51 protein-coding genes (1 of these 51 running past the window's edge) are annotated in these 56,438 nt (G+C 66.7%); 32 read left to right on the top strand and 19 right to left on the bottom strand.

What is annotated here, in order from left to right; genetic code table 11:
- The 4 genes from U858_RS0124450 to U858_RS0124435 form a co-directional block, all read left to right on the top strand.
- Positions 1-592, top strand: the 3' portion of a protein-coding gene (locus U858_RS0124450) for a CbbQ/NirQ/NorQ/GpvN family protein (protein WP_025139760.1). Its footprint begins 215 nt before the window's first position; 592 of the gene's 807 nt are visible here — the last part of the coding sequence; the start codon falls outside the window, past its left edge; its stop codon occupies positions 590-592.
- A gap of 2 nt (positions 593-594) precedes the next feature.
- Entirely contained in the window at positions 595-2,292 is a 1,698-nt protein-coding gene (locus U858_RS0124445; RefSeq protein ID WP_025139759.1) for a nitric oxide reductase activation protein NorD, read from the top strand.
- Between the two features lie 93 nt (positions 2,293-2,385).
- Positions 2,386-3,540: a transporter substrate-binding domain-containing protein gene (locus U858_RS0124440; protein WP_025139758.1), complete on the top strand. Its 1,155-nt coding sequence runs from the start codon at positions 2,386-2,388 to the stop codon at positions 3,538-3,540.
- Positions 3,541-3,569: 29 nt separating this feature from the next.
- Positions 3,570-4,169, top strand: a complete 600-nt coding sequence (locus tag U858_RS0124435; RefSeq protein WP_051593685.1) for an ANTAR domain-containing protein — start codon at positions 3,570-3,572, stop codon at positions 4,167-4,169.
- Positions 4,170-4,172: 3 nt separating this feature from the next.
- Here the strand turns inward: U858_RS0124435 and U858_RS0124430 are convergent, their stop codons facing one another.
- A complete protein-coding gene (locus tag U858_RS0124430) occupies positions 4,173-4,934 on the bottom strand; it encodes an aspartate/glutamate racemase family protein (protein WP_025139756.1) in 762 nt (253 codons plus the stop codon).
- Positions 4,935-5,056: 122 nt separating this feature from the next.
- Between U858_RS0124430 and U858_RS0124425 the strand changes: the two genes are divergently transcribed.
- From U858_RS0124425 to U858_RS0124405, 5 genes are all read left to right on the top strand, one after another.
- Positions 5,057-5,947: a LysR substrate-binding domain-containing protein gene (locus U858_RS0124425; protein ID WP_025139755.1), complete on the top strand. Its 891-nt coding sequence runs from the start codon at positions 5,057-5,059 to the stop codon at positions 5,945-5,947.
- A gap of 214 nt (positions 5,948-6,161) precedes the next feature.
- Entirely contained in the window at positions 6,162-7,130 is a 969-nt protein-coding gene (locus U858_RS0124420; RefSeq protein ID WP_025139754.1) for a tripartite tricarboxylate transporter substrate binding protein, read from the top strand.
- Positions 7,131-7,796 carry a 3-oxoacid CoA-transferase subunit A gene (locus U858_RS0124415; RefSeq protein WP_025139753.1) on the top strand — a complete coding sequence of 222 codons (666 nt, stop codon included), beginning with the start codon at positions 7,131-7,133 and terminating at the stop codon, positions 7,794-7,796. It abuts the gene before it with no gap.
- A gap of 1 nt (position 7,797) precedes the next feature.
- Positions 7,798-8,490, top strand: coding sequence for a 3-oxoacid CoA-transferase subunit B (locus tag U858_RS0124410; RefSeq protein ID WP_025139752.1), 693 nt, complete (start codon positions 7,798-7,800; stop codon positions 8,488-8,490).
- 96 nt (positions 8,491-8,586) lie between these two features.
- On the top strand, positions 8,587-9,558 hold the full coding sequence (locus U858_RS0124405) for a tripartite tricarboxylate transporter substrate binding protein (protein WP_025139751.1): 972 nt from the start codon (positions 8,587-8,589) through the stop codon (positions 9,556-9,558).
- Positions 9,559-9,830: 272 nt separating this feature from the next.
- On the opposite strand, the gene U858_RS0124400 is transcribed toward U858_RS0124405, so the two are convergent.
- Entirely contained in the window at positions 9,831-11,612 is a 1,782-nt protein-coding gene (locus U858_RS0124400) for a M61 family metallopeptidase (RefSeq protein ID WP_025139750.1), read from the bottom strand.
- A gap of 32 nt (positions 11,613-11,644) precedes the next feature.
- On the opposite strand from U858_RS0124400, the gene U858_RS0124395 reads away from it, so the two are divergent.
- The 16 genes from U858_RS0124395 (at position 11,645) to U858_RS0124315 (ending at position 29,874) form a co-directional block, all read left to right on the top strand.
- On the top strand, positions 11,645-12,421 hold the full coding sequence (locus U858_RS0124395; protein ID WP_025139749.1) for an enoyl-CoA hydratase: 777 nt from the start codon (positions 11,645-11,647) through the stop codon (positions 12,419-12,421).
- A 257-nt stretch (positions 12,422-12,678) separates the two neighbouring features.
- Complete coding sequence (locus U858_RS0124385) at positions 12,679-14,229, top strand: DUF1254 domain-containing protein (RefSeq protein WP_025139748.1); 1,551 nt, start codon at positions 12,679-12,681, stop codon at positions 14,227-14,229.
- A 648-nt stretch (positions 14,230-14,877) separates the two neighbouring features.
- Entirely contained in the window at positions 14,878-15,291 is a 414-nt protein-coding gene (locus U858_RS0124380) for an ATP synthase subunit I (RefSeq protein ID WP_029954271.1), read from the top strand.
- A gap of 85 nt (positions 15,292-15,376) precedes the next feature.
- On the top strand, positions 15,377-16,258 hold the full coding sequence (gene atpB, locus U858_RS0124375) for a F0F1 ATP synthase subunit A (RefSeq protein ID WP_025139746.1): 882 nt from the start codon (positions 15,377-15,379) through the stop codon (positions 16,256-16,258).
- Between the two features lie 117 nt (positions 16,259-16,375).
- The gene (gene atpE, locus U858_RS0124370) at positions 16,376-16,618 is read left to right on the top strand and encodes a F0F1 ATP synthase subunit C (RefSeq protein WP_003815363.1); all 243 of its coding nucleotides are present in this window, start codon (positions 16,376-16,378) and stop codon (positions 16,616-16,618) included.
- Between the two features lie 142 nt (positions 16,619-16,760).
- Positions 16,761-17,231: a F0F1 ATP synthase subunit B gene (locus tag U858_RS0124365; protein ID WP_006227275.1), complete on the top strand. Its 471-nt coding sequence runs from the start codon at positions 16,761-16,763 to the stop codon at positions 17,229-17,231.
- A gap of 12 nt (positions 17,232-17,243) precedes the next feature.
- A complete protein-coding gene (locus U858_RS0124360; RefSeq protein ID WP_025139745.1) occupies positions 17,244-17,783 on the top strand; it encodes a F0F1 ATP synthase subunit delta in 540 nt (179 codons plus the stop codon).
- A gap of 28 nt (positions 17,784-17,811) precedes the next feature.
- Positions 17,812-19,353 (top strand): F0F1 ATP synthase subunit alpha, encoded by a 1,542-nt coding sequence (gene atpA / locus U858_RS0124355; protein ID WP_025139744.1) that lies wholly within the window; start codon positions 17,812-17,814, stop codon positions 19,351-19,353.
- Between the two features lie 98 nt (positions 19,354-19,451).
- Positions 19,452-20,357, top strand: a complete 906-nt coding sequence (gene atpG / locus U858_RS0124350) for a F0F1 ATP synthase subunit gamma (protein WP_025139743.1) — start codon at positions 19,452-19,454, stop codon at positions 20,355-20,357.
- 42 nt (positions 20,358-20,399) lie between these two features.
- On the top strand, positions 20,400-21,803 hold the full coding sequence (gene atpD, locus U858_RS0124345; RefSeq protein ID WP_025139742.1) for a F0F1 ATP synthase subunit beta: 1,404 nt from the start codon (positions 20,400-20,402) through the stop codon (positions 21,801-21,803).
- Between the two features lie 9 nt (positions 21,804-21,812).
- Positions 21,813-22,238, top strand: a complete 426-nt coding sequence (locus U858_RS0124340) for a F0F1 ATP synthase subunit epsilon (RefSeq protein WP_006392535.1) — start codon at positions 21,813-21,815, stop codon at positions 22,236-22,238.
- A 186-nt stretch (positions 22,239-22,424) separates the two neighbouring features.
- Positions 22,425-23,255, top strand: a complete 831-nt coding sequence (locus U858_RS0124335; protein WP_025139741.1) for a hypothetical protein — start codon at positions 22,425-22,427, stop codon at positions 23,253-23,255.
- A gap of 120 nt (positions 23,256-23,375) precedes the next feature.
- Positions 23,376-24,449: a uroporphyrinogen decarboxylase gene (hemE, locus tag U858_RS0124330; protein ID WP_025139740.1), complete on the top strand. Its 1,074-nt coding sequence runs from the start codon at positions 23,376-23,378 to the stop codon at positions 24,447-24,449.
- Positions 24,450-24,743: 294 nt separating this feature from the next.
- The gene (locus tag U858_RS0124325) at positions 24,744-26,846 is read left to right on the top strand and encodes a primosomal protein N' (RefSeq protein ID WP_025139739.1); all 2,103 of its coding nucleotides are present in this window, start codon (positions 24,744-24,746) and stop codon (positions 26,844-26,846) included.
- A 64-nt stretch (positions 26,847-26,910) separates the two neighbouring features.
- A complete protein-coding gene (locus tag U858_RS0124320) occupies positions 26,911-28,974 on the top strand; it encodes a UvrD-helicase domain-containing protein (RefSeq protein WP_025139738.1) in 2,064 nt (687 codons plus the stop codon).
- A 72-nt stretch (positions 28,975-29,046) separates the two neighbouring features.
- Complete coding sequence (locus tag U858_RS0124315) at positions 29,047-29,874, top strand: AraC family transcriptional regulator (RefSeq protein WP_025139737.1); 828 nt, start codon at positions 29,047-29,049, stop codon at positions 29,872-29,874.
- Positions 29,875-29,889: 15 nt separating this feature from the next.
- On the opposite strand, the gene U858_RS0124310 is transcribed toward U858_RS0124315, so the two are convergent.
- Positions 29,890-30,948 carry a low specificity L-threonine aldolase gene (locus U858_RS0124310; RefSeq protein WP_025139736.1) on the bottom strand — a complete coding sequence of 353 codons (1,059 nt, stop codon included), beginning with the start codon at positions 30,946-30,948 and terminating at the stop codon, positions 29,890-29,892.
- Positions 30,949-31,086: 138 nt separating this feature from the next.
- Between U858_RS0124310 and U858_RS0124305 the strand changes: the two genes are divergently transcribed.
- Entirely contained in the window at positions 31,087-31,986 is a 900-nt protein-coding gene (locus U858_RS0124305; RefSeq protein WP_025139735.1) for a class II glutamine amidotransferase, read from the top strand.
- Here U858_RS0124305 and U858_RS0124300 read toward each other — a convergent pair.
- Complete coding sequence (locus U858_RS0124300) at positions 31,953-32,789, bottom strand: SDR family oxidoreductase (RefSeq protein WP_025139734.1); 837 nt, start codon at positions 32,787-32,789, stop codon at positions 31,953-31,955. The two genes, U858_RS0124305 and U858_RS0124300, sit on opposite strands and share 34 nt — an antisense overlap.
- Positions 32,790-32,951: 162 nt before the next feature.
- Between U858_RS0124300 and U858_RS0124295 the strand changes: the two genes are divergently transcribed.
- A complete protein-coding gene (locus U858_RS0124295) occupies positions 32,952-33,884 on the top strand; it encodes a GlxA family transcriptional regulator (protein ID WP_025139733.1) in 933 nt (310 codons plus the stop codon).
- 135 nt (positions 33,885-34,019) lie between these two features.
- Complete coding sequence (locus U858_RS0124290; RefSeq protein ID WP_025139732.1) at positions 34,020-34,646, top strand: hypothetical protein; 627 nt, start codon at positions 34,020-34,022, stop codon at positions 34,644-34,646.
- Positions 34,647-34,757: 111 nt separating this feature from the next.
- Here the strand turns inward: U858_RS0124290 and dapD are convergent, their stop codons facing one another.
- The 10 genes from dapD to U858_RS0124240 all read right to left on the bottom strand — a co-directional run bounded on the left by dapD (position 34,758) and on the right by U858_RS0124240 (position 46,919).
- Complete coding sequence (gene dapD, locus U858_RS0124285) at positions 34,758-35,738, bottom strand: 2,3,4,5-tetrahydropyridine-2,6-dicarboxylate N-succinyltransferase (RefSeq protein WP_025139731.1); 981 nt, start codon at positions 35,736-35,738, stop codon at positions 34,758-34,760.
- A gap of 984 nt (positions 35,739-36,722) precedes the next feature.
- Positions 36,723-37,850, bottom strand: a complete 1,128-nt coding sequence (locus tag U858_RS0124280; RefSeq protein WP_025139730.1) for a M20 family metallopeptidase — start codon at positions 37,848-37,850, stop codon at positions 36,723-36,725.
- Positions 37,851-37,892: 42 nt separating this feature from the next.
- Positions 37,893-38,798 carry a hydrolase gene (locus U858_RS0124275; RefSeq protein ID WP_025139729.1) on the bottom strand — a complete coding sequence of 302 codons (906 nt, stop codon included), beginning with the start codon at positions 38,796-38,798 and terminating at the stop codon, positions 37,893-37,895.
- 5 nt (positions 38,799-38,803) lie between these two features.
- Positions 38,804-39,814 carry an ABC transporter ATP-binding protein gene (locus U858_RS0124270; protein ID WP_025139728.1) on the bottom strand — a complete coding sequence of 337 codons (1,011 nt, stop codon included), beginning with the start codon at positions 39,812-39,814 and terminating at the stop codon, positions 38,804-38,806.
- The gene (locus tag U858_RS0124265) at positions 39,811-40,794 is read right to left on the bottom strand and encodes an ABC transporter ATP-binding protein (RefSeq protein ID WP_025139727.1); all 984 of its coding nucleotides are present in this window, start codon (positions 40,792-40,794) and stop codon (positions 39,811-39,813) included. Before U858_RS0124265 ends, U858_RS0124270 begins: the two co-directional genes overlap by 4 nt.
- Positions 40,791-41,708 (bottom strand): ABC transporter permease, encoded by a 918-nt coding sequence (locus U858_RS0124260; protein WP_025139726.1) that lies wholly within the window; start codon positions 41,706-41,708, stop codon positions 40,791-40,793. The genes U858_RS0124265 and U858_RS0124260 overlap by 4 nt, the downstream gene beginning before the upstream one ends.
- 5 nt (positions 41,709-41,713) lie before the next feature.
- Entirely contained in the window at positions 41,714-42,691 is a 978-nt protein-coding gene (locus U858_RS0124255; protein WP_025139725.1) for an ABC transporter permease, read from the bottom strand.
- Positions 42,692-42,739: 48 nt separating this feature from the next.
- The gene (locus tag U858_RS0124250) at positions 42,740-44,383 is read right to left on the bottom strand and encodes an ABC transporter substrate-binding protein (RefSeq protein WP_025139724.1); all 1,644 of its coding nucleotides are present in this window, start codon (positions 44,381-44,383) and stop codon (positions 42,740-42,742) included.
- A 63-nt stretch (positions 44,384-44,446) separates the two neighbouring features.
- Positions 44,447-45,418, bottom strand: coding sequence for a succinylglutamate desuccinylase/aspartoacylase family protein (locus tag U858_RS0124245; RefSeq protein ID WP_025139723.1), 972 nt, complete (start codon positions 45,416-45,418; stop codon positions 44,447-44,449).
- 64 nt (positions 45,419-45,482) lie between these two features.
- Entirely contained in the window at positions 45,483-46,919 is a 1,437-nt protein-coding gene (locus U858_RS0124240) for a M20 family metallopeptidase (RefSeq protein ID WP_025139722.1), read from the bottom strand.
- A gap of 162 nt (positions 46,920-47,081) precedes the next feature.
- Here U858_RS0124240 and U858_RS0124235 point away from each other — a divergent pair, with 162 nt between their 5' ends.
- Complete coding sequence (locus tag U858_RS0124235) at positions 47,082-47,996, top strand: LysR family transcriptional regulator (RefSeq protein ID WP_025139721.1); 915 nt, start codon at positions 47,082-47,084, stop codon at positions 47,994-47,996.
- Between the two features lie 66 nt (positions 47,997-48,062).
- Here the strand turns inward: U858_RS0124235 and U858_RS0124230 are convergent, their stop codons facing one another.
- The 3 genes from U858_RS0124230 to U858_RS0124220 form a co-directional block, all read right to left on the bottom strand.
- Complete coding sequence (locus U858_RS0124230; RefSeq protein ID WP_025139720.1) at positions 48,063-49,676, bottom strand: ABC transporter substrate-binding protein; 1,614 nt, start codon at positions 49,674-49,676, stop codon at positions 48,063-48,065.
- A 531-nt stretch (positions 49,677-50,207) separates the two neighbouring features.
- Complete coding sequence (locus tag U858_RS0124225) at positions 50,208-50,441, bottom strand: hypothetical protein (protein ID WP_006392557.1); 234 nt, start codon at positions 50,439-50,441, stop codon at positions 50,208-50,210.
- 142 nt (positions 50,442-50,583) lie between these two features.
- Positions 50,584-51,444 carry an NAD(P)H-hydrate dehydratase gene (locus U858_RS0124220; RefSeq protein WP_025139719.1) on the bottom strand — a complete coding sequence of 287 codons (861 nt, stop codon included), beginning with the start codon at positions 51,442-51,444 and terminating at the stop codon, positions 50,584-50,586.
- Positions 51,445-51,544: 100 nt separating this feature from the next.
- Here U858_RS0124220 and U858_RS0124215 point away from each other — a divergent pair, with 100 nt between their 5' ends.
- Positions 51,545-52,378 carry an enoyl-CoA hydratase/isomerase family protein gene (locus tag U858_RS0124215; protein WP_025139718.1) on the top strand — a complete coding sequence of 278 codons (834 nt, stop codon included), beginning with the start codon at positions 51,545-51,547 and terminating at the stop codon, positions 52,376-52,378.
- 3 nt (positions 52,379-52,381) lie between these two features.
- On the opposite strand, the gene U858_RS0124210 is transcribed toward U858_RS0124215, so the two are convergent.
- Complete coding sequence (locus U858_RS0124210) at positions 52,382-53,122, bottom strand: enoyl-CoA hydratase-related protein (protein WP_025139717.1); 741 nt, start codon at positions 53,120-53,122, stop codon at positions 52,382-52,384.
- Positions 53,119-54,090 carry a nitronate monooxygenase family protein gene (locus tag U858_RS0124205; protein WP_025139716.1) on the bottom strand — a complete coding sequence of 324 codons (972 nt, stop codon included), beginning with the start codon at positions 54,088-54,090 and terminating at the stop codon, positions 53,119-53,121. Before U858_RS0124205 ends, U858_RS0124210 begins: the two co-directional genes overlap by 4 nt.
- Positions 54,091-54,289: 199 nt before the next feature.
- On the opposite strand from U858_RS0124205, the gene U858_RS0124200 reads away from it, so the two are divergent.
- Together U858_RS0124200 and U858_RS0124195 are read left to right on the top strand one after the other, a co-directional pair.
- Positions 54,290-54,913 (top strand): TetR/AcrR family transcriptional regulator, encoded by a 624-nt coding sequence (locus tag U858_RS0124200; protein WP_025139715.1) that lies wholly within the window; start codon positions 54,290-54,292, stop codon positions 54,911-54,913.
- 34 nt (positions 54,914-54,947) lie between these two features.
- Entirely contained in the window at positions 54,948-56,096 is a 1,149-nt protein-coding gene (locus U858_RS0124195) for an acyl-CoA dehydrogenase family protein (protein ID WP_025139714.1), read from the top strand.
- Positions 56,097-56,438: the final 342 nt, after the last annotated feature.

Raw genomic sequence — 56,438 nt, 5'->3', positions numbered from 1 at the left:
GTCCGACCTGGTCGGCCGCTATTTGCTGGACGCCGACGGGACGGCCTGGCACGACGGTCCGCTGACGCTGGCGGTGCGCCATGGCGGCATCTGCTACCTGGACGAGGTGGTCGAGGCGCGCCAGGACACCACCGTGGTGATCCACCCGTTGACCGACGCACGCCGCATCCTGCCGCTGGACAAGAAGGGCGAGGTGGTCCACGCGCATCCAGACTTTCAGCTGGTGGTGTCGTACAACCCCGGCTACCAGAGCAGCGCCAAGGATCTCAAGCCATCGACGCGCCAGCGTTTCGTGGCGCTGGACTTCGACTATCCCGACGCCGATCATGAAGCGGCGATCGTTGCGCACGAGGCCGGCATCGACGCCAGCCTGGCGCGCCGGCTGGTGCGCATCGCGCAGGGTTCGCGCGAGCTCAAGCACCATGGCCTGGACGAAGGCGTGTCGACGCGCATGCTGATCTATGCCGGCGTGCTGATCCGCGACGGCGTCAGCCCGGCCGAGAGCTGCGACATGACCATGACGCGCGCCCTGACCGACGATCCCGACATGGCGGCGGCGTTACGGGCGCTGATCGACGCCAACCTGGAATGACGATGCGCGCGCTTGCGACGTTCGGAACCGGGGAGGGCGCCGCCGCGCGCGTGCGCACGGCGACGCCGGACAAGGTCCGGCCGGGCCTCTCGTGGTTGTTGTGCGGCCTGTCCGAGCGTGCCATGACGGTGGAGCCGACGGACCCCGAGGCGGCCGACGGCCCGACGCGGCCGGTGCTGACGTCGACGCATCTGCTGGTGCCGGACAACGCCGCGCCGGTGGGCGCCGCGTCCAGCGTCGCCGCAAGGGATCACGCCGCCGTCGCCCACGCCGCGGCCCACCTGCTGTATTCGCCCGCCGCCCAGCCGGTCGCCAGTCTCAAGCCGATGGGCCTGGCGGTGGTGTCCGCCATCGAGGACGCGCGGGTGGAACGGGTGCTGGCGGCCAGTTACCCCGGCGTGCGCCGCTGGTTTCGTCCATTCGTGCCGTCACTGCCCGATCCGGCCGACCTCAGTTTTTCCGCGCTGATGCAACGCCTGTGCCGCCTGTTGATGGATGTCACGCTGCGCGATGACAACCACTGGGTCAACAAGGGGCGCGATCTATTCGAAGCGCAGGCCGCCATCGACCTGGCCGATATTGCCGCGTTCCGCCGGCTGGGTTCGTTGCTGGCCAATGACCTGGGCCAGATGCGGGTGCGCTTCAATCCGCTGCAATACGTGGTGCCGGTGGCCTATCGCGACGACAACAGCTATCTGTGGGATTACGGCGATGCCGCCGAGCCGCCGCCCGCGCTGGCCCTGGGAAGCCAGGGCGCGGCGCCGCAGCCGCGCGAGACCACGCCGGGCGATGCCCAGGCGGCGTCGGACGAAGACACCGAACTGGGGCGTTACCTCTATCCCGAATGGGACTACCGGCTGGCGCGCAGCCGGCCGGATTGGTGCACCGTGATCGAGCGTCTGCCGGGCTGGCGTGCCGAGGCACCGCTGTTGGCGGGGCTGCGCCAGCCCCGGCTGGCACTGCCGCGTTCGCGTCGCCTGGACCGGGCGCGACGGCTGCGGCGCCAATGGGAGGGGGATGACATCGACCTGAATGCCGCCATCGAAGTCATGATCGACCGCCGTCTGGACCTGGCGCCGGACGCGCGTTTTTTCCAGCGGCCGGGCAGCCAGCCCGGCGTTTGCAGCACGCTGGTGCTGCTGGACCTGTCCGCCTCGGCCAATGACCCCGCGCAGGACGGCGCCACCGTGCTTGACCTGGAAAAGCGCGCGGCGGCGCTGCTCGTGGGCGCGGTGGCAGGAAGCGGCGACCGCATCGCGGTGCACGGCTTTTGTTCCGACACGCGTGCCGCGGTGCACTATTACCGCCTGTTGGACGCGGGCGCGGCGCCTGTGGACGCGGCGCTGGGCCGCATCGCGGCGGCGCGCGCCCGCTATTCGACGCGCCTGGGCGCGGCGCTGCGCCATGCCGGCGAGCTGGCGCTGCGGATGCCCGGCGAGCGGCGTGCCCTCATCGTCGTCACCGATGGGGCGCCGTCAGACATCGACGTGCACGATCCGCGCTACCTGGTGGACGATGCGCGCGAAGCGGTTCTGGCACTGCGCCGCGGCGGCCTGCGGGTGCAATGCGTGGCGCTGGATGGCCGCGCGGAACCCCAGCTGCGGGCGATGTTCGGATACCGCGGGTACCGGATCGTGCTGAACGCGGCGGCGTTGCCCGCCGCGCTGGCCCATGGTTACGGCCGCGCCACGCTCGGCTGAGACCCCCAGGAATCCACGTGTTGACGCGGCCCGTGCCTATGTTGAAACTGATCACCTGGACCGATTGACCTCTGTGCTTCGACTCCTCAGACCATGGCAAACAAAGATCCTATCCGTGTGGGCGTGTTGTTCTCTGAAACGGGGGCCACATCTACGATCGGCCGCTCGCAGCTGCAAGGCACGCTGCTGGCCATCGATGAGATCAACGAGGCCGGCGGCGTCGATGGACGCGAGGTCGTGCCGGTGCGCTACGACCCGCGCTCGGATCCCGCCATCTACAGCGTGTTGGCTGAAAAGCTGATCACCGAAGACCGCGTCAACGTCATCTTCGGCTGCTATATGTCCAGCAGCCGCAAGGCCGTGCTGCCGGTGGTCGAGAAATGGAACCGGCTGCTGTTCTACCCGACGCTGTACGAAGGCTTCGAGTTCTCCAACAACATCATCTACACGGGGGCCGCGCCCAACCAGAACAGCGTGCAACTGGCCGAATTCATGACCGCCAACTTCGGCGCCCGCGTCTACCTGATCGGTTCGGACTACATCTATCCGTACGAGTCCAATCGCATCATGCGCGAGCTGGTGCTGCAACGCCAGGACAGCGCCAAGCTGGGAGAGCGCTACGTGCCGCTGACGGCGACCGAACGCGACTACCGCGAAATTCTCGACGACATCCGCAACAAGCGCCCGGACTTCATCTTCTCGACGGTGGTGGGAAATTCCACGGCCTGCCTTTACCGCGCCTATGCCGACGCCGGTTTCGATCCCAAGACCATGCCGATCGCCAGCCTGACCACGTCAGAGGCCGAGATCTCGCAGATGGAACCCGAGGTGGCCGCGGGGCATTTCACCTCGGCGCCCTATTTCCAGTCGATCGATTCCGAGGTCAATCATCGCTGCCTGGAGCGGTTGCGGCGGCGTTTCGGCGCGGACTGCGTGCCCAATCTGTGCTGGGAAGCGGCCTACTTCCAGATGCACATCTTTGCCAATGCCTACCGCGACACCGGCACCGACGAGATCGCGCAGATCCTGCCGCGGGTGCTGCAAAGCGAATTCGATGCGCCGCAGGGCCGCGTGCGCATCGACCCCGCCAACCACCACACCTGCCTGTATCCGCGGGTGGGGCGGGTCAACGGCAAGGGGCAGTTCACCATCGTGCGCGAGGCCACCCGGCCGGTGCATCCCGATCCGTACCTCGTCACCCACTCGCTGGGCGACTGGACGGCGACCTTGAGTTCGCTGGAGATCTGACGGTGGAGCCGGCAAGCCGCCTGCGCGTGATGCGCGCGACGCCATCGCTGCTGAAAGACCTGCGCACCCTGCGCGTTGTCGTCTACCATCCGGACGACGCCGACGGCAGGCAGCTGACGCAACAGCTGCAACGCATCGGCTGTCAGGTACAGACCTTCTGGCCGCCGGCGCCGACCTTGCCGGAGGGGCTGGATGTGGTGTTTCTGGCTGTGCGACCGGACGTCATCGACCTGGGGTTCGAGTGGGCCAAGAGCGACGAGGCGCCGATGGTCATCGCCATCGTCACCTACGAGAATCCCACCATTGTCGAAGCGGTGCTGCGCATCGGGGCCAAGGCTGTGCTGCCGTCGCCGGTGCGTTCGTTCGGCCTGCTGTCGACGCTGGTGGTGGCGCGGCAGGTCTGCGACGACATCAAGTCGCACGCGCGCCGGCTGCGCAAGCTCGAAGGCAAGCTGCTGGGCGCGCGCCGCATCTCGGAAGCCAAGAGCATCCTGATGCGTACCCGCAACGTGACGGAAGGGCAGGCCTACGACCTGATTCGCGAACAGGCCATGAACAAGCGCGTCACGACCGAGGACATCGCTGCCGCTATCGTCAACGCCAACGAGGTCCTGTCGTTCGGCAAATAGCGTTCAATACTTGCCGGTCAGCAGCGCGCCGGCATCGGGCACGCGGGTTTCCAGGCCCAGCACCTTGAGCATGCGATACACGGTGGCCGCGGCCGCCGTCACCACCGGCAGGCCCAGGCGGTCCTGCACCGGCTGGATCGAGGCCAGCGACGGCATCTGCACGCAGGCCGACAGCACCACGGCATCCACGCCGCGCGTGTCCAGGCGGTTGACATGGCTGGCCGGCGCCAGCGGGTCTTGCGCGCCCACCTTCAGGTTGTCGGCGATCTCCAGCGACAGGCTGTCGTGCACTTCGATGCCTTCGTTTTCGATGTAGTCCACCACCATCTTGGTCAGCGGCTTCATGTAGGGCGTCAGGATGGCGACCTTGCGCGCGCCGATGGCGTGCAGGCCTTCCACCAGCGCACCCGCGCTGGAAATGACGGGTGCCGGCGCGCCGTTGTCGACGGTCGCCTGGTGCAGCCGCTCCTGCGATACGCGGTGGTAGCCCAGGCCTTGCGCCATGATGGCCACCAGGCAGGCATAGCCCAGCACGTCCACGCGGGCGTCGGACAGCTCTTGCGCGCAGCGGTCGGACTCGCGGTCCATCGAGGCCAGCTCGGCCGCCGTCACCTGCTTCATGCGCATGCGGCTGGAATGGAAGGTGAAGCGCTCGGGCGCGATGGTCTCGCGCAGCCGCAGCATGGCCGGGATCTCCGTTTCCATGGTGGTGTTGGAACTGGGAACGATCTGGCCGATGCGCAGGGCGCGGGGCGGCGTGGTCATGGCGGGGCCTCCGGAAGAAATGGCTGCGCCCGATCGGCGCCAAACAATTCTGCTCGCGGCGAACGATAGTTTCCAATATAGTTTTTGTCTGGTTTCATATATTTCGCAAATCATTGGCCACCATGGAACTCCGCCAACTTCGCTATTTCGCCGTGCTGGCCGAAGAACTGAACTTCACCCGCGCGGCAGCCCGGCTGCATATTTCGCAGCCGCCGCTCAGCCTGCAGATCGCGCAGCTTGAACGCGAGCTCGACGTCAAGCTGTTCGACCGCAACAACCGCCGGGTGGCGCTGACCGAGGCCGGCGCGGCCTTCCTGAACGACGTGCGCGCCACGCTGGCCGGCTTGAAGGACGCCACCGTGCGAGCCCGCGAAGTCGACCAGGGCAGGGCGGGGCGCATCGAGATCGGCCTGTCCGGATCGCACTTCCTGGGCCCGGTGCCGGCGCTGATCGCGCGCCATGCCGCCACCCATCCCCAGGTGTCCGTGCTGCTCAACGAAATGAACCCGGCCGCGCAGCTGGACGCGCTGCGCGGGCAACGCATCGACGTCAGCATCTCGCGCACCGCGGTGGACGACGACGAGCTGCAATCGTTGGCGCTATGGCCCGACTCCGTCGTGGCGGCCTTGCCCGCCGGCCACCGGCTGGCCGCCAGGAAACGCCTGGCGCTGGCCGACCTGGCGCAGGATGCCTTCGTGATGCTGCGCCCGGACACCTCGGGCTTTGCCCGCGGCCTGGCCGACGCCTGCGCCCGCGCCGGCATCGCGCACACCGTGGCCCAGCGCGTGGCCGAAGTGCCCGCCCAATTGGCGTTGGTGGCGGCCGGGCTGGGCGTGGCGCTGGTGCCCCAATCCGCCTGCGGCCATTTCGCCGACCGCATCGCGGTCTGCGCGTTGCCCACCGAACTGTCGCGCGGCACCGTCTACGCCGTCACCCGGCGCCTGGGCCGCAACCGCGCCCTGCAGGCCTTTCTGCAGACGGCCGTCAAGATGGCGGCGCGGCCGGGGCGCTGACCGGGCGCCGAGCGAGCGTTATGCGGCGGCGCGGTTTCGACGCCGTCTTGAATCCGCGGATCTCCGCGCCGATGCCTTCGCTACGCGCTGCAACGGCGGCTCTTCGGCACAGGCGAAGCCGCTCCTCCACATTCCGGAATAGGCATTTCCGCCTGCCGCGCACACACTCTCCCGCACAAGTTGATCCGTTCGATGATCACGTAGGGAGACAAGCATGTTGCACCCGCAACGCTGGCTGGCCGCCAGCGCGCTGGCGATCACCCTGGCAGGCCCCGCGCAGGCGGCCTGGCCCGAGCGACCCATCACCCTCATCATCCCGGCCTCGCCCGGCGGCACCACCGACATCGCCGCACGCCTCATCGCGGACAAACTGGCCGCCAGGCTGGGCCAGCAGGTCATCGTGGAAAATCGCGCCGGCGCAGCCGGCATCATCGGCGCCCAGGCCCTGGCGCGCGCCAAGCCCGACGGCTACACGCTGCTGATGGGCAACATCGGCCCCAACGCCATCAACTACGCGCTCTACAGGACGCTGCCCTACCAGGCCGCCGACTTCGCACCCGTCACCCGCGTCATCTCGGTGCCCAACGTGCTGGTCGTCAACGCCGCGTCGCCCGTGCGCAACGTCGCTGACCTGCTGGCCGACGCGCGGCGCGAGCCGGGCAGGATCTCGTTCGGCAGTTCCGGGTCCGGCCAGTCGCCGCACCTGTCCGCAGAACTCTTCAAGCAGCGCGCCGGCATCCAGGGCACCCACGTGCCCTACAAGGGCGCCGGTCCCGCCGTGGCCGCGTTGCTGGGCCAGCAGTTCACCTTCATGATCGACAACCTGCCCAGCTCCATGCCGTACATCCAGTCCGGCAAGCTGCGCGCGCTGGCCGTCACCAGCGACCAGCGCCTGGCCGAACTGCCCGACGTGCCCACCATGGCCGAGGCCGGCGTCAAGGACATGGTCGTCACGGCCTGGTTCGGCCTGGTCGCTCCCGCCGGCACCCCGCGCCCGATCATCGACACCCTCTATGCCGCCACCCGCGACGTGGTCCGCAGCCCGGACATCAGCGCGCGGTTCCGCGCCATGGGCGGGCAGGCCGGCGGCGACACGCCGGCCGAGTTCGCCGCTTTCATCGACCAGGAACGCGCGCGCTGGCAACAGATCGTGGCCGCCGCGGGCATCGCGCAGGAGCAATAAGTGATCGACAAGATTCAGGCGTCCATGGCCGAGGCCGTGGCCATCATTCCCGACGGCGCCTCCGTGCTGGTCGGCGGCTTCGGCGAAGCCGGCGTGCCCTTCGAACTGCTGCACTGCCTGGCCGAACTGGGTCGCCGCGACCTCACCGTGATCGCCAACAACGCCGGCACCTGGGACCGCGGCATTGCCGCGCTGCTCAACCGCAAGCAGGTCAGGAAAATCATCTGCTCGCACCCGCGGCCCCCCAACTCCGAAGCCTTCGCGCGCGCCTTCCGAGCCGGCGAAGTCGAACTGGAATGCGTGCCCCAAGGCACCCTGGCCGAACGCCTGCGTGCGGCCGGCGCCGGCCTGGGGCCGTTCTACACCCCCACCGGCTATGGCACCGAACTGGCGCAGGGCCGCCACCAGGAAGTCATCGACGGCGTCGGCTACGTGCTCGAACAGCCGCTGCGCGGCGACTATGCTCTGATCCGCGCCCACCAGGGCGATCGCTGGGGCAACCTCATGTACCGCCACGCCGCCCGCAACTTCAACCCCGTCATGTGCATGGCCGCCGGCCACGCCATCGCCCAGGTCGACGACGTCGTGCCGCTGGGCACCTTCGTGCCGGAGCAGATCATGACCCAAGGCCTTTTCGTCAAAGCCGTCGTCCGGGTGGAGACCTGACATGCAGACCCCCCTGACCCGCCAACAAGTCGCCCAACTGCTCGCCAACGATATCCCCGACGGCGCCATCGTCAACCTCGGCATCGGCATGCCCACCCTGGTCGGCGACTACCTGCCGCCCGATAAGGACATCCTGCTGCAAAGCGAAAACGGCATCCTCGGCATGGGCCCCGCCGCCGTGGGCGACGCCATCGACCCCGACCTCATCAACGCCAGCCGCCTGCCCATCACGCTCTTGCCCGGCGCGTCCGTCACCGAGCACACCATCTCGTTCGCCATGATGCGCGGCGGCCACCTCGACTACGCCGTGCTCGGCGCCTTCCAGGTCTCAGAAAGCGGCGACCTCGCCAACTGGAAAACCGACGCCGCCGACGCCATCCCCGCGGTCGGCGGCGCCATGGATCTGGCCGTCGGCGCCAAGCAGGTCCTGGCCATCATGGAACATCGCGACCGCGACGGCGCACCCAAGATCCTGCGCCGATGCAGCTATCCGCTCACCGGCGCCGGCGTCGTCACCCGTATCTACACCGACCTGGCTGTCATCGACGTCACCCCCGACGGCCTGCGCGTCCACGCCGTGCTGCAAGGCATCAGCCCCGACTTCCTGCAGTCCGTCACCGAAGCCCCGTTGCAGTTCCCCGACCCGCAGCGCACCATCCAGCTCGACCCCGCCGGCACCCCGCGCTACGTGTGATCTGGCGCGCTGGCTGGCGCACCAGCAGGGCGCAAAAGCAGGACACGCCAGCCGCATCTGCGCAGACCTCTCGTCCGAAAACCCAGGAGCCCCGCCATGCCTCGTTCCTTCCTCGCTGCTCTGGCCGCCGCCACGGTGACTCTGCTTGCGGCGTCCCCCGCACAAGCCGCCGGCCCTTACCCCGACAAGCCCATCACCCTGCTGATCCCCTACCCGCCGGGCGGCAGCGCCGACATCCTCGCCCGCCCGCTGGGCGCCGCCCTGCAAAAGAAGTGGGGCCAGCCCGTCGTCCTGGAATACAAACCCGGCGCAGGCGGCGCCATCGCGTCCTCGCAACTGGCCCGCGCCAAACCCGACGGCTACACCCTGCTCATGGTCCTGGCCGCCCACGCCATCAACCCCAGCCTCTACCCCTCGCTACCGTACGACACCCGCCGCGACTTCGCCCCGGTCTCCCTCGTCGCCACCTTGCCCATGCTCGTCTCGGCCCCGCTCGCCACCCCCGCCGACAACATCCCCGACCTCATCGCCTACGCCAGGTCCCACCCCGGCAAACTCAGCTTCGCCTCCGCCGGCAACGGCAACACCAGCCACCTGGCCGCCGAAATGTTCAAGGCCCGCACCGGCACCGACATGATGCACGTCCCCTACAAAGGCAGCGGCCCCGCCGTCGTCGCCCTGCTGGGCGGCGAAGTCTCCCTGATGTTCGACAGCATCTCCACCTCGCTCCCCCAAGTGCAATCCGGCAAACTCAAAGCCCTGGCCGTCACTGGCGACCACCGCTCCCCCTTGCTCCCCAACGTCCCCACCGTCGCCGAATCCGTCCCAGGCTTCGTCGTCAACGGCTGGTACGGCATCCTGGCCCCCGCCAACACCCCACCCCCCATCCTGGACACCCTGAGCACCGCCATCGCCACCGCCATCCAGACCCCCGACCTGAAGGCCCAACTGAACAGCTACGGCTACGAAACCGTAGGCTCTACCCCCCAAGTCTTCGCCGACCACATAGAAAAAGAACTCGCCACCTGGAAAAACGCGGTAGAAGTCTCAGGCGCAAAACTGAACTGAGCAACGCAACGACAAGTCGCCAACACCCCGCCCGAAATCACAGCGACCCCGCCGCCAGCGCGCAGCGTCATCACGCGACGCAAGACACCGCGTAAGCCTCGTAAGGCCGCCCGCGCGGCCGGCACGAGGCGGGCCCCGCAAACCGCGCCAACCTCAAACTGACGGCGATCACCCGCCTGCCCCGTCACGCGCGGCTAAAGAACTCAAACCGACGCAAAAAAACAAAGGGCCCTTCCAAAGAAGAGCCCTTAACCAAAACCATAAAAAAAACTTTACCCAACAGTCAACACACAATCCAACGCCTCAGGCCCACTCAACCGAACCGTAAACACCCTCAACTCATCCCGCCGAAACACATGCACATCCACCCGATCCCCCACCCGATACTGCCCGAGCAACACCTCCACCCCCGCAGCCCCCTCAACCTTCAACCCATCAATAGCCACCAACAGATCCCCCGCCGACAACCCCCCCTTATGCCCAGCCCCGCCTTCCAACACGGTAGCCAGCACCAGTGAGTCCCCCTGCTTGCGCGTACGCACATCCAGCGAAGGAATATTCGCCGACACCTTCCACTGCACCTTGATTCCATGCGGCGCCAGCAGTTCGGCCAGCGGCACATCCGCCACGCCATAGGCATAGCGGGCGATGAAGCGCCGCGCATCCACCCCGGTCGCTTCCTGGATCAACCCAGGCAGCCCATCTTCCGGCAACCCTTGCGGCTTGCCCTGATAGAAATCCCGCCCATAGCGCTGCCACAGCAGCCGCATCACATCATCCAGCGAATACGACCCGGCGGATTCCTGGCGGATCAACAGATCCAGCCCCAACGCCACCAGCGCACCCTTCGTGTAATAGCTCACCAGCGCATTCGGTGAGTTTTCATCCTGCTTGTAATAGCGCGTCCAGGCATCGAACGAGCTTTCCGCCACCGACTGCTTGTGCCGCCCCGGCGTGCGCGCCACGCTCGTGATCGTCTTGGCCAGCAGCCGCAGATAATCGCTCTGCGTGATCGCAGTCGAACGCAACAGCAGCAGATCGTCGTAGTAAGACGTGAACCCCTCGAACACCCACAGCAGCCGCGACAGATCCGGCTGCGACAGGTCGTACGGCACGAACGCCTGCGGCTTGATCCGCTTCACGTTCCAGGTGTGAAAGTACTCGTGGCTGACCAGCCCCAGAAAGCCGCGGTAGCCGTCGCCCTGGCCTTGCTGGCCCAGCACCGGCAGATCCTTGCGCGCCGTCATCAGCGCCGTGCTCGCGCGATGCTCCAGGCCGCCGTAGCCGTCGCCCGTCACCATCGTCATGAACACATAGCGATCGGCGCTGTCCAGGAACGGCGCGCGCTTCGTGCGCGGCTCGAAAAATGCGATCTGGGTTTCGCAGATCTTGCGAACGTCGTCCGTGATGCGGGCCAGGTCCAGGTTGGGCGCCACGCCCGTGAACACCAGTTCGTGCTCGGCGCCATGCGCCGTGAAGCTCGCCACCTGCGGCGTGCCCATTTCCACCGGATGGTCGATCAGCGCGTCGTAGTCCGGCGCCAGATAACGCCCGAACCCATGCCGGCGCGCCGCGCCCTGGTGGCCGCGGGCTTCCGGCAGGCTGGTGTAGACCTTCCAGCCGTCGATGCCGCGCGGCGGCGCCAGGTCCACCAGGCAGGGCAGGTGGTCTTGTCCGTGCACCCGCAGGAACACGCTGGTGCCGTTGAAAAAGCCGTGCGTTTCGTCCAGATGGGCGCCGCGCACCGACAGGTCCCAGGCGTACACCGCATATTCCACCCGCAGCGGTCCGTCGCAAGGCGCGGCCTGCCAGGTGTGATTGTCTATTTTGTCGACAACCACGCGCCGATTGCCCGAATAGGCCGTCAGCGACTCGATCTGGCGCGAGAAATCACGGATCAGGTAGCTGCCCGGAATCCAGGCCGGCAACGACAGCCGCTGGCCGTCCGGCGAGGGGGCCTGGACGGTTAGGGTTATCCGGTAGCGGTGTCCGGCGGGGTCATGGGGCGCGAGGCGGTAAAGTACGGGGAAAGCATCGGTTTTATCCATGCGCATATCTTATTTCATCCTTCCCCTGGAGACATTCAATGAGCGAGTCGTTTGTGCTGGTCGAAACCCGCGGCCGCGTCGGTCTGCTGACGCTGAACCGCCCCAAGGCGCTCAACGCGCTCAACGATCAACTGATGGACGAGCTCGGGGCGGCGCTGCTGGCCTTTGAAGCCGACGCCGGCATCGGCGCCGTGGTCATCACCGGCAGCGAAAAAGCCTTCGCCGCCGGGGCCGACATCGGCGCCATGAAAGACTGGTCGTACATGGATGTCTACGGCAGCGAATACATCACGCGCAACTGGGAAACCCTCAAGCGCATCAAGAAGCCCGTGATCGCGGCGGTGGCCGGCTACGCGCTGGGCGGCGGCTGCGAACTGGCCATGATGTGCGACATCATCATCGCTGCCGACAGCGCCAAGTTCGGCCAGCCCGAAATCAAGCTGGGCGTCATCCCCGGCGCCGGCGGCACCCAGCGCCTGCCGCGCGCGGTGGGCAAGGCCAAGGCCATGGACATGGCACTGACCGCCCGCATGATGGGCGCCGAAGAAGCCGAGCGCGCCGGCCTGGTGTCGCGTGTCGTGCCGGCCGACAAGCTCATGGAAGAAGCCATGGACGCCGCTACCGTCATCGCCTCGATGTCGCTGCCGTCGGTCATGATGGCCAAGGAATGCGTCAACCGCGCCTTCGAGGGGTCGCTCAACGAAGGCCTGCTGTTCGAACGCCGCGTGTTCCATTCGCTGTTCGCCACCGAAGACCAGAAGGAAGGCATGGCCGCCTTCACCGAAAAGCGCAAACCGGACTTTAAACACCGTTAAACCTTGTTACGTCCGTGCCGACAGGCCGGATGCGCCAGGCAAGACCCACGCGCCCCGCAAGGGCGCGTTTTCATGTGCGGCGTCGGCATCCCGGGAACGTTGCGCCTTGAAACCTTTGGGCAGCACCTTGTTGCAGTGATCGGTCATATCCTGAACGGGCGTCATCACTAAGAGGTGCCGCGCCAGAGAGGCTTGCCCGAACTGGTAAGCCTACGCGCGGCGGCTCGCCTGCAAACAATAGCAACAAGGAGCCTTGCATGCGTACTTCCCCTTTTAATCGCCGGTGGTCCGCCGCCGTGCTCGCGGGCGCCCTGGGCGTCTGCTTCGTGACCGCTACGCAAGCCCAATCGCCGCGGCCGTCGATGCGGCTGGTGTCCGAGACGCCATACCCCGCCGCTGCCGCGCCCGCGCCGCAGATGAGCGCGCAGGAGCTGCGCGAGACCGCCATCGACGCCTATGTCTACGCGTACCCGATGGTGCTGATGGAATTGGCGCGCCGCAAGGCCACCGCCGTGCAGTCGCCGCTGGACGGCAAGGCGCCGGTGAACCAGTTCGGCCACAAGGCCGCGTTCCCCGACCCGCGCGCGGCCGATACGCCGTGGCCCAGCGCCGACGCGCTGTATTCCAGCCTGTGGTTCGATGTGTCGCGCGCGCCCTTGATCGTGCGCCTGCCCGATACCGGCAACCGCTATAACGTGCTGTCCGCGCTGGACATGTGGAGCGACGTGTTCGCCTCGCGCGGCACGCGCACCAACGGCCCTGGCGCGCAGTCCTTCGCCATCGTCGGCCCCAATTGGCAAGGCACGCTGCCGCCTGGCGTGGATGTGATCCACAGCCCCACGTCCACTGGCTGGCTGATCGGCTGGACCCAGACCGGCGGTCCGCAGGACTACGCCAACGTGAATCAGATCCAGGCCAACATGTCGGCCAGCCCGTTGATCGCACCGGCCGTGCCGGTACCGGGCCGGGCCCGCGGCGCGGCATCGCCGTATCCGCAGACCGGTCCTGGCGTCGGCACCGCGCCGATCGGCAGCGACGTACCCATGCCGATGCCCGTCACCGTGGTCGAAGGCACGCCGGCCGAACAGGCGGCCGCGATGGACGCCGCTTCGTTCTTCACGCTGTTCTTCGACGTGCTGCGCAACAACCCGCCGCACGCCAACGACACGCCCATCCTGGACCGCATGCGCCGCATCGGGCTCGATGCCCGCCAGCCGTTCTCGTATGGCCGCTTGAGCCCCACCGTGCAGCAGGCCCTGGCTGACGCACAGCCGCTGGCCGGCCGCCGCATCGCGGATGGCGTCTCGCGCCTGGCCACGCCGATCAACGGCTGGAACACCGTGCTGACCGGCATCGGCACGTATGGCACCGACTACACGCGCCGCGCCGCCATCGCCTATGCGGGCCTGGGCGCGCCCACGCCGGAAGACGTGCTGTATCCGGTCACGGTGTCCGACTCCAAGGGCCGCATGCTGTCGTCGAACGAAGACTACGTGCTGCACTTCGACAAGGGCCAGTTGCCGCCGGCCAACGCGTTCTGGTCGCTGCATGTCTATAACGACAAGCACGGCTTTGCCGACAACCCGGCCAACCGTTATGCCCTGCGCAGTACCGACGGCCTGAAGTACAACGCCGACGGTTCGCTGGACATCTACATCCAGCGCCGCGACCCGGGCGAACGCAAGCGCTCGAACTGGCTGGCCACGCCGGCCAACGAAGGCCAGTTCCTGCTGAGCATGCGTCTGTATTGGCCGCAGGATACGGCGCTGGACGGCCTGTGGGCGCCGCCGCCGGTCAAGCGCGACTGACCGGGCGCGGAAAGCGGCGCCGCCATGGTGGCGCCGCCCTCCAACGACAAAGCGGCCCCGGTGGGGCCGCTTTCTTTTTGCGCAATCGTGTTGTGTCGACCGGATGGATACCGCCCGGCGGCGAGGGGCATTCGCGTCCCCAATTTCTCTCGGAAGCCGCGGGGCTTCAGGCCCTTGTTGTCACCTTACAAACCCCCGAAAGTTCATTTGCTCGGGTAAAAAGAATCACGCTATACTCTGCGGGTTTGACGCTTGCGGGATAAGGACAAAGGTGCCGACAGCACTGGTCTTCGTAGCGAAACAAGAGAGAGCAGTACCGGATAGGGCAGTACCGGATAGGGCAGTACCGGATAGGGCAGTACCGGGAGCAGTACCGAGGGGCAGGGCTATGCGGCCAGGCTGAAAAGCCGGGCCGGAAGGCTGAGCCAAGCAATCTTGGCTTAGCAAGGTCAGGAACTACGTGGGGCTACTTGAGCAGATTTCAAGAGCGCTTTCGGGGTTCCAGCCAGGCAGGTAGCCAGGCCGGAATTTACGCGGGGAAGTTTGATGCAGCAGAACACAGTGCGGCACGAACCTGCGCGGCAGATGCAACCACAGCAACTGTCGCAACAGGGCGAAGTGCGCCAGGTTCTGGCGAATCAGGACTCGGTGGACCGGGTGCTGGTGCTTAGCGACGCGGACCGCGCGGCGCTGAATGCTCAAGCGGGCCGCGGACTCTTGTTGGCGCTGGTGGCGCAAGGCGCCATGGGGCTCGCAGCAGCAGTAATAGCGGGGGTTGTAGGAGGGGCGGCGGCAGGTTGGTCGGCGCTGGCGGGGGCAGGAGCGTATTTCATACCCAATGCGTTGTTCGCATTGCGCCTGGCTGTCAGTGTTCGGGCCGGTAAAGCCAATCCCTTTACCTTTCTCTCTGGTGAGTTGATCAAGTTGTTCGCAACGGCATTGCTGTTGTGGCTGCTTTCGCATGTGGCGCAGGACACGCTGGTCTGGCCTGCCGCACTGCTCGGTCTGATTCTCACCTTGAAGGGATATCTCCTGCTTTTGATGTTCCGCAAGTTGTCATAGCGCGCCGGGAAATTTACGGCAAACCGAATCGTGGAATCGTCCAGCTCGCAAGGGCTGGGCATACAGCAAATAGGGTAGGATTCAAATGGCTGCTGCCAGCGACGTGTCGCCTCAGTCCGCGTATATTCAGCATCACCTGGTGCATCTGAACAATACGGGCGAGAAACAGAGCGCAATTGCTCAGTTCGACATCATCAATTACGACTCGTTGTTCTGGTCCGGCCTGACGGGTCTGATCGTCATCTTCTTCCTGTGGCGCGCCGCCAGCCGCGCGACCGCCGGCGTTCCGGGCCGCTTCCAGGCCTTCGTGGAAATGATCGTCGACATGGTCGACGACCAGGCCAAGGGCATCGTCCACAACGCCAAGAGCCGTCTCTTCATCGCTCCGCTCGCGCTCACCGTGTTCCTCTGGATCATCCTGATGAACGCGCTGGACTTGCTGCCCGTCGACCTGCTGCCTTCGATCTGGCGCTGGACCGGCCTGGGCGCGCACCACGGCGACCCCCTCTACTACCACCGCGTGCTGCCCACCGCTGACCTGAACGTGCCCATGGGCATGTCGCTAGGTGTGCTGCTGCTGATGTTCTATTACGGCATCAAGATCAAGCACCCGGGCGGCTTCATCAAAGAACTCTTCACCGCGCCGTTCCACGCGCACGGCATCGGCGCCGTCGTGCTGGCACCGTTCAACCTGCTGCTGAACCTGATCGAATACGCCGCCAAGTCCGTATCGCTGGGCATGCGGTTGTTCGGCAACATGTTTGCCGGCGAACTGATTTTCATGCTGATCGCCCTCCTGGGCGGCGCCTGGACCGGCTTCAACGGTTCGAGCATCGGCTTGGGAATCGGCCACGTGCTGGCCGGCTCGATCTGGGCAATCTTCCACATCCTGATCGTGCTGCTCCAGGCCTTCATCTTCATGATGCTGACCCTGGTGTATCTCGGCCAGGCCCACGAAGGCCACTGATCCCCCGAATTTCCGGCGTCGGCCACCCGGCCGGCGCTGGATAGCAAGATCCTCTTGCATTGAGCAGTACCCTCATTTTTTTATTTTTGACTTCAGATTTCTAACCAAGGAGTTGTCATGACCAACGTCGCTTTCGTTGCTCTCGCTTGCGGTCTTATCATCGGTCTGGGCGCTATCGGCGCTTGCATCGGCATCGCACTGATGGGCGGCAAATATCTGGAAGCCTCGGCTCGTCAGCCTGAACTGATGAACGCTCTGCAAACGAAGATGTTCCTGCTGGCTGGCCTGATCGACGCGGCATTCCTGATCGGCGTGGGTATCGCCATGCTGTTCGCCTTCGCCAACCCGTTCGTCGGCTAAGGCACGCCCGCCGGCGAAAAGGCGGGTCATGACGCTGGCGGCGATGTGGGCATAAGCCCCGTCGCCGGTCAGCAAAGTATCGAGTGCTCCGCGTTGCCCCTCCCGGGTGCCGTCTGAGCCGCAAGGTGTTAAAGGAACGACCGTGAATCTGAACGCGACGATCATTTTCCAGATGCTCGTGTTCTTCGTTCTGGGCTGGTTCACGATGAAATTCGTGTGGCCTCCTCTGACGAAGGCGATGGACGAGCGCCGCCAAAAAATCGCCGACGGCCTAGCCGCCGCCGAGAAGGGCAAGGCCGATCTGGCCCAGGCCCAGGCGCGCGTCAGTCTGATCGAGGCTTCTGCCAAGTCCGAAAACCACGCCCGCATCATCGAGGCCGAGAAGCAAGCCGCCTCCCTGATCGAGCAGGCCCGCCGTGAAGCGGAAGCCGAGCGTGCCCGCATCGTGGCGCAAGCTGCACAGGATGCCGCGCAGGAAGTCCAGCGCGCCCGTGATTCGCTGCGCGACGACGTTGCCGCGCTGGCTGTCAAGGGTGCTGAACAGATCCTCAAGCGCGAGGTTGACGCCCGCGCGCACGCCGAGCTGCTGAACCAGCTTCGCGCGCAGCTTTAATCCGGGACCGTCATGGCTGAACTTTCCACTGTTGCCAGGCCCTACGCCGAAGCCTTGTTCGCCGCCGCGCGCGACGACAAGGCCGGTCTGCAGGTCTGGGCCGACCTGGTCAGCGAGCTGGCCCAGGTCGCATCCAACCCCGACGTGCGCGAGGCCATGGCCGACCCGCGTCTGGGTGACAAGCAGCGCGTCGACCTGTTTACCGGCCTGATCAAGGCCGATTTGCCGCAAGCCGCCCGCAATTTCATCGAGCTGCTGGTTGAAAACGACCGGCTGCTGCTGCTGCCCGACATCGCCACGCAATTCGTGGTGCTGCGGAATCGTCACGATGGCACGGCGCAGGCGGAAATCACCAGCGCGTTCGAGCTGAGCGATGCCCAAGTCAAAGAACTGGTCACCGCCCTTGAACACAAATTCGGCCTCAAGCTCAAGCCCAGCGTCACCGTCGACCCGTCGTTGATTGGCGGCGTGCGCGTGGCCGTCGGGGACCAGGTGCTCGATACGTCCGTACAAGCCCAATTGGCCCGCATGCGCGATACGCTCGCCGCTTAAGGCAACTAACAGGATTCCAGGAGTCAATATGCAACTCAATCCCTCCGAGATCAGCGAACTGCTCAAGAGCCGCATCGAGGGCCTGGGCGCTTCGGCTGATGTCCGTACTCAGGGCACCGTCGTGTCCGTGACCGACGGTATTACCCGCATCCACGGCTTGTCCGATGTGATGCAGGGCGAAATGCTCGAATTCCCCAACAACGTTTTCGGTCTGGCGCTCAACCTCGAGCGCGATTCCGTCGGCGCCGTTATTCTCGGTGACTACACCGGCATCTCCGAAGGCGACCAGGTCAAGACGACCGGCCGCATTCTGGAAGTTCCGGTCGGTCCCGAACTGAAAGGCCGCGTGGTCAACACGCTGGGCGAGCCGATCGACGGCAAGGGCCCGGTCAATGCCAAGGCCACCGACATCATCGAAAAAGTGGCGCCTGGCGTTATCGCCCGCCGCTCGGTGTCGCAGCCGCTGCAAACCGGCGTCAAGGCTATCGACTCGATGGTTCCCATCGGCCGTGGCCAGCGCGAACTGATCATTGGCGACCGCCAGACCGGCAAGACCGCCGTGGCCGTCGACACCATCATCAGCCAGAAGGGCAAGGGCGTCACCTGCGTGTACGTCGCTATCGGCCAGAAGGCTTCCACGATCAACAACGTGGTGCGCAAGCTGGAAGAGCACGGCGCGATGGAATACACCATCGTCGTGGCCGCTTCGGCTTCCGACTCGGCCGCCATGCAGTACCTGGCTGCCTACGCCGGCTGCACGATGGGCGAATACTTCCGCGATCGCGGCGAAGACGCCCTGATCGTCTATGACGACCTGACCAAGCAAGCCTGGGCCTACCGCCAGGTGTCGCTGCTGCTGCGCCGTCCGCCGGGCCGCGAAGCCTACCCGGGCGACGTGTTCTACCTGCACTCGCGCCTGCTGGAACGCGCTGCCCGCGTGAACGAAGACTACGTCGAGAAGTTCACCGATGGCGCCGTCAAGGGCAAGACCGGCTCGCTGACCGCACTGCCGATCATCGAAACCCAGGCTGGCGACGTGTCCGCTTTCGTTCCGACCAACGTGATCTCGATCACGGACGGCCAGATCTTCCTGGAAACCGACCTGTTCAACGCCGGTGTCCGCCCCGCTATCAACGCCGGTATCTCGGTGTCGCGTGTGGGTGGCGCTGCGCAGACCAAGGTCGTCAAGAAGCTGTCCGGCGGTATCCGTACCGACCTGGCGCAGTACCGTGAACTGGCCGCCTTCGCGCAGTTCGCTTCCGACCTGGACGACGCCACCCGTCGCCAGCTGGAACGCGGCAAGCGCGTGGTCGAACTGCTCAAGCAGCCGCAATACCAGCCGCTGCAAGTGTGGGAACTGGCCGTCACGCTGTACACGGTCAACAACGGCTACCTGGATGACGTGGACGTGGCCCAAGTGCTGTCGTTCGAGAAGTCGCTGAAGGATCAACTCAAGGCCAAGCATGCGGCCCTGATCCAGCGCATCGAAGACACCAAGGAACTGTCCAAGGACGACGAGGCCGAACTGGCCACCGCCGTTCAGGAATTCAAGAAGCACGGTGCTTTTTAAGAAAGTGATGGGTTAGGCGTCTGCAACGCCTCACCCATCCTTACCGGATGGTTGAGGCGTGAGCGGAACCCATCGGCCAGTCTTCACAGGAAAGCGCAATGCCCGGAATTAAGGAAATCCGAACCAAGATCAAGAGCGTGCAAAACACGCGCAAGATCACCAAGGCGATGGAAATGGTCGCCGCATCCAAGATGCGCAAGGCGCAGGAACGGATGCGTGCTGGTCGTCCGTACGCCACCAAGGTGCGCGAGATTGCTGCGCACCTGATGCAGGCCAACCCCGAGTACAGCCACCCGTACCTGGTCGAACGCGAAATCAAGGCGGTCGGCGTGGTCATGGTGACGACCGACAAGGGTTTGTGCGGCGGCTTGAACACCAACATCACTCGCGTGACGTTGGGCAAGCTGAAAGAGTTCGAGAAAAACGGCATCGCCGTGCAAGCGACCGCTTTCGGCAACAAGGGCGTGGGTGTGTTGACCCGTATCGGCGCCAAGCTGGTGTCCCAGGAAGTGCAACTGGGCGACAAGCCGCAACTGGACCGCCTGCTGGGCGCGATCAAGGTGCAGCTGGACGCCTACCTGGAAGGTCGCATCGACGCGCTGTACGTGGCTTCGACCCGCTTCGTCAACACGATGAAGCAGGAGCCGCTGTTCTTGCGCCTGCTGCCGTTGGCCAGTGGTTTGGAAGATCCGTACCAGACGGGTGCCGAGAACCTGGCGAAGACGTCGGAAGTGAAGTCGGACTACAGCTGGGATTACATCTACGAACCCGACGCCCGTAGCGTGATCGACGACCTGCTGCAGCGTTACGTTGAAGGCCTGCTGTACCAAGCCGTGGCCGAGAACATGGCTTCGGAGCAGTCGGCCCGGATGGTCGCCATGAAGGCGGCGTCGGACAACGCCAAGAAGGTCATCGGAGAGCTGCAACTGGTCTACAACAAGACCCGTCAGGCCGCGATCACCAAAGAAATTTCGGAAATCGTAGGGGGCGCTGCCGCCGTTTAAGGCAGGCAGCTCCCATCTAAAGCTATCAAGCAAGGAATCGACATGAGCAACGGAACCATCGTTCAGTGCATCGGCGCCGTGGTGGATATTCAGTTCCCCCGCGATCACATGCCCAAGATCTATGAAGCGCTTACCCTGGCCGACGACGAGTCCTCCTCGTTCGCCGAAAAGGGCCTGACGCTGGAAGTGCAGCAACAGCTGGGCGACGGCGTGGTGCGTACCATTGCGCTGGGCTCCAGCGACGGCCTGCGCCGCGGCATGAAGGTCAACGGCACGGGCGCCCCGATCTCGGTGCCGGTCGGCACCGGCACGCTGGGCCGCATCATGGACGTGCTGGGTCGTCCCATCGACGAAGCCGGCCCGATCCAGCACGAAGAAAAGCGTGGCATCCACCAATCGGCTCCCCGTTTCGACGAACTGTCGCCGTCGGTGGAACTGCTGGAAACCGGCATCAAGGTTATTGACCTGGTGTGCCCGTTCGCCAAGGGCGGCAAGGTCGGCCTGTTCGGCGGCGCCGGCGTGGGCAAGACCGTCAACATGATGGAACTGATCAACAACATCGCCAAGCAGCACAGCGGTTTGTCGGTGTTTGCCGGCGTGGGTGAACGTACCCGCGAAGGCAACGACTTCTACCACGAAATGGAAGAGTCGAACGTTCTGGACAAGGTCGCCATGGTGTTCGGTCAGATGAACGAACCCCCGGGCAACCGTCTGCGCGTGGCGCTGACCGGCCTGACGATGGCCGAGAAGTTCCGCGACGAAGGCCGCGACATCCTGTTCTTCGTCGACAACATCTACCGCTACACGCTGGCCGGTACCGAAGTGTCGGCACTGCTGGGCCGTATGCCGTCGGCCGTGGGCTACCAGCCCACGCTGGCCGAAGAAATGGGCAAGCTGCAAGAGCGCATCACGTCGACCAAGACCGGCTCGATCACCTCGATCCAGGCCGTGTACGTCCCTGCGGACGACTTGACCGACCCCTCGCCTGCCACGACCTTCCAGCATTTGGACTCGACCGTGGTGCTGTCGCGTGACATCGCCTCGCTGGGTATCTACCCCGCCGTGGACCCGCTGGATTCGTCCAGCCGCCAGCTCGACCCGCAAGTCGTCGGCGAAGAGCACTACGCCGTGGCCCGTGGCGTGCAGCAGACGCTGCAGCGCTACAAGGAACTGCGCGACATCATCGCGATTCTGGGCATGGACGAACTGTCGCCCGACGACAAGCAGGCCGTGGCCCGCGCGCGCAAGATCCAGCGCTTCCTGTCGCAGCCGTTCCACGTGGCTGAAGTGTTCACCGGCTCGCCCGGCAAGTACGTTCCGCTGGCTGAAACCATCCGTGGTTTCAAGATGATCGTGAACGGCGAGTGCGATTCCCTGCCGGAACAGGCCTTCTACATGGTCGGTTCGATCGACGAGGCCTTCGAGAAGGCCAAGAAACTGCAATAAGGAACCGATATGGCTACCCTGCATGTGGATGTCGTCAGCGCAGAGGAAGCGATCTTCTCCGGTGAGGCGAAGTTCGTGGTGCTGCCTGGCGAGGCGGGTGAGCTGGGCATCTTGCCCGGTCACACCCCGCTGATTTCGCGCATACGCCCCGGGACGGTCAAGATCGTTCGTGCCGACCAAGGCGAGGAAAACATCTTCGTCGCCGGGGGCATTCTGGAAGTGCAGCCGGGCAGCGTGACGGTCCTGGCCGACACCGCCATCCGTGCCGCCGACCTGGACGAAGCCCGTGCCCTGGAAGCGCGCAAGCGCGCCGAAGAGGCCCTGGCCAACGCCAAGGACAAGGCCGACATCGCGGTTGTCGAAGCTGAACTCGCCATGCTGGCTGCGCAAGCCATCGCGGCGCGCAAGCTGCGCCAGGGCGGCCGTTCGCACTAAGCGACAGCTGTCCGCCGGGGTTCGCCCCGGACTCGAAAGAAGCGGCCCCCGGGCCGCTTTTTTCATGCCTGTCGCGGGCGCCACGGCCCCGGCAAGCCGGGTGGCTTTTTGCGTTCGCTACGAATGGCGAGCGGAATGGCCGACCCGTAGCCTTCAACTTTAGGCAAGCCGCCTGAGGAAGAAAGCGTGCGAGAAACCACGGATTGCGGGGTGTTGCTCACCCCTGGCCACGAAACCGCCATGCGCGAGTGGGTCGCGCGCGACCAGCCTCGGCTGGCGCGGGTGCGGCTGCACCTGGTGCCACTGCGAAACGCAGCGGCTTCTGCGGACGACCGTCCGGACATTCACGCGCTGGCCCGGCTGGCAGTAGGCCTGCGGCGCCACGACCATTGCATCCTGCCTGTCGCGCCCGCGTCGCTGGCCTGGACCCGCATGGCGTTGCAGCAGGCGGGCGATGCGCTGGTCACGCCGGTGCTGCTGTTCGTGCACGACATGACCGCTCCGGCCATCGAAGACCTGCTGCAGCTGGGTGCGGCCGATTTCATGACGGCGCCGTACTGCCTGGAAAGCCTGCGGGTGCGGCTGCGGCGCCTCGCGCAGCGTCGGCCGTGGGCGCCGTCCGGTCAGCTGGAAGAAATCGGGGCGGTGTATCCGGCGCCGGCGTCGGGCAGGGGTGGCGGGCCCGACGTCAGGTTTGACATCAGGCCGTCGCTGGCACGGCAGACGCGGCCGTCCGCGCGCCCGCTACTGGCGCGGCAGGTGCTGCAGCAAGGCCTGGCGGGCCTGCATCACCAGGCAACCCCAGGCGTTCACGAACCCTTTCGCCAGGCCAAGGCGCGGGTGGTGGACGGCTTTGAATCCGACTACATCCGCCTGGCGTTGTCGCGCCATCAGGGCAATGTGGCGCGGGCGGCCCGGGCATCGAGCAAGCACCGGCGGGCGTTCTGGGCGCTGATGCGCAAGCACGGCATCGATGCCGCGCCGTATCGCCGCCGGGCCGAGCGCGGCGACGCCTGACGGGGATCGCCCCAGCGAAAAACGTCCGGCTTTGCGCGCCGGCAAGGCGGCGGCAGGCGGCGGTCATGCCCTGTCAGCTTGGGGCAGTAAAATCACGGCTTCCGATCATCGAGGATAGTCGTGTCCGCTGCCGTCTTGAAGAACGATGTGTTCTTGCGCTCGCTCTTGCGCGAGCCCGTGCCCTACACCCCCATCTGGCTCATGCGCCAGGCGGGTCGCTACCTGCCCGAATACCGCCAGACGCGGACCCGGGCCGGTTCCTTCATGGGCCTGGCTCAGAATCCGGACTACGCCTCGGAAGTCACGTTGCAGCCGCTCGAGCGTTTCGACCTGGACGCGGCCATCCTGTTTTCCGACATCCTGACCGTGCCGCACGCCATGGGCCTGGGCCTGGACTTCGCCGAAGGCGAGGGCCCGCGCTTTGCCCGTCCGGTGCGTTCCGAGGATGACGTGGCGCGCCTGGCCGTGCCCGACATGGACAAGCTGCGCTACGTGTTCGACGCGGTGTCCACCATCCGCCGCGACCTGGACGGCAAGGTGCCGCTAATCGGTTTTGCCGGCAGCCCGTGGACGATTGCCTGCTACATGGTCGAAGGGCAGGGCAGCGATGACTACCGCCTGATCAAGACCATGCTGTATTCGCGTCCTGATCTGCTGCACCGCATTCTGGAAATCAACGCCGAAGCCACGCTGCAGTACCTGAACGCGCAGATCGCGGCAGGTGCGCAGGCCGTGATGCTGTTCGACAGCTGGGGCGGCGTGCTGGCCGACGGCCTGTTCCAGCAGTTCTCGCTGGCCTATACCCGCAAGGTCGTGGCCGGCCTGACCCGCGAACACGAAGGGCGCCGCGTGCCGGCCATCGTCTTCACCAAGGGGGGGGGCCAGTGGCTGGAATCCATCGCCGCTTGCGGTTGCGATGCCGTGGGCCTGGACTGGACGGTGGATCTGGCTGCGGCGCGCCGCCGCACCGGCGATTCGGTCGCCTTCCAGGGCAACCTGGATCCCATGGCGCTGTTTGGCGGCGGCCCCGCCATCCGCGCCGAGGCGCGCCGGGTGCTGGATGCCTTCGGGCCGGTGGGCAAGGGCGGCCATGTGTTCAACTTGGGCCACGGCATCTCGCGCTTCACCCCGCCCGAAGCGGTAGCCGAATTGGTCGACGAAGTCCACCAACACAGCCGTTCGCTCAGAGGGTAAGTGAGTGAACGCTTCGGCCCGCAGGGCCGAACTTGGAGGCCCCTGGCGGACACTTGTGCACAGCAAGATCACGCCTGGGGAAAACCCTCTAGAAGCTTGTTTACAATCTTGGAAGTCTGCATAAGCTATTGTTTTTGTTGGAATAAAATAGGTTTTCAACAGATTTGCAAGACTTGATGCAATCTTGCCTTATTCCAATTTCTAACGTTGCTCCAGCCTTTTCCCCAAAGTTATCCACAGGTAGGGATCGGAGCCGTTTCGGGTCCGCCCAGTCCATGTTCCGTTCCGTAGCCCATGTCTGAAGTCTTCGCGCTGGTCGAATCCACGCCGGCCGAGCCGGCGGCGACCTGCTGGGTGCGCGTCGCGCTGGACGTGCCGCTGCCGGGCCCGTTCGACTATCGCCACACTGCCCCCATTACGGCGGGCCTGCGGGTGATCGTGCCGTTCGGCCGGCGCAAGCTGATCGGCGTAGTGGTGGACAATCCGGCCGAGCCGTCATTCGAGCCCAAGCAGATCAAGCCCATCGAAGAGGTGCTGGATGACCTGCCGCCATTTGACGACGGCTGGCTGCGTCTGGCCCGGTTTGCCGCCGAATACTACCAACGGCCCCTGGGCGAGGTGATGCTGCCCACGCTGCCGCCGCCGCTGCGCAAGCCCACCGCGTACCAGGGCAAGCGGTCGGCGGGCGGCCCGGTGGCGAGGCTGGACGCGCGCAAGCGCAAGACGGCGCGCGCCGCGGCCACGGCCGACCAGCCCCCCGACCTGAACGACGCGCAGCAGACCGCGGTGGATACCATTGCCGGGTTGACGCGTTTCAAGCCGGTGCTGCTGTACGGCGTGACCGGCAGCGGCAAGACCGAGGTGTATCTGCGCGCCGCCGAAAAGGTGCTGGCGGCCGGTCGCCAGGTGCTGCTGATGGTGCCGGAAATCAACCTGACGCCGCAGCTGGAAGGCGCGCTGCGGGCCCGGCTGGAAAGCCTGGTGGGCCCGGACGGCCTGGCGGTGATGCATAGCGGCTTGTCCGACGGCGAACGCCTGCAGGCGTGGTCGCGGGCGCAACGCGGCCAGGCGCGGATGCTGCTGGGCACGCGCATGTCGATCTTCGCGCCCATGAGCGAGCTGGGCCTGATCGTGGTCGACGAAGAGCACGATGCGTCCTACAAGCAGCAGGACGGCCTGCGCTATTCCGCGCGCGACCTGGCGGTGTGGCGCGCGCACGACCTGGATATTCCGGTGGTGCTGGGGTCGGCCACGCCGTCGCTGGAAACCTGGCAGCACGCCGAACGCGGACGCTACTTGCGGCTGGCCTTGCCGGCCCGCGCGCGGTCCAGCACCTTGCCGTCGATGAAGCTGGTGGACACCCGCCGTTTGCAGATGAAGCATGGGATGTCGCCGCAGTTGCTCGAAGCCATCGGCGAACGCCTGTCCAACAAAGAGCAGTCGCTGATCTTCCTGAACCGGCGCGGCTTTGCGCCGGTGCTGCATTGCCAGTCTTGCGGCTGGGTCAGCAACTGCCCGCGCTGCACGGCCTTTACCGTGCTGCATCGCGCGGGCCGCGGCCACCGCCTGCAATGCCATCATTGCGGCTACCAGGCGCCGGTGCCGCATGCCTGCCCTGAATGCGGCGACCAGGACCTGGCGCCGATGGGGCGCGGTACCCAGCGCGTGGAAGAACACCTGGCCGAGCTGTTTCCCGAAGCGCGCATCCTGCGCATCGATGCCGACAGCACGCGCAAGAAGGGCAGCGCCGAGGCCCTGTTCGCGTCGGTGCATGCCGGCGAGGTCGACATCCTGGTGGGCACCCAGATGGTGGCCAAAGGCCACGATTTCGCGCGGCTGGGGCTGGTGGGGGTGTTGAACCCGGACTCTGCCCTGTTCGCGCATGATTTCCGCGCACCCGAACGCCTGTTCGCCCAGTTGATGCAGGTGGCCGGGCGGGCCGGACGCCACCAGGGCAACGGCCAGGTCATCATCCAGACCGGCTACCCCGAGCAGCCCGTGTACCAGGCCCTGCTGCGCCACGATTACGCGGGCTTTGCCCGCCATGCGCTGCACGAACGCGAAAGCACCGGCCTGCCGCCGTTTGCCTACCAGGCGCTGCTGACGGCCGAGGCGCGTGAACTGGCGGTGGCACAGGCTTTCCTGCAACAGGCGCGCGCCTTGCCCGAGGGCGAATGGGCCGCCGATTTCCCGGGGCTGGACGCCATCATGCTGTACGACCCGGTGCCGCTGCGGGTGGTGCGGGTGGCCAACGTCGAGCGCGCCCAGCTGCTGGTCGAAAGCACCAGCCGCCCGGCGTTGCAGGCGTTCCTGGCGTCGTGGTCGCACCATCTGCCGTATCTGGCCAACGAGGCCCGCGTGCGCTGGCAACTGGAGGTCGATCCGCTGGAAATCTGACGGCGGCGGCCTCGGCGCCGCCACCCTGATTGCTCTATGATCGTTCTCCCTTCCCCGAGTCACCATGTCCGCAAGCGAACCCATTGGCCACGGCCTGAACCCCGCGCAGAAAGAAGCGGTGCTGTACCTGGACGGCCCCTGCCTGGTGCTGGCCGGCGCCGGCAGCGGCAAGACGCGCGTGATCACCCAGAAGATCGCCTACCTGCTGCGTGAATGCGGTTACATGGGCCGCAACGTGGTGGCGCTGACCTTCACCAACAAGGCCGCGCGCGAGATGGACGAGCGCGTCAAGACGCTGGTCGACCGCAAGCTGGGCAAAGGCCTGACCATCAGCACCTTCCACTCGCTGGGCGTGAAGATGCTGCGCGAAGAGGCCCGCAATGCCGGCCTGAAACCCACGTTTTCCATCCTGGATGCCGATGACGCCATGGCGATCATCCAGGAACTGCTGGCCACTACCGACAAGGGCCGTCTGCGCCACGTGCAGGGCATCATCTCGCTGTGGAAGAACGCGCTGATGGAGCCGGACGATGCCGCGCGCGAAGCCATCACGCCGGGCGACGTCGAGGCCGCCAATGTCTACCGCAGCTATGCCGCCACGCTGGCCGCCTACCAGGCGGTGGATTTCGACGACCTGATCCGCATCCCGGCGATGCTGCTGGCCAACAACGAAGAAGTGCGCACCCGCTGGCAGAACCGCGTGCGCTATCTGCTGGTGGACGAATACCAGGACACCAACGTGTGCCAGTACCGACTGGTGCAGCTGCTGACCGGCCCGCGCGCCATGTTCACGGCGGTGGGCGACGACGACCAGGCCATCTATGCCTGGCGCGGCGCCACCATCGAGAACCTGGCCAAGCTCACGACCGACTACCCGAACCTCAAGCTCATCAAGCTGGAGCAGAACTACCGGTCGGTGCAGCGCATCCTGGCCGCGGCCAACCAGGTGATCGAAAAGAATCCCAAGCTGTTCGACAAGAAGCTGTGGTCGGACCTGGGCGTGGGCGAGCCGATCCTGGTGTCGCCGATGGACGGCGAAGAGCAGGAAGCCGAGTCCATCGCCATGAAGATCTCGGCCTCGCGCTTCGAGCGCCAGGCCCAGTGGAAGGACTTCGCCATCCTGTATCGCGGCAACCACCAGTCGCGCATCCTGGAGCAGGCGCTGCGCAACCTGAAGATTCCGTACACGATCTCGGGCGGGCAGAGCTTTTTCGACAAGGCCGAAGTGCGCGACGTGCTGTCGTACCTGCGCCTGCTGGCCAACGACGATGACGACCCGGCCTTCATCCGCGCCGCCACCACGCCCAAGCGCGGCATCGGCCAGGCCACGCTGCAGACGCTGGGCCAATACGCCGCCAGCCGCGAGCTCTCGATGCTGGCGGCGGTGGAAGAAACCGGCCTGGAAAGCCAGCTGGCCCCGCGTCAGCTGGAACCCCTGCGCACCTTTACCGAATTCATCCGCCGCATGCAGTGGCGCGCCGGCCGTGGCGCCACGTCGGGCAAGGACGCCGCGCCGGCCGAACCGGCCGGCGTCATCCTGGACGACCTGGTGCAGGCAATCCAGTACGAACGCCACCTGTTCGAACTGTTCGACGAACGGCCCGCGCAGACGCGCTGGCAGAACGTGCTGGAACTGACCGGCTGGCTCAAGCGCAAGGCCGAAGAAGACAACATGTCGCTGTTCGACCTGGTGCAGCACGTGGCGCTGGTCACCATGCTGGAACGCGGCGAAGAAGAAGAGCCGGACGCGGTCAAGATGTCGACCCTGCACGCGTCCAAGGGGCTGGAGTATCCGCACGTGTACCTGGCCGGCGTCGAGGAAGGCCTGCTGCCGCACCTGGGCAAGGACGACGAAGACGGCGACCCGGCCCGCGCCGCCGAGAACCTGGCCACCCGCATCCAGGAAGAACGCCGCCTGATGTACGTGGGCATCACGCGGGCGCAGCGCAGCCTGAACCTCAGCTGGTGCAAGCGCCGCCGCCGGGCGCGCGAAGACGTGGTGCGCGAGCCGTCGCGCTTCATCGAGGAAATGGGGCTGGATGACCCGACCGTGCAGGAAGACGAAACCACGGCCGCCATGAATCCCAAAGAGCGCATGGCCATGCTCAAGGCGTTGCTCAAGAAGTAGCGCCGCAATAAATTACATGACGGAGGGCGGCTTGCGGGCTTATACCTGCCGCTTTGCACCATGGCGCTATCCATGAAGGACGACGTTCGATATCAACCGGTGGCGGGCACGCCGGGCCTGGTGCTGGGCGTGGCGCGCCTGTGCGAATTCCAGTTCGACCGGCACTACCACGTGGATTACCACATCGGCCTGGTGACCCAGGGCGTGCAGCGCCAGACCTTCGGCGGCCAGAGCATCCTGCTGGGGCCGGGCGCGGTGGCGTTGATGCCGCCCGGCGAGATTCATGACGGCACCGGCGTGGACGACTACGGCCACAGCTATACGCTGAAGACCTTCCGCATCGCGCCGGACCTGATGCGCGGTTTCATCGCCGAAGTCTCGGGGGCGGGGCCTGACGAGCGCTTCACGGGCACGCTGCTCGAAGATGCGCGGCTGTCGGCCCGCTTCATGGCATTGCACGCCTCGTGGATGGATGGCGCGCCTTCCGGTCCGCTGGCGCATGAATCCGTATCGCTGGCGCTGATGGGCGCCTTGTTCGCCCGCACCGGCGCCGTGGCGCCGCAGGATATCCGCGGCGGCCTGTCGGCCGTGCATACGCGCCAGGTGCTGGATTACTGCCAGGCCCACCTGGCCGACAAGATCAGCCTGCAAGACCTGGCGCGGCTGTGCGGCCTGAGCCGCTACCAGTTCCTGCGGCGCTTCGCGCTATCGGTCGGCCTGACCCCGCATGCCTGGCTGACGCGGCTGCGCCTGGAGCGGGCCTGCGCGGTGCTGGCGCGCGCGCAGGCGTCGATCGCGCAGGTCGCGGCCGACGTGGGCTTCTACGATCAAAGCCACTTCAACCGCGCGTTTCGCACGGCCTACGGCGTGGCGCCGTCGGCGTTTCGGCGCGCAGCGTAGCCCCGATACGAAGCCCTACCGGCACTGTTCGCGCAGCGCCGCCAGGAAATGGTCCACGTCCTGCTCACGCGTGGCGAACGAGGTGACCAGGCGCACCACGCCAGGGCCCCAGCGATCGTGATAGAAGCGAAAGCCCTGTGCGAGCAGGCCTTCGATGGCCGCAGCGGGCAGGCGGCAGAACAGGATATTGGCCTGTACCGGCCCTTGCGTTTGCACGCCCGGCAGGTCGGCCATGCCGGCGGCCAGGCGAGCCGCCATGGCGTTGGCCTGGCGCGCGTTGCGCAGCCACAGGCCGTCGTCCAGGTAGGCTTCCATCTGGGCCGACAGCAGGCGCATTTTCGAGAACAGGTGGCCGCCGCGCTTGCGCCGGTAGGCCAGCTCGGTGGCCAGGCCCGGTTCGAACAGCACGATGGCTTCCGCGCCCAGCACGCCGTTCTTGGTGGCGCCGAACGACAGCGCCTTGACGCCCGCCTTCCAGGTCATCTCGGCGGGGGTGCAGCCCAGGCTGACCAGCGCGTTGGCAAAGCGTGCGCCGTCCATGTGCAGGGGCAAGCCGGCGCCCCGGCAGATCTCGCTGATCGCGGCGATCTCCGCCAGCGTGTAGACGCTTCCGGTTTCAGTCGCCTGGGTGATGCTGACGCAGGCGGGCTGCATGGAGTGCACGTCGCCGACCTTGCGGCGCACTTCGACGGCGAGCTGCGCCGGGTCGATCTTGGCGGCGTCGCCATCGAGCAGCGTCAGGCGGGCGCCGCTGGTGTAGAACTGCGGCGCGCCGCATTCGTCGTTGGCGATATGGCTTTGCGCGTGGCACAGCACGCTGCCCCACGGCGGCGTCAGCACGGACAGCGCCAGCGAATTGGCCGCGGTGCCGGTGGGCACCAGCAACACCTCGACCTCGCGTTCGAAAATCTCGGCCAGTTGTCGGGCCACGCGCTGGCTGGCGTCGTCGGCGCCATAGGGTTGGGCCTGTCCCTCATTGGCGCGCAGCAGCGCATCCAGGACTTGCGGGCTGGCGCCGGCGATGTTGTCGCTGGAAAAGCCCAGCTGCGGGGAAAACGGGGGGGAAGTGTCCAAGGCAAGGCTCTCTGGCGGATAAGGCGAATGCCCACTATGCCAATCCGGCGGCAGGCGGGCTTGTAGAAAATTGCACGCCGCTTACACTGGGACGTATCGCCAAGGCCCCGCGCCGGGCCTGTCTTGAAGGAGCGCATCATGTGCCGCTGGCTCGCTTACACCGGTAGTCCCCTGCAAATGGAGAGCGTGCTGTTCAAGGCCAAGCACTCTCTGATCGACCAGAGCCTGCACGCACGCATGAGCGTCACCACCACCAATGGCGACGGCTTCGGCCTGGGCTGGTACAGCCCGCCGCGGGGCGGCCGCCACCCGAATGGCCAAGCACCGAATGGTGCACCCCAGGCAAGCCCGCCCCAAGAGCCGCCGTTCCGCTACCGCAGCGTGCATCCCGCCTGGAACGACCGCAACCTGCGCGAAGCGGCGCGCGCCATCCACGCGCCGCTGTTCGTGGCGCACATCCGCGCCGCCACCGACACCCCGGCCCAGGAAACCAACTGCCACCCGTTTCGCCACGGCAACTGGCTGTTCGTGCACAACGGCGTCATCCGCGACTATCCGCTGCTTCGGCGCGACCTGATGCTGATGATCGCGCCGAGCTATTTCGGGTCACTGGAAGGGTCGACCGATTCCGAGGTGATGTTCCTGCTGGCGCTGACGTTCGGCCTGGAAGAAGACGCGCTGCCGGCGCTGGCGCGCATGGTCGGTGCGGTCGAAGAGACCGGCCGGCGTCATGGCGTGGCGCAGCCCATCAACATGACGGTCTGCGCCCTGGACGGCGAACGGCTGATCGCGGTGCGCTATTCCAGCGAACGCGAATCGCGCACGCTGTTTCACAACACCTGCGTGCAGCACCTGCGTCAGCTGTATCCGGATGATCCGCAGATCGCGTCGCTGGACGACAACGCCTTCCTGCTGCTGTCCGAGCCGTTGACCGAGATGCCGGGGGCCTGGGAAGAAGTGCCCGAGGCCACCGCCATCATCGCGGCGCACGGCCGGGTGGAGCATTACCCGTTCGTGCCGGTGGCGCCGGGCGCCTGAACGCCATAGCGGGCCGCGGGCGCGTTGCGAGACAGTTCCGGGCCCAGCGCCTGGCGCGCGTCTTCCAGGCGCTGCCACAAGGCCGCTTCGCCCAAGGCGGGAATGGTCACGAATTCGCCCTGGTCCAGGCCGGCCAGCGCGGCCTGCACCATGTCGTCGGCGCTCATCACGATGGCGGCCGGCAATTCGCTGGCCGGCTTCCCCGCCAGATCCCAGAAGTCGGTGCCGGTGGCGCCAGGCAGCACGGCCTGGATGCGCACGCCCTTGTCGGCCAGTTCGTGGCGCAGCGATTGCGAATACGCCAGCACATAGGCCTTGCTGGCGCCATAGACGCCGTTGAGCAGTTCCGGATGCAGCGCCACGACCGACGCGATGTTGATCAGCGTGCCATTGCCGCGCGCGACGAACCCCGGCACCGCCGCCATGGTCAGGCGCGTCAACGCGCTGACGTTCAGGTCGATCATGGCCTGCATCTGGTCGGGGTCCGATTGCAGCAGCGGCGCCACCGAGCCGATACCGGCGTTGTTCACCAGCACGGTCAGCGATTCGTCTTCACGCAGTTCACGCGCCACCCGGGCCAGACCATCGGCATCGGCCAGGTCAGCGGGCAATACGCGTACGTCGCGGCCGGTTTCGGCGCGCAGGCGCGCGGCCAATGCTTCCAGCCGGGCGGCGTTGCGCGCCACCAGCGTCAGGTCGTGGCCGCGGCGGGCCAGGTGATGCGCGTAGCGTGCGCCGATACCGGTCGAGGCGCCGGTGACCAGGGCGCGGCCGAGGGTGTGATTCAGGGGGGTATTGCTCATGTTGGCTCCGAGAGAAAGGCGGTGGATGCCGCCGGTACCCATGCAGAGTAGAATTGGCAGGAAATATCCTCAATGACATAGAAACGTCTTTTTAGGACATCCGACTAAATCAGTCGAATCCGGGCCTGAGCCAGGCCTTTTCTTCTGTTTGCAGGCCTCTCCATGAAAACGATCGCGATCGTGCTGCACCCCGGTTTCCAGGTTCTGAGCCTGGCCGCCAGTTCCGTCTTCGAAACGGTCAACATGCACCTGGGGTCGGTGCAGTACCGGGTGACGCTGGTGTCCGAGCACGGCGGTCCGGTGCCCAGCTCACAGGGCTTTTCGGTGGATTCCACCAAGCTGGGCCGGCGCACGTTCGACACGCTGATCGTGGCCGGCGACAACACCGGCGCAGGGGCGTCCGAAGGTCTGCTGCGCGCCTTGCAGGCCGCCAGCAAGCGCGTGCGCCGCTGCGCCGCCATGTGCACCGGCGCCTTCATCCTGGCGCAGGCCGGCCTGCTGGAAGGGCGCCGCGTCACCACGCACTGGCACTTCGCGCGGCGGTTGCAGCGCGAATACCCCGGCGTGCAGGTGGACGAAGATCGCATCTACGTGGCCGATGGCCCGATCTGGACCTCGGCGGGCATGAGCGCAGGCGTGGACCTGGCGCTGGCGATGGTGGAAGCCGATCTGGGCGCGGACGTGGCCCGCATGGTGGCGCGCAAGCTGGTGCTGACACAGCGCCGCGCGGGCGGCCAGTCGCAGTATTCCGCGTTGCTGGAACTGGACGCCAAGTCCGACCGGGTGCAGACGGCGCTGGCTTACGCCAAGGCCAACCTGAAGGCCGAACTGTCGGTCGACGAACTGGCTCGCGCCGCGCACTTGAGCCCGCGCCAGTTCAGCCGAGTCTTTCGCCTGGAAACCGGCCAATCGCCCGCCAAGGCGGTGGAACACCTGCGGCTGGAGGCCGCGCAGGGCATGATGCAGTCCGGCCGCCATCCGGCCGAGGTGGTCGCGCGCGAGACGGGCTTCGGCGACCGCGACCGCATGCGCAAGGCCTTCCTGCGCGCATTCGGCCAATCGCCGCAGGCGATGCAACGGCTGATACGCGCCTGACCCCGTTATTGCCGCATCTGGTCGCTAAAACGGGGTCATCAAGCACGCTTTGCCGATATGGGGGAGAATGCGTATCGCATGACTTTGCGACGTTCCTGGGCCGCGAAAGCACCCTGATTCCAATAAGGAAGTTGCATGACTGATGACAAAACCCCGCAGGCTCCTGATGCATTGGCGGTGTTTGTAGACACGGGGAGCACCCCGGATTGCTTTGAATTGCACGAGCGCGGCATCGTCCGCCAGCAAGACGGCGAACGCTACTACACCGCCTTCGCCGACATCTCCGACCTGTACTTGTCTGCCCCCGGCGCGCAAACCGGCCCCGATGGCATCGACCGCTTCGCCTACCGCAGCCGCGCCGAACCCGGCTGGACCCTGGTGCCGGGCGACATCGCCGAATTCCCCCGCTTCATGGATGCCTTCCGCTCGCGCCTGGTCGACCAGCGCCTGCCGGTGCTCGAAGCCCGCCTGGCCGATGGCGCGAAGGTGGCATTCCGCACGCTGGACGGCGGCGATTTCCCCGACCTGACCACGCGCGAACTGGCCCTGTCGGCCGAAGGCCTGCACATCGGCGCCGACACCTGGCCCTACGAATCGCTGCAACGCATCGACCTGAACGACTGGACCGAAACGGTCAGCCTGCGCACCGACGACGGCGCCACGGTGTTCTCGTGCCCCGCGGCGCGCATCCTCAGTTCGGACCTGTTCGTGAACCTGGTCTACGACCGCCTGGGTGAAACGGCGCAAGCGGCATCGGCCTGACGGCCTGGATGCCTCTGGCGTCACTCGCCAGGCGCATCGCGCAATCCCCGAAGCACCAAGGGCCGCGAAAGCGGCCCTTGTGTCGTGGGGGCGCGGCGTTCGCCGCGCGGATCAATGGCCCGTATGCAGGGCCGGGTTGAGCGTGCCCCACGCTGCGGTGCGCACCAGTGTTTCGACCGCGCCGGTCTGCGAGTTGCGACGGAACAGCAGCCCATGCTGCCCAGCCAATTCGACGGCCTTGACCACGGCCCCTTCGGGCGTCAGTACGCGCGTGCCGGCAGTGACATAGCAACCCGCTTCGACGACGCAGTCATCGCCCAACGAGATGCCGATGCCCGAGTTGGCGCCGAGCAGGCAGCGCTTGCCGATGGCAACGACCTGTTTGCCGCCACCGGACATGGTGCCCATGATGGAAGCGCCGCCGCCGACGTCGGTGCCATCATCGACGATGACCCCTGCACTGATGCGGCCTTCGACCATGGAAGCCCCCAGGGTGCCGGCATTGAAGTTGCAGAACCCTTCGTGCAGCACGGTGGTGCCCGCGGCCAGATGCGCACCGAGCCGCACGCGCGCGGTATCGGCAATGCGCACGCCCGCCGGCACGACGTAGTCGGTCATGCGCGGAATCTTGTCGACGCCGCGAATCTCCAGCACCTGCCCGGTGGCGCGCAGTTGCCAACGCAGGGCGTCGACCTGATCGACGGCGCAAGGCCCGACCGACGTCCAGGCGACATTGGCCAACACATTGAACAAACCATCCAGGTTGGCGCCGTGCGGCCGGATGAGCCGATGACTGAGCAAATGCAGGCGCAGATAAGCATCATGCGCATCGGCGGGCGGCGCATCGAGCGAAGCGATGGCGGTACGCACGGCCACGATATCGACTTTCCGGCGGGTGTCGCGGCCAAGAGACGTCGGCACGTGTTCACCGAGGGCGGCGCGGGCTTCTTCAGGGGTCAGGTGGCGAGTGCCGCCGGCGGGCGAGTTGTCGGCCAGGGAGGGGCGCGGATACCAAGTATCAAGAACGGTGCCGTCGGCGGCAATAGTGGCTAGGCCGTAGGCGATGGCGCTGGTTTGAGTGGCTTGGGACATGGTTCTTGCTGAGTTCTGTTGTGGTTCTTTTTTGGGGTTCTCTTGGGGGAATATTCTAGGCCAGGTTGTTTGTGTCTTGGGGGCTTCGTACTTCGTGGGTCGTCCCTGGCGGCGGTGGCATGCGGGGCGGGCGCCCACGATTGCGGTCCGGCGCGCGGGCGCCGGACTTCCCCGTCCTCATCCTCGTACGCCTTCGGCTCCCTACGGATTCCGTCGGGCGCATCGAGGTTGCCCGCCCCGCATGCCACCGCCGCCAGGGACTACGAGTGTCTCGGGTCGTTGCGTTGCTCGACCTGTGTGCAGGGAATGGAATCTGCGGGGTCGCCAAGCCGCGGCCGCGCGGGCGACCACGTTTGGCATTGCGTTGCTGGAAAGTGTTGCGACGGCGCTTCGCGCTGTTGGAGATTGGCTTTCTAGTGGTTCGCAGTCAGGGGGGAGGGGGCGGTGATGGGCGGCGCGAGCAGGCACTGGTTTGCGCATGCTGACTGTCTCGCGCGCCGCCCATCGGGCGTTGCACATGGGTGTGGAACGCCACGGCATCCGCGCCGCTAGAAGACCGGTGGCCGGTGGCGGGCAATTCAGCAGATGATCAAAACGCGCACGATCCCCGCAAGCGCGAGAGCGGCATCGGTGCACGCAAGACGCCGCGTAAGCCTCGTAAGGCCGCCCGCGCGGCCGGCACGAGGCGGGCACCGTCCCACCCCGCCAACCCCCCCTGATGGTGGCTAACATGCCAAGCACACTGACCACCCCAGATGCCGTGACTAATCCTCATCAAGAGCGTGTGACGGGGCAGGCGGGTGAGGGCGGGGCGTGTAGATGCGCCCGAGGGAATCCGTAGGGAGCCGAAGGCGGACGAGGATGACGAAGGGGCAGTCCGGAGCGAAGGCTCCGGACCGCAATCGTAGCCCCGCCCTCACCCGCCTGCCCCGTCACGCGCGGCTCAAGAAGAAAACCCCCGCGCATCAAACAAACATCAAGCCTTTAAGCCAAATCCTTCAACAACAACTCCCAAAACTTCAACCGCTGCTCCAACGTAGAAACCAAGATGTACTCATTCAAAGTATGAGCACCATCTCCGTCTGCACCCAAACCATCGAGTGTCGGGATTCCCATGGCCGAGGTGAAGTTGGCGTCGCTGCCGCCGCCCGTCATCGGGGCGTCTTCCAGCAGGAAGCCTGCGCGTTCTGCGTAGCCTTGTACCAGCGCCAGCAGGGCGGCGGCTTCTTCTGTCTTTACCATCGGCGGGCGGTTCAGTTCCACGTCGATGTCCAGTTCCACGTCCGGGCCCACTGCGCACAGTTCGCGCATGCGGCGCAGCACGTCTTCTGCCGCGCCCATGTCCGGCACGCGGAAATCCACCACGCAGCGGCACAGCGCCGGCACCGTGTTCGTTACCGTGCCGCCTGCGATCGTGCCCACGCTCACCGTGATGCCGCGCTCGTAGTCCGTCATCGCTTCCAGCGCCAGCACCTGGTGCGCCATCTCGCGGATCGCGCTGCGGCCCTTCTCGTGCTGCATCCCCGCGTGGGCCGGACGGCCCTTCACGTTCAGGTTCAGCATGCCCGTGCCCTTGCGTGCCGTCACGCACTTGCCGCCGTTCGGGCGGGCCGGTTCGCACACCAGCGCGTACTTCGCGTTGGCCGCGAAACGTTCGATGTGCACGCGCGAGGCATGGCTGCCGGTTTCTTCGTCAGGCACCACCAGGAAATCCACCGGCAGTTGCGTCGCACCGGGACGGGCCACGCCTGCCAGCGCCGTCAGTGCCAGGTAGATGCCGGCCTTCATGTCGTAGCTGCCCGGGCCGTACAGGCGGTCGCCGTCGATGCGCACCGGGTTTTCGAGCAGCGTGCCCACCGGGTGCACCGTGTCCATGTGCGCCAGGATCAGGATGCCGGGGCGCGTGTCGCCGGGGGCGCGGTTGGTCGCGTACAGCAGCGGGCCGGTGGTGGGGCCCAGCGACGACAGTTCCACCGTCAGGCCGGCTGCGGCCGCGTAGTCGGCGATGATGCGGGCCATGGCGGCGATGCCGTCGGGGAAGTTCGAGGGCGATTCGCATTGCAGCCAGCTTTGAATGCCGGCGACGAGCTGTTCAGTACGGGTAGAAGACATAGCGGTATCCGGGAATATCGGCGGGGAAAATGGGGGAAGCGTTCAGGCGACCTGCTGGCCGGCCAGGCGGGCCAGTTCGGCGTCGTCGGGCATGCGGCCGTCGAACCACAGGCTGGCGCATACGGCGGACATCGCGCGGCCGTCGTGGCCGATGCCGGGCACCACTTGCAGCGTCCAGTTGAACGGCACGCCGCGGCGTTCGGCTTCCTTGCGGCCGGCTTCGAAGTAGTTGTGGGCGCGCGCGAAACGGTGGGGGCCCTGGCGCATCGCGGCCGGTTCCGACGGCAGGTTGGGGTCGTCGGTGGCGATGTCCTGGTCGCCCGCCATGATCATCATCGGGTACGCCAGCAGCTTGACCAGGTGCTCTTCGGTCAGGCCCACGCCGTCCATGCCTTCGGGGAAGGGGTAGTCGAACGTCGGCAGCGTGTACCAGCCCGGGTTGCCTGCCGCCACCGCCTTGAACGGGGCGTGCGACTGGCTGCTCATCAGGCGGTGCACGAACTGGCCGCCGGCCGAGTGGCCGAACAGGTAGATGTTCTGGCCGTCGGTGATTTCGCCGTCGATCATGTCGCGGATCACATTGCCCACCAGCGCGTACGTCCAGCCATCGATGTGGCGCGGGTTGCCGCCGGCCGAGAACACGCGGCCGTTGTTGTAGCTTTCGACGCCCGGCCAGATCTCGTTGGAGAAGGTCAGCGCCACGATCAGCAGCTTGTGCTTGTCGGCCGCCTCGACCCAGAAGTCGCGGTATTCGTCGCCGTTGCGCAGCACGCCGTGCTGCACGATCACCACCGGGCGGTCCGGCGTGTAGCCGTAGGGGCGGTAGGTCTGCAGCTTGAACGGACGGTCGGAATTGCGGTCTTCGTCGATGTAGGCGATGGTATTGCGGCCCGCATGGCCCATTTCGATGGCGATGCGGTCCTTGTTGGACATGTCAGAGGGTTTCATGGCGTTCAGGCGGTGGCTTCGTTCAGGTGGCAGGCCGACCAGTGGCCCGGCGATATTTCTTTCAGGGACGGCGCCTGCTCGCGGCAGCGCGGCATGGCGTGGGGACAGCGCGGGTTGAAGGTGCAGCCCGGCGGCGGGTTCAGCGGCGACGGGATTTCGCCCTTGATCGGCGTGAACTTGCGGCCCCGGCGGGCCACGTCCGGCACCTCGGCCATCAATGCCTGAGTGTACGGGTGGTTGGCGCGCGCGAAAATCTCGGCCGACGTCGAGATCTCGACAATCTTGCCCAGGTACATGATCGCGACGCGGTCCGAGATGTGCTTGACCACACCCAGGTCATGGCTGATGAACAGGTACGTGAAGCCGTGCTGTTCGCGCAGGTCCATGAACAGGTTGATCACCTGCGCCTGGATCGACACGTCCAGCGCGGCCACCGGTTCGTCACACACCAGGAACTTGGGCGCCACCATCAGCGCGCGGGCGATGCCGATGCGCTGGCGCTGGCCGCCCGAGATCTGGTGCGGGAAGCGGTCTCGGTACTCGGTGTCCAGGCCCACTTCCGTCAGCGCCTGGTCGATGCGCGAGGGAATCTCGGCCGGCGGCGCCAGCTTGTGCACCTTGAGCGATTCGCCCAGGATCTGGCGCAGGCGCTGGCGCGGATTCAGCGAGGCCTGCGGGTCCTGGAAGATCATCTGCACGCCCAGCGTGTAGGCGAGCTTGTCGGCGCCGCGCAGGCGGCGGGCGTCCTGGCCCTGGTAGAGCAGGTCGCCTTCGGTCTGGCGATGCAGGCCGGCCACGACGCGGCCCAGGGTGGACTTGCCACAGCCGGACTCGCCGACCAGGCCGACGACTTCGCCGCGGCCGATGCGCAGGTCCACGCCGTTGACGGCGAAGACGGTGCGGCGGTCGATGGGGCGGCCGCCCAGGGCCAGGATGCGCTGGGCCAGGTCGGGCCGCTGCTCGAAGCGCTTGTGGACGTTCTTGAGCTCGATGACGGGGGTATCGGCTTGGCTCATGCTTGCTCGGCCTCGCGGGCGATCGGGACGTAACAGCGATAGCTGCGCGGACCTTCGGTGGTGATGGTGGGGGCTTGTTCGGTGCAGCGCGTGACCGCGTGGGCGCAGCGCGGCCGGAAGGCACAGCCCGACGGGCGGCCGGCCAGGCTGGGCGCCATGCCGTTGATCTGGTGCAGGCGCGCGCCCGGCTGGGTGGCGCCGGGCATCGAGTCGAGCAGGCCCTTGGTGTAGGGGTGGCGGGGCGCGTCCAGCACCTGTTCGACCGGACCGCTTTCGACGATGCGGCCGGCGTACATGACCGCGACGCGGTCGGCCAGCTCGGCCACCACGCCCAGGTCGTGGGTGATCCAGATCAGCGCCGTGTTGTGTTCGCGGCAGATCTCCTGCATGCGGTACAGGATCTGGCCCTGGATGGTGACGTCCAGCGCCGTGGTGGGCTCGTCGCAGATGATCAGGTCGGGCTTGTTGAGCATGGCGATCGCGATCGCCACGCGCTGGCGCATGCCGCCCGAGAACTCGTGCGGATAGCTTTTCAGGCGCTTTTCCGGCGACGGAATGCCGACCATGGCCAGCGCCTCGCGGCAGCGTTCCAGCGCCTGGGCGCGCGGCACGTCTTCGTGTGTCAGGATGGCTTCCATCATCTGCTCGCCGATGCGCAGCACCGGGTTGAGCGTCATCAGCGGGTCCTGGAAGATCATGGCGATGCGGTTGCCGCGCAACTGGCGCATCTGCTCTTCCGAGAGCTTGCGCAGGTCGTTGCCCTTGAACTTGACCTCGCCGTCGACGACTTCGCCCGGCGGGTCGATCAGACCCAGCAGCGAGAAGCCGGTGACCGACTTGCCCGAACCCGATTCGCCGACCAGGCCCACGATTTCGCCACGGCGCACCGTGAGGTCGACGCCGTCGACCGCCAGCCACGCGCCGGCTTCGGTATGGAATGCGGTGCGCAGGCCGCGCACCTCGAGAAGAACGTCGCTCATCGCTTGGGGTCCAGGCTCTCGCGCAGGCGGTCGCCTACGATGTTGATGGAGAGGATCAGTACGAGCAAAGCAATGCCCGGGAACAGGCTGATCCAATAGTCGCCCGACAGCAGGTACTGGAAGCCGTTGGAAATCAACAGGCCCAGCGACGGTTCGGTGATGGGCACGCCCACCCCCAGGAACGACAGCGTCGCTTCCAGCGCGATGGCGGTGGCGATCTGGATGGTGGCGAACACCATCACGGGGCCCAGGCAGTTGGGCAGCAGGTGGAACACCATGATGCGCCACGCCGGAAAGCCCAGGTTGGCGGCGGCCTCGACGTATTCCTTGCGGCGTTCCTGTAGCGCGCGGCTGCGCATGATGCGGGCGTAGTGGCCCCACTGCACCAGCACCAGCGCCAGGATCACCTTGTCCACCCCGCGCCCCAGCACCACCAGCAGCACCAGCGCCACCAGGATGGTCGGAAAGCCCAGGATGAAGTCGACGATGCGCATCAGCACGGTGTCGACCAGGCCGCCGATGTAGGCGGCCACCAGCCCGACCGCGCCGCCCACGGCGGTGGCCAGCACCACGGCGGACAGGCCCACCATCAGGCTGATCCGCAGGCCATACAGGATGGCGCTGAGCATGTCGCGGCCCTGGTCGTCGGTGCCGAGCCAGGCGATGCTGCCGTCCATCAGCGCCTGGCGCGGCGCCAGGCGGCCGTCCATCAGCGACAGGTTGGCCAGGTCATAGGGATTCTGCGGCGCGAAGTAGGGCGCGAACACCACCAGCACAATCAGGATGATCAGGGCGATGACCGAGCCACGCACGGTGGGACGGGCCCGCAGTTTCTTCAGGATCGAGGCGCGCTTGGGCGTATCGGCCAGGGGCTGGACGGTACGGGTGCGGCCGGTATTGGGAGGATTAGCCATGGCGGTTATTGAGCAGGGGTCACGAGCTGCACGCGCGGGTCGAGTGCGGCGTACAGGATGTCCACGACCAGGTTGATGACCACGAAGATCAGGGTGACCAGCATCACGTAGGCGACCACCACGGGGCGGTCAAGCTGGTAGACGCTGTCGATCAGCAGCTTGCCCATGCCGGGCCATGCAAACACGGTTTCGGTGATGGTGGAATAGGCGATCAGGCTGCCGAATTCCATGCCGATCACGGTGACCACCGGGATCAGGATGTTGCGCAGGATGTGGCGGCGCACGATGCGGCCGGGCTTGACGCCCTTGGCGCGGGCGAACTTCACGTAGTCCTGGCTGCGGGCCTCGACCACGCCCGAGGCCGTCAGGCGCAGTACCAGGGCGATGTTGGCCAGCGCCAGGTTGATCGCCGGCAGGATCAGGTGCGACCAGCCGTCGGCCGTCAGGATCGACAGGCGCACGCCCAGCACGGTGACCGTCTCGCCGCGGCCGGTGGCCGGCAGCCAGCCCAGCCAGACGGCGAACAGCAGGATCAGCATCATGCCCTGCCAGAAGTTGGGCAGCGAAAAGCCCAGCACGGAAGAACCCATGATGCCGCGGCCCAGGGGCTCGTCGCGGTACAGGCCGGCCACCAGGCCCAGCGGAATGCCGACCACACAGGTCAGGCCGATGGCCAGGATGACCAGCTCGAAGGTGGCGGGAATGCGCTGCACGATCAGTTCGATGGCGGGGATGCCGTGCACGAACGAGGTGCCCAGGTCGCCATGCAGCGCGCGCCACAGGAAGCCGGTGTATTGCTGCCACACCGGCAGGTCCAGGCCCAGGCGCGCGATCATTGCTTCGCGGGCGGCCTGGCTGGCTTCGGGGCTGACCAGCAGTTCGATCGGGTCGCCCACGGCATACACCGCGAAGAAGACCACGACCGACACGGCCAGCAGCACGAACAGACTCTGTATCAGTCTGCGTAGGATGAAAAGGGCCACGTGATATTTCCTTGGTGGGCTCGGGTTGCAGGCGCCGGATTGGCGATCTTAATTAGCGGGTCTGGCCGACATGGCCAGGGTGTATTGGTCGGCGCGGCCTTCGTAGGTCAGCCCTTTCTTGAATGCCCAGATGCTGCTTTCGAAATGCAGCGGAATGCTGGGCAAGTCGGCCAGGGCCAGGGTCAGGGATTCCTGCAGCAGCTTTTCGCGGGCGGCGGGGTCGACGGTGACCAGGGCGCGTTTGAAGACGCGGTCGAATTCGGGGTTGTCGTAGCCGCCATAGTTGCTGGTGCCCAGGCCGCGTTCCTTGTCGAAGGCGCTGACCCAGTACTGCAGGAACGACGAGGCCTCGCCGGTTTCCGACGACCAGCCGCCCATGGCGAAGCTGAACTCGCGCTTGGCGCGCTTGGGGAAGTAGACCGAGCGTGTCATCGCGTCGACCGTGGTCTTGATGCCCACGCGCGACAGGTACTGGGCGACGGCCTGCGAAATCTGGGCGTCATTGATGTAGCGGTCGTTGGTGGACGAGATGGTCAGCTCGAAGCCGTCCGGGTAGCCGGCCTCGGCCAGCAGCTTCTTGGCGGCGGCCGGGTCGTACTTGAGTTCGGGCGCGGGCTGCAGCGTGCCGGCCATGCCGTCGGGCAGGAACTGGTTGGCGGGCACGGCCGCGCCGTCCATGATGCGCTGGGTGATGGCCTTGCGGTCGATCGCCAGCGAGATCGCGCGGCGCACGCGCACGTCCTGCAGCGGGTTCTTGCCGTCGGCGGCGCGCACCGTGGGGCTGGGGCTGCGGGCCACGTCGAACTGGAAGTACACCACCCGCACCGACGGCGTGATGACGTAGCCGAAGCCCGGCGTTTCCGAGATGCGCTTGACGTCGCGCGCCGCGGGGTTTTCGATCAGGTCGAAATCACCGGCCAACAGGCCCGTCAGGCGCGGGCCGGCGGCGGGCACCGGCACCAGCTTCACGTTGGCCCAGGCGGGCTTGTCGCCCCAATAGGCGTCGTTGCGGGTCAGTTCGATGGCGCTGCCCTTGGTGTACGACTTCAGCACGTAGGGGCCGGTGCCGATGGCGGACTTGCCGGTATTGAAGTCGGCCACCGTGGGCCAGGGGCCGGTCACGCCGCACTGGTTCTTCGGGTCGAAGCGGATCGGGCCGTGCTGGACGATGCCGCTCCAGATCATGGCGTTGCGGGTCAGGTCGTTGGGCAGCAGCGGGTAGGGCTGGTGCGTCTTGATGACCAGCACGTTGCCGTCGCGCACGTCGATGCTGGCCAGCTTCTGCACCACGCTGGCGTACGAGCCGCCGATGGATTGTTCGTTGTGTAGCGCGCGGCAGAGCGTGAAGATCACGTCGTCGGCGGTGAACGGCTGGCCGTTGGAGAACTTCACGCCGTCGCGCAACGTGAATTCCCAGGTGGTGTCGTCCACCGGCTTCCAGGCCGTGGCCAGCCGCGGAATCAGGTTCATCTTGGCGTCCTGGCCCACCAGCGTCTCGAAGATGTGCGAGGTCATCGAGTCGTTCGGCGTGGCCTGGTGGTAGTGCGGGTCCATCGCGGTGGGTTCGGACGACAGGCCGATCCGCAGCGTCTGGGGGGCGGCCTGGGCCAGCGCCGTGGGGGCGCCGACAGCGGTTGCGGCCGCCAGCGTACAGGCGGATAAGGCGCTGCGGATGAAAACGTTTGCGGACATTGTGTTCCCTTGGTGTGTTTTTATAGATGGCGGCGCGCCGTCGAGGGCGCGCCGCTCGGTCGATCAGGCGATGGGCTGGGCCAGCCGTACGACGGTGACGCCGGCCCGCAGATTGGCGGTGGACGGCATGATCAGCACGCAGTTGTCATAGGGCGTGGTCACGGCTTCGCCTTCGGACCAGCCGATGACGGTGCCGGCGCGCGGCAGCGTTTCCAGGCCTTTCCAGGGCTCGGCGAAGCGGAAGTCGGCGCTTTTCGCGGCTACGGCGTGGGTCACGCGCAGGGCGCGCTGGGCGCTGGCCTGGGGCGCGATCCAGTCTTGGGGCAGGTCGGCTTCGTCCACGGTGCCGGCCGCGACCAGAAAGCGCGCCATCTGGTCGATCGCGACGCCGCGGGCCTCGGGGGCGCCATGAAAGCCGCATTCGATCAGCAGCGAACGGGTGCCGTTGTCGCCGGCTTCGCCGAAGCGGCCGTAGTCGCGCATGCGCACGCCAGCAGCGTGGCCGGCGTCGGCAATGATGGTGGCGGGGTTGCCCAGCGCCAGGGCCAGGTCGATGTTGCGCTGTTCCATGCCGGTCAATTGCAGCGGCACGTCGGAATTGCTCATCGAGTGGAAATCCAGCAGCCAGTCGGCCTGGGCCACCCAGGGGCGGATCTCGGCGGCGCGGCGGCGTTCCTGGCTGATGGGCTGGGCCAGCTTGTCGTCGCTCCAGACGCGGTTCATGTCTTCGTCGACAAAGCGCGCCGGGGCGTAGTGGGCGGGGTCGAAGCGGTCGAACGCGGCCAGGTTGCAGAACGCCAGCGTCAGCGAACCGCGGCGCGGGCGCAGGCCCGCGGCCAGGGCTTCTTTCAGGGCCCAGGCGCCGCACAGCTCGTTACCGTGGATCAGGGCGCTGAGCATGACGCGTTTGCCAGGCACGCCGGAGTCGAAATGCCAGACGCCCGGCGTATCCGTATTGCCCAGGCGTTCGGCCGACAGATCCGGACAGGCAAGCAGAAAGGGGCGCGGCTGGGGCGCGGACGAAGACAAGGACATGGGAACTCCGATCAAGCGAGGGGGATTGTATAGGGGATGACGGCAGAGGGCGGTCAGGCGGCGGTCAGGCGCCGCTTGAGCGTGCCCGTTGGGCGACGATATCCGCGCCTTGTTCGCCCAGGTCCCAGAACAGGCCCGCCATGACGGCGGCGGCTTCACGCGCCACGGACGCCAGCAGGTGCTCGTCCGGGCCGTGCTGGCAACAGGCGGGGTAGGAATGGGGCACCCACACCGTGGGCAGGCCCAGTACTTCGGAAAACGCGTCGTTGGGCACCGTGCCGCCCAGGTTGGGCAAGAGCGCCGGCGTCTTGCCGGTGGTGGCGGCCAGCGAGGCCACGGCCCAGCGGGCCCAGGGATCATCGGGGTCCAGCCGGGTGGCGGGCGTGCCGCGGCGCATGCGGATGGCCACTTGCGACAGGCCGTGCGCGTCCAGATGGCGGCGCAGGATGGATTCGGTCTGGCGCCAGTCGGTGCCGACCACGAAGCGCAGGTTGCAGGTGGCGCTGGCGCGCGGCGGAATCGCGCCCACCGGGTTTTCCGGGTTGCCGGTCTTGTAGGCCAGTACTTCCAGCGTATTCCAGCCGAACAGGCGTTCGGCCAGCGACAGTCCGGGTTCGCCCCAGTCGGGATCGATATCGGGGGCGTCTTCGTCCTGGCCGACCTGGATGCTGGCCAGCGCCTGGCGCACGGCGGGCGGGATGGCCGGGGGCCGCAGGCCAGCGACCCGCAGGCGGCCGCGCGCATCGACCAGGCTGGCCAGTGCATTCGCCAGGATGATGCCGGGGTTGGGCAGCACGCCGCCCCAGTTGCCGGAATGGTGGGCGTGGCCGCGCAGGTCCACCACCAGGTCGAACAGCAGCGTGCCGCGCGACCCCAGGAACAGCGTCGGCAGGTCCGCGGCCAGCCGCGGGCCGTCGGAGGCGATGAAGACGTCGGCGGCAAGCAGGTCGCGCCATTGGTCGCAGGCCAGGTGCAGGCCGGGCGACCCGACCTCTTCGCCGCATTCCACCAGCATGCGCAGGTTGAAGCCCAGGCGTTGGCTGCGTTCGGCCAGCACCTGTTCCAGCGCGGCCATGTTGATGCAGTACTGGCCCTTGTTGTCGGCCGTGCCGCGGCCGTACCAGCGGTCGCCCTCGGCGGTCAGTTGCCAGGGGGCCAGGCCATTGCGCCATTGTTCGTCGTAGCCGCGCACCACGTCGCCGTGGGCATACATCAGCACGGTGGGCAGGGCCGGGTCTTCCAGGCGTTCGCCGATCAGGAAGGGCGGGCCGCCGTCCACGGGGTTGTCTTTGATCTGACAGGAAAAGCCCAGGCCTTGCAGCCGCGGCGCCACCGCGGTGCGCAGGTAGTCGTACAGCGCGTCGCGCTGGTCGGGGTTCTGGCTTTCGGTGCGGTACGCGACCAGGCTGGCCAGGTCGCGCTGCAAGGCGCCGCTTTCGGCGTAGGCGGCCGCGCGGCCGACAGCGGCGGCGCGGCTGGCGTTCGGAACTGCTGCTGACACGGACTTCCCCTTTTGTGGGCGGACGCGTCGTGCGCGCCAGCCTGGATCGTTGCGCAAATTCTAGGATCAGGGAAGCTTTCTCTACAATTAGAATATTTATCGATAGCTTTGCATAAAAGGCAAAGCTACATCCCGGCGCTTCACCACTTACAAGGGTTGAACATGCACGGCATTGCCTTGCGCTACTTTGTCGAGGTCGCCCAGGCGGGCAGCTTGAGCGGGGCGTCCGAGCGCCTGCATGTGGCCGTGTCGGCCATCAGCCGCCAGATCTCCAAGCTGGAAGAAGAGGCGGGCGCGCCGTTGTTCGAGCGCGCCGCGCGCGGCATGGTCCTGAGCGAAGCCGGCCAGTTGCTGCTGGCGCACGCCCGCCGCACGCTGCTGGAGTCCGAATCCGTGCTGCAGGAAATCGCCGGCCTCAAGGGCATGGCGCGCAACGAAATCCGCATGGCCGCCGTCGAGGGCGTGGCTCGCGTCTTCCTGCCTTCGTCCATGGTGCGTTTTCGCCGCGATTGGCCCGGCGTGCGCTTCGATCTGTACGTGGGCCCGTCGCACGACGTGGCCCGGCGGGTGGCCGAGGGCAGCGTCGAACTGGGCATGACCTTCAACGTCGAGCGGGTCAGCGGCGTCAGCGTGCGCTATTCCCGCCGCGCCCCGGTGCACGCGGTGATGGCCGCCGGCCACCCGCTGGCCGGGCGCCGCAGCGTCAGCCTGCAGGATCTGGGCCAATATCCGCTGGCGCTGACCGGGCTGGGCACCTCGTCCCGGCACTTGTTCGAGATGGGCTGCCTGCTGGAATCGGTGCAGCTCGAACCCACCCTGACCTGCAACGACTCGTCGCCGCTGCACGGCTTCGTGCTGGAATCCGACGCCATCATGCTCAGCGGCTACATTTCGGTGGCCTGGAGCCTGGAGCGCGAAGAATTGGTGGCGGTGCCGATCTCGAACGCGGAATTGCAGTCGCGCACGCTGCAGATCTACGTCATGGAAGGGCGGGTGCTGCCGCCCAAGGCCGAGGCGTTCATCGCGCTGCTGTCGCGCGAGCTGGATCGGGTGCTGGACCAGGGGCCCGGGGTCTGACGGTTGCCGGCCTCAATGAAAAACGGCTGCCCCGCGGGGCAGCCGTTTGCATTGCGCGAGGCCGGATTACTTGGCGTCGGGCTTGGCCGAGGTAGCCAGCGTGAACTGGTCGCGGCGGCCTTCGTAGGTGATGCCCTTGCGGAAGGCCCAGATGCTGCTTTCGAAGTGCAGCGGGATCAGCGGCACGTTGTCCAGCGCGATCTGGGTGGCTTCCTGCAGCAGCTTTTCACGCTTGGGCGCGTCGACGGTCACGATGGCCTGCTTGTAGACCTTGTCGAAGTCGGCGTTGGTGAAGCCGCCGTAGTTGCTGGTGCCCAGGCTGTTGGGCGAATCGAGCGAGGCGACCCACAGCTGGAACAGCGCCGAGGCTTCGCCCGTTTCCGCCGGCCAGCCGCCCATCGAGAAGCTGAACTCGCGCTTGGCGCGCTTGGGGAAGTAGATCGAGGCGGTCATGGCGTCGACGTTGGTCTTGATGCCGACGCGGGCCAGGTACTGGGCCACGGCCTGGGCCACCTGGCCGTCGTTGACGTAGCGGTCGTTGGTGGACGACAGCGTCAGCTCGAAGCCGTTGGGGTAGCCGGCTTCGGCCAGCAGCTTCTTGGCGCCTTCGGGGTCGTACTTGATTTCGGGGGCCTTGGGCAGCGCACCGAACATGCCGTCGGGCATGTACTGGTAGGCCGGGGTGGCCATGCCGTCCATGATGCGGGCGGTGATGGTCTTGCGGTCGATGGCCATCGAAATGGCCTTGCGCACGCGCAGGTCCTGCAGCGGGTTCTTGCCGTCGGCGGACTTCACGAACGGGCTCGGGTTGCGCGCCACGTCAGGCTGGAAGAACACCAGGCGGGTCGAGGGCGTGGCCACGAAACCGAACTTGGGGTTGTCCTTCAGGCGTTGCAGATCGCGCGCGGCCGGGTTTTCGATCATGTCGAAGTCACCCGACAACAGGCCGGTCAGGCGCGGGCCGGCGGCCGGCACCGGCACGAACTTCACTTCCTTCCAGTAGGGCTTGGGGCCCCAGTAATTCTCGTTGCGCACCAGCTCGATGCCGGTGCCCTTGACGTAGGACTTCAGGGTGTACGGGCCGGTGCCGATGGCATCCTTGCCGTTGTTGAAGTCGGCCACCGTCGGCCACGGGCCCGTCACGCCGCAACCCTTCTTGGGGTCGAACGTCAGCTTGCCGTGCTCGACGATGCCGTTCCAGACGATCGGCAGCGAGCGCGCCAGTTCGGCGGGCATCAGCGGGAAGGGGGCGCCCGTCTTGATGATGACCGTGTGCGCGTCCGGCGTCTGCACGTCGGTGATCAGCTTGGTCGTGTCCATGTAGGACTGCGACACGTTGGTCTCGTTGTTCAGCGTGCGGCAGATCGTGAACAGCACGTCTTCGGACGTGAACGGCTTGCCGTTCGAGAATTTGACGTCGTCGCGCAGCTTGAATTCCCAGGTCAGGTCATCCAGGTTCTTCCAGGACGTGGCCAGCGCGGGCACCAGCTTCATGTCGGCGCTGCGGCCCACCAGAGAGCTGTAGACGTGCGCCGAGAAGGCGTCGTTCTGCGTCATCTTGTGGTAGTGGGGGTCGGCCGAGGTGGGTTCGGCGGACAGGCCGATCTTCAGCGTCTGGGCCTGGGCAGCGGCCAAGGGAATGGCGGCGGCCACAAGGGCCAGGGTGGTGCGCAACTTCATGGTGACAACTCCGGATGGGGAACGAACCGGATCGTGCGGGCGGGGGGAACAGCGAGGGGGCCAACCGGGAAACAGAAACGTCGGCCGGGGGGCTTGCGGTGTTTTTGGCGCCAGCACGACGGCAAGGGGCCGATTATCGGTAGGGGCTTCGCGCGCTGTCAATGCACGCCGGGCCGACGCTAGGGTAAACGCCGAGAGGGCCATTGCGCCTGTTGCGGCTTCGCAAATGCCAATCGCCCCAGTGCGAGGCAGTCCCGCTTCGGGACGGCTTCGCGCTGGGGCGACAGGGATTCTTGCTGCGGTATTGCGTGGCAGAGGGCGTCGCGGGGGCCCCGCAAGTGGGGCCGGCGCGGCGCGATGGCGCCCGGTGAGGGGAAGGGCAATGAAGCCCCGCCGCCGGGCCGCCCCAAGGCGGGGCCGCCCCCTTGGGGGGCAGCAAGCGCGTAGCGCGCCGCGTGGGGGCGTTTGCCTTACAGCGCGCTGGGTGAAATCGCGGGAGATCGGTCGCGATTCAGCCCAGCGCGGCTGTTCTTACCACTGCGAGCCGGAGAAGCGCGAGCTGGCGGCGCGGGCCTTGTTCATCGATTCGTTGACTTCGTCGATGAAGGCGAACACGCCAGCGACGGCAGCGGCGATCGCCTGGCCAGCCTTCTTCAGGTTGGTCAGCGGGTGGGAATTCGGTTGGTTCTCGAGGGCGCCGCGGAGCAGATCGCGCTCCAGCGCGTCGGTCAGGCGGGCAGTGTGGTTCAGGGTCAGTTCGCTCATGGTTTGCTCCAGTCCGTTTCGTCTTGGTGTAAACCATTATAGGGAAAACCCTAAAACCAACGCAATGGGTTTTTAGGGGAAAACCCTAGTATGTTGTAAAAATGTTTTTTGCCCCGGGGACTTAGCGGCGCCGGCACGGGCGTCAGCCGCCGTTTCGCAGGCGCCGGGCGGCGTCCGCCAGCTCGCCCGCGGTCAGCCCGATCGGCCCGATGCCCTGGGAAACCAGGGCGTCCGCGGCGGCCCCGTGCAGCCAGACGGCCCCGGCCACGGCCTGGTCCAGGGGCAGGCGCTGTGCCAGCAGCGAACCGAGCATGCCGGCTAATACGTCCCCGGTTCCCGCCGTGGCCAGTCCCGGGTTGCCGCTGGTATTGCGGCGCCAGGCGCCGTCCGGGGCGCAGACCACGCTGCCGGCGCCTTTCAGGACCACCCAGGTGCCGTAGCGTTGCGCCAGGGCCTGGGCGGCGGCCGGCCGATCGGCCTGGATGTGGGCGGTGTCGGTGCCAAGCAGGCGCGCGGCTTCGGCCGGGTGTGGGGTCATCACGACGGGACCCACGCCCCAATTGGGCTGCACGGCGCCCTGGGCCAGCAGGTTCAGGCCGTCGGCGTCCAGCACCAGCGGGGCGCCCTGGCGCAGCACGAACAATTCGGACAGGGCGTTGGCCGCCTCGGTGCCCGTGCCGATGCCGCAGCCGGCGACCCAGGCGGTGACGCCCCAGCCGCCTTCCAGCAGCGAGCGCGCGTCGCGCAGCATCAGTTCGGGTTGCAGGGGGTCGCAGGCCAGCGGTGCGGCGTCCTGGGCAAAGCCCACCAGCACCTTGCCAGCGCCGGTCTTCAGGGCGGCCCGGGCCGCCAGCAGCGCCGCGCCTTCCATGCCGCGCCCGCCGCCCACCACGCCGACGGTGCCGAAACTGCCCTTATGGGTGTCCTGGCCGCGCGGGGCGAACAGGGCGGGCAGGTCGTCGCGGCGGATCTCGCCGGCAGGGGCGATGGCGGGGGTGTTCATGGGCTGAGGTTCCTGGTCAGGGTGGCCGCGGTGGCGCATGCCGTATCCACTATAGTGCCCAAAAACGCGCGGCCTTTCGCCCGCGCCACCGGAGAAGACAATGACCGACATCACGCTGGAACACTATTCCGCCTATGAATCCCTGAAGCTGCGCCGGCATCCCAACGGCGTGCTGGAACTGATCATGGGGTCCAAGGACGGCAAGCCGGGCAAGCTGTCCACGGCCGATGACCGCATGCACCGCGAACTGGCCGACATCTGGCGCGACATCGATACGGACCCGGACACCCGGGTGGTGGTGATCCGCGGCGAGGGCAAGGGCTTTTCCGGCGGCGGCGACCTGGACCTGGTGCAGCAGATGGCCGACGACTTCGACGTGCGCACCCGCGTCTGGCGCGAAGCGCGCGACCTGGTCTACAACATCATCAATTGCAGCAAGCCGATCGTGTCGGCCATGCACGGGGCCGCAGTGGGCGCGGGCCTGGTGGCCGGGCTGCTGGCCGACATTTCCATCGCCGCGCGCGATGCCCGCATCATCGACGGCCACACCCGCCTGGGCGTCACGGCCGGCGACCACGCCGCCATCGTCTGGCCGCTGTTGTGCGGCATGGCGCGCGCCAAGTACTACCTGATGCTGTGCGAAACCGTGACCGGCGAAGAAGCCGAACGCATCGGCCTGGTGTCCCTGTGCGTGGACGAGGCCGACCTGATCGGCCGCGCCTTCGAAGTGGCCAACCGCCTGGCGGCCGGCTCGCAGACCGCCATTCGCTGGACCAAGTATTCGCTGAACAACTGGCTGCGCATGGCCGGCCCCACGTTCGACACGTCGCTGGCGCTGGAATTCATGGGCTTTGGCGGCCCGGACGTGCGCGAAGGCGTGCAGTCGCTGCGCGAACGGCGGGCGCCGAACTTCCGGCCCGATTCGCCGTTCTGAACCTTATTTCTTGAAGAAGGCTGCGAAGGCGGCCTGCGCCTCTTCCGTCTGGAGCCGGGCGCGGAACTGCTGCGCCTCGTAGTCGAGCGTTTCCTGGATGGCTTGGCGGTCGGGGCGCTTGAGCATGGCCTTGGTCAGGCGCAGCGCCGCGGGCGGCTGTTTGGCCAGGCTGGCCGCGGTGGCCTGCGCGGCCGCCAGCGCCTGGCCCTTGGCCGTGACTGCGGTGCCCAGGCCGGCATCGCAGGCCTCCTGGGCCGAAAAGGCCTTGCCCTGCAGCAGCCATTCGGCGGCGCGGCGGGCGCCGGCCAGGCGCGGCATCAGCAGGCTGGACGCGCCCTCGGGGCACAGGCCCAGCGCCACGAAGGGCATGCGCAGCGTCGCGCCTTCGCCGATATAGACGAAATCGCAATGCTGCAGCAGCGTCACGCCGATGCCGATGGCGTAGCCCTCGACGGCGGCGATGATGGGCACGTCGGCCTGGGTCAGCGCGCGCAGGAAGGTCAGGCCGGCGCTGTCGCCGGCGCCGCGTTCCGCCTGGAAATCGCGCAGGTCGTTGCCGGCCGTGAAGTGTTCGCCCGCGCCGGCCAGGATCACGGCGGACACCGCGGTGTCCGCCGCGGCCAGCGAGATCTGTGCCGTCAGGGCGGCATAGGTGGCGGTGTCCAGCGCATTGCGACGGTCCTGGCGGTCGATCACCAGCGTCAGCACCGCGCCTTCGCGGGAAACCTTCAGGCCGGCGCTCATGCGTAGGTCCTGCCGGCCAGTTGGTCCTTGGCCTTGGCGTATTCCTGGCGCAGCGTGTCGACGATCTGCCGCGTGGGTTGCACGCTGGCAATGCCGCCCACGCCCTGGCCGGCGCCCCAGATGTCTTTCCAGGGCTTGACGCGGCCGGAGCCGAAGTTGGACGCGCCGCTGTCCGGCTGGGGCAGGTTGGCGGGGTCGAGCCCGGCGGCCGTGATGCTGGCCTTCAGGTAGTTGCCCGGGATGCCGGTAAAGAACGGGGTATAGAGAATGTCGGACGCGCTGGCCTCTACGATGGCCGACTTGTAGCCGTCGCTGGCGTTGGCTTCGTCGCTGGCGATGAAGCGCGTGCCCATGTAGGCGAAATCGCAACCCATGGCCAGCGCGGCCAGCACGTGTTCGCCCGATGTGATGGCGCCCGACAGGATCAGCGGGCCGTCGTAGAAGCGGCGCACTTCGGACACCAGCGCGAACGGGCTGAGCGTGCCGGCATGGCCGCCCGCGCCCGCGCACACCAGGATCAGGCCGTCGACGCCCGCTTCCAGCGCCTTTTCGGCATGGCGGATGGTGGTGACGTCGTGGAACACCTTGCCGCCCCAGTCGTGCACGCCTTTGACCAGGTCGCCGGGCGCGCGCAGGCTGGTGATGATGAGCGGCACGCGGTGGCTGGCGCACACGGCCAGGTCTTGCTCGAGCCGGTCGTTGGACTGGTGGATGATCTGGTTGACGGCGTACGGGGCCACGGCGGCGCCGGGGTGGGCCTCGCGGTACGAGGCCAGGCCGGCTTCGATTTCGTCCAGCCAGTCGGTCAGGAGGCTCTGGGGCCGCGCGTTCAGCGCCGGAAACGAACCGACGATGCCGCTCGTGCATTGCGCAACGACCAGTTTCGGGTTGGACACGATGAACATGGGGGCGCTGATGACCGGCAGGGACATCTGGCCATACAAATCAGTCACTAGAGAGTGGGGCATAGCGTCGTCGCGTGAAGTTTCGGGGAATCGCGCAAGGGTGGCTTGAGCGGCGGGAACGGATGTGCCTATAATTACCTACCGACCGTCCGGTAATTAATTAATCTTTATTTAACGGCAAGCGCTGAACTGCTGTCAATGGAAGGGGCCCTACCAATGGTCCGCTATTGAAAAAGCCGGCGCTGCCTCACCTGGCCCCGCCATGCCGACCTCTGCTGCCCCCGCCTCAAAACGCGCCCGCGCCGGCCGCCCGCCCACCATGGCGGCGCCGCGCGAACGCATCCTGGCCGCAGCCGCGAAGCTGTTCGCGCGCAGCGGCTACGACGGCAGTTCGGTGTCGGACCTGGCCGGGGCGATCGGCGTGTCGAAGGCGGCGATCTACCACTACTTCACGACCAAGCAGGACATCTACGACGCGATCATCCTGGCGGTGCTGAACGGCCTGACCCAAAGCGTGGGCCAGGATGTGGCGCGGGCCGAGGGCGCAGCCGACCGGCTGCGGGCGTTCATGGTGGGCCACGCGCGCTATTTCGAGCAGCACCACGCGGAGTTCGTGACGATGCTGATCGGCTATTCGGGCATGGCGCTGCCCGAACGCGAAGACGCGGCGCGCCTGCGCGATGGCTACGAGAAGCGGCTGCGCGAGGTGATCGCGCAAGGCGTGGCGGACGGCGCATTCCGCGCGCTGGACGTGCCGGCCACGGGCCGCGCGGTGCTGTCGATGCTGAACTGGATGGTGCGCTGGTACAAGCCCGGCCAGGGCGACAGCGCCGAGACGATCGCCGCTGGCTATTTCGATTTACTGGTTGGCGGACTGCGCGCCTGAGCGTGGCCGCCCCACACCCTGAGAGACCCTGATCATGGCCCTGGATACCGAAACCCTGACCCTGTTGCTGGACGCCGTGCGCCGCTTTACGCACGAACGCCTGATCCCCGCCGAAGACGAGCTGGCCGCCAGCGGCCAGGTGCCGCCGGACATCGTGGCCGAGATGCGCGAGCTGGGCCTGTTCGGTTTGTCGATTTCGCCGGACTACGGCGGCCTGGGCCTGACGATGGAAGAAGAGGTGCGGGTGGTGTTCGAGCTGGGCCAGACGTCGCCGGCATTCCGCTCGCTGGCGGGCACGAACATCGGCATCGGTTCACAAGCGATCGTGCTGGCCGGCACGGACGAGCAACGCGCACGCTATCTGCCGCGTCTGGCCAGCGGCGAGCTGATCGGTTCGTTCGCATTGACGGAGCCGGACGCGGGCTCGGACGCGATGGCGCTGCGCCTGTCGGCGGAGCGCGACGGCGACCACTATGTGCTGAACGGCACGAAGCGCTACATCACGAACGCGCCGATCGCGGGCCTGTTCTCGGTGATGGCGCGCACGGCCCCGGAACGCCGCGCGGCGTCGATCTCATGCTTCCTGGTGGAAGCCGGCACGCCGGGCCTGATCATCGGCAAGCCTGACAAGAAGATGGGCCAGGCGGGCGCGCTGACCAGCGACGTGGTGTTCGACAACTGCCGGGTGCCGGCATCGGCGCTGCTGGGCGGCGAGGAAGGCAACGGCTTCAAGACGTCGATGCGCGTGCTGGACAAGGGCCGCCTGCACATCTCGGCGCTATGCGTGGGCATCGCAGACCGCCTGCTGCGCGACGCGGTGCAATACGCGATGGACCGCAAGCAGTTCGGCCAGCCGATCTCTGAATTCCAACTGATCCAGGCAATGATTGCCGACAGCCAGGCCGAGCTGTACGCGGCACGCTGCATGGTGCTGGATGCCGCAAAGATGCGGGATCGCGGCGAGAACACGACGATGCAGGCGGCATGCTGCAAGTTGTATGCGACGGAGATGGTGGGGCGAGTGGCGGATCGGGCTGTGCAGATTCACGGGGGGGCTGGGTATATGTCGGAATATGCGGTGGAGCGGTTTTATCGGGATGTGAGGTTGTTCCGGATTTTTGAAGGGACTACGCAGATTCAGCAGTTGGTGATTGCTCGGGAAGTGATCAAGGCGCAGGGGTAGTTTTTTTGTTGCTTTGAGGTTTTTGTCGCGAGTTGTTCTTCGTCGGACGTTCGGTGCTTCGTAGGTCGTTCGGTACTTCGTTGGTCGTCCCTCGCGGCGGTGGCATGCGGGGCGGGCGCCCACGATTGCGGTCCGGAGCCTTCGCTCCGGACTGCCCCGTCGTCATCGTCGTACGCCTTCGGCTCCCTTCCGATTCCCTCGGGCGCATCGAGGTTGCCCGCCCCGCATGCCACCGCCGCGAGGGACTACGTGCGTCTCGGGTCGTTGCGCTGCTAGACCTGTGGTCAGGGAATGGAATCTACGGGGTCGCCAAGCCGCGGCCGCGCGGGCGGCCACGTTTGG

It is taken from the genome of Achromobacter sp. DH1f (genome assembly GCF_000633435.1).
GTDB classification, from domain to species: Bacteria; Pseudomonadota; Gammaproteobacteria; order Burkholderiales; family Burkholderiaceae_B; genus Achromobacter; species Achromobacter deleyi.
The sequence above is the reverse complement of the archived record's forward strand: the minus strand, read 5'-3'. Positions and strand labels throughout refer to the sequence as shown.

What these genes read in the sequence shown, in the direction of transcription:
- U858_RS0124260 (WP_025139726.1), bottom strand. Translation starts at nt 41,708, where the DNA reads ATGGCTAATCCTCCCAATACCGGCCGCACCCGTACCGTCCAGCCCCTG.
- U858_RS0124200 (WP_025139715.1), top strand. Translation starts at nt 54,290, where the DNA reads ATGCCGACCTCTGCTGCCCCCGCCTCAAAACGCGCCCGCGCCGGCCGC.
- U858_RS0124405 (WP_025139751.1), top strand. Translation starts at nt 8,587, where the DNA reads ATGCCTCGTTCCTTCCTCGCTGCTCTGGCCGCCGCCACGGTGACTCTG.
- U858_RS0124270 (WP_025139728.1), bottom strand. Translation starts at nt 39,814, where the DNA reads ATGAGCCAAGCCGATACCCCCGTCATCGAGCTCAAGAACGTCCACAAG.
- U858_RS0124300 (WP_025139734.1), bottom strand. Translation starts at nt 32,789, where the DNA reads ATGAGCAATACCCCCCTGAATCACACCCTCGGCCGCGCCCTGGTCACC.
- U858_RS0124295 (WP_025139733.1), top strand. Translation starts at nt 32,952, where the DNA reads ATGAAAACGATCGCGATCGTGCTGCACCCCGGTTTCCAGGTTCTGAGC.
- U858_RS0124280 (WP_025139730.1), bottom strand. Translation starts at nt 37,850, where the DNA reads ATGTCTTCTACCCGTACTGAACAGCTCGTCGCCGGCATTCAAAGCTGG.
- U858_RS0124245 (WP_025139723.1), bottom strand. Translation starts at nt 45,418, where the DNA reads ATGTCCTTGTCTTCGTCCGCGCCCCAGCCGCGCCCCTTTCTGCTTGCC.
- U858_RS0124430 (WP_025139756.1), bottom strand. Translation starts at nt 4,934, where the DNA reads ATGACCACGCCGCCCCGCGCCCTGCGCATCGGCCAGATCGTTCCCAGT.
- U858_RS0124385 (WP_025139748.1), top strand. Translation starts at nt 12,679, where the DNA reads ATGCGTACTTCCCCTTTTAATCGCCGGTGGTCCGCCGCCGTGCTCGCG.
- U858_RS0124435 (WP_051593685.1), top strand. Translation starts at nt 3,570, where the DNA reads ATGCGCGCGACGCCATCGCTGCTGAAAGACCTGCGCACCCTGCGCGTT.
- U858_RS0124440 (WP_025139758.1), top strand. Translation starts at nt 2,386, where the DNA reads ATGGCAAACAAAGATCCTATCCGTGTGGGCGTGTTGTTCTCTGAAACG.
- atpA (WP_025139744.1), top strand. Translation starts at nt 17,812, where the DNA reads ATGCAACTCAATCCCTCCGAGATCAGCGAACTGCTCAAGAGCCGCATC.
- U858_RS0124230 (WP_025139720.1), bottom strand. Translation starts at nt 49,676, where the DNA reads ATGAAGTTGCGCACCACCCTGGCCCTTGTGGCCGCCGCCATTCCCTTG.
- U858_RS0124195 (WP_025139714.1), top strand. Translation starts at nt 54,948, where the DNA reads ATGGCCCTGGATACCGAAACCCTGACCCTGTTGCTGGACGCCGTGCGC.
- dapD (WP_025139731.1), bottom strand. Translation starts at nt 35,738, where the DNA reads ATGTCCCAAGCCACTCAAACCAGCGCCATCGCCTACGGCCTAGCCACT.
- U858_RS0124325 (WP_025139739.1), top strand. Translation starts at nt 24,744, where the DNA reads ATGTCTGAAGTCTTCGCGCTGGTCGAATCCACGCCGGCCGAGCCGGCG.
- U858_RS0124210 (WP_025139717.1), bottom strand. Translation starts at nt 53,122, where the DNA reads ATGAGCGCCGGCCTGAAGGTTTCCCGCGAAGGCGCGGTGCTGACGCTG.
- U858_RS0124395 (WP_025139749.1), top strand. Translation starts at nt 11,645, where the DNA reads ATGAGCGAGTCGTTTGTGCTGGTCGAAACCCGCGGCCGCGTCGGTCTG.
- atpD (WP_025139742.1), top strand. Translation starts at nt 20,400, where the DNA reads ATGAGCAACGGAACCATCGTTCAGTGCATCGGCGCCGTGGTGGATATT.
- U858_RS0124275 (WP_025139729.1), bottom strand. Translation starts at nt 38,798, where the DNA reads ATGAAACCCTCTGACATGTCCAACAAGGACCGCATCGCCATCGAAATG.
- U858_RS0124410 (WP_025139752.1), top strand. Translation starts at nt 7,798, where the DNA reads ATGCAGACCCCCCTGACCCGCCAACAAGTCGCCCAACTGCTCGCCAAC.
- U858_RS0124235 (WP_025139721.1), top strand. Translation starts at nt 47,082, where the DNA reads ATGCACGGCATTGCCTTGCGCTACTTTGTCGAGGTCGCCCAGGCGGGC.
- U858_RS0124320 (WP_025139738.1), top strand. Translation starts at nt 26,911, where the DNA reads ATGTCCGCAAGCGAACCCATTGGCCACGGCCTGAACCCCGCGCAGAAA.
- U858_RS0124225 (WP_006392557.1), bottom strand. Translation starts at nt 50,441, where the DNA reads ATGAGCGAACTGACCCTGAACCACACTGCCCGCCTGACCGACGCGCTG.
- U858_RS0124290 (WP_025139732.1), top strand. Translation starts at nt 34,020, where the DNA reads ATGACTGATGACAAAACCCCGCAGGCTCCTGATGCATTGGCGGTGTTT.
- U858_RS0124215 (WP_025139718.1), top strand. Translation starts at nt 51,545, where the DNA reads ATGACCGACATCACGCTGGAACACTATTCCGCCTATGAATCCCTGAAG.
- U858_RS0124250 (WP_025139724.1), bottom strand. Translation starts at nt 44,383, where the DNA reads ATGTCCGCAAACGTTTTCATCCGCAGCGCCTTATCCGCCTGTACGCTG.
- U858_RS0124305 (WP_025139735.1), top strand. Translation starts at nt 31,087, where the DNA reads ATGTGCCGCTGGCTCGCTTACACCGGTAGTCCCCTGCAAATGGAGAGC.
- U858_RS0124220 (WP_025139719.1), bottom strand. Translation starts at nt 51,444, where the DNA reads ATGAACACCCCCGCCATCGCCCCTGCCGGCGAGATCCGCCGCGACGAC.
- atpG (WP_025139743.1), top strand. Translation starts at nt 19,452, where the DNA reads ATGCCCGGAATTAAGGAAATCCGAACCAAGATCAAGAGCGTGCAAAAC.
- U858_RS0124425 (WP_025139755.1), top strand. Translation starts at nt 5,057, where the DNA reads ATGGAACTCCGCCAACTTCGCTATTTCGCCGTGCTGGCCGAAGAACTG.
- U858_RS0124420 (WP_025139754.1), top strand. Translation starts at nt 6,162, where the DNA reads ATGTTGCACCCGCAACGCTGGCTGGCCGCCAGCGCGCTGGCGATCACC.
- U858_RS0124315 (WP_025139737.1), top strand. Translation starts at nt 29,047, where the DNA reads ATGAAGGACGACGTTCGATATCAACCGGTGGCGGGCACGCCGGGCCTG.
- U858_RS0124340 (WP_006392535.1), top strand. Translation starts at nt 21,813, where the DNA reads ATGGCTACCCTGCATGTGGATGTCGTCAGCGCAGAGGAAGCGATCTTC.
- U858_RS0124360 (WP_025139745.1), top strand. Translation starts at nt 17,244, where the DNA reads ATGGCTGAACTTTCCACTGTTGCCAGGCCCTACGCCGAAGCCTTGTTC.
- atpE (WP_003815363.1), top strand. Translation starts at nt 16,376, where the DNA reads ATGACCAACGTCGCTTTCGTTGCTCTCGCTTGCGGTCTTATCATCGGT.
- atpB (WP_025139746.1), top strand. Translation starts at nt 15,377, where the DNA reads ATGGCTGCTGCCAGCGACGTGTCGCCTCAGTCCGCGTATATTCAGCAT.
- U858_RS0124265 (WP_025139727.1), bottom strand. Translation starts at nt 40,794, where the DNA reads ATGAGCGACGTTCTTCTCGAGGTGCGCGGCCTGCGCACCGCATTCCAT.
- U858_RS0124400 (WP_025139750.1), bottom strand. Translation starts at nt 11,612, where the DNA reads ATGCGCATGGATAAAACCGATGCTTTCCCCGTACTTTACCGCCTCGCG.
- U858_RS0124205 (WP_025139716.1), bottom strand. Translation starts at nt 54,090, where the DNA reads ATGCCCCACTCTCTAGTGACTGATTTGTATGGCCAGATGTCCCTGCCG.
- U858_RS0124445 (WP_025139759.1), top strand. Translation starts at nt 595, where the DNA reads ATGCGCGCGCTTGCGACGTTCGGAACCGGGGAGGGCGCCGCCGCGCGC.